The following is a 57,671-nucleotide window of genomic DNA, read 5'->3' as shown; positions in this document are numbered from 1 at the left end:
GGATTAGGATGCACTTCCATAAATATACCGTCAATGGATAAAGCAACAGCCGATTTTAATAATGCAGGTATGAACTCTCTAGCCCCACCCGAAACACCATTAGCAGCGGAAGGCATTTGCAAAGAATGTGTAGCATCATAAACCACAGGAGCATAGTTTTTCATTATTTCCATATTCTTCATATCAACAACTAAATTACCATATCCAAACATAGTACCCCTTTCACAGAGTAAGAGCCTTTTTTCTTCTATTGCATCAGCACATTTATCTGCTATATATTTACAATCATAACCGCTTATAAACTGCCCTTTTTTTACATTAACAGCCTTTTTAGTTTCGCAAGCAGCTCTAAGCATATCAGTCTGTCTGCATAAAAAAGCAGGTATTTGAAGAAAATCAACATATTTAGCAGCAACTTCAGCCTCTGTAGGCACATGTATATCTGTAATAGTTAAAAGTCCGAGTTCCTTTCCTATGTTTTGTAATATCTCAAGCCCCTCTTTCATTCCTAATCCTCTATAGGAAGATAATGAAGTTCTATTGGCTTTGTCATAGCTAGCTTTAAATATTAATTGTATATTGAGTCTATCTTTTATCTCTTTTAATTTTTTAGCAATATTCATAGTCATCTCTTCGCTTTCTATAACGCAAGGACCTGCTATAAATATTAATTCTTTGTTTTTATTTGTAATGCCTTTATAATCAAAAGTCATATTTTTAAATCCTTTTTTAAATTATATATAAATAATACATTAATAATAATTAAAGTCAATTATTAAATATATGAGTGGTAATTTTTATTATTTAGAGTTATTATATACATTAAAATTATTACTGTCAAAAACAAGTTTTTATATTTTTATTATTTTGGGGACTAGTCCCCAAACCCCTACTTCTTTTGGTGACCCAAAGAAGCAAAAGGACTGCATTTTTGATGACTAAGTATAACCTTACACAACAAAAAAAGTTCATAATATATTTATAAAAAACAAAAATTGGCAAACTAAAAATGATAGATAAGGATTTAACTAACATGGGAAAAACTTCTATAAAAGATATAATAAAAATAGCAAAAGAAACTAATTCAAAATATATATTCAATTCTACCGATGAAAATAAAAACTTAGAAATATCCGCAGACAGCAGAGAAGATTTTAATGAAAATAAATTATTCTTAGCTATAAAAGGCGATAAGTTTAACGGCAATGATTTTGCTTTAGATACATACAATAAAGGATGCAGATTTTTTATACTTTCAGAAAATATTAATATGCCGGAAGATGCTAATGTAGTTTATACCAATGACAGTGTATTATTTTTTATAAAGTTGGCGAGAGAATATAGAAGAAGATTTAATATAAAGGTAATATCAATTACAGGAAGCTGCGGAAAAACTACTACAAAAGAATTAACAGCATTATTTTTAGGCACAAAATATAAAACATTAAAAACAGAAGGAAATTTTAATAATGAAATAGGAGTACCAAAAACAATATTTAATTTAGATGACAATTATGAGATGGCAGTAATAGAGGCTGGAATGAATCATAAAAATGAACTCTTAAGAATATCTGAGGCAATAGAGGCTGATACTGTTATTATTAATAATGTTGAGCCTGTGCATATTGCTTTTTTAGGCTCTTTAGAAAATATAGCTCTTGCTAAAAGTGAATTATTCAATAATGCAAAAGAAAATGCTATTATAAATAAAAACACAAACAAAGCAGATATATTATTAAGCGAAGCAAAAAACAAAAAAATAAAAAACATTATAGAGGCAGATATAAAAGAAATAAAAAAAATAGATGATAATAGTTTTGTTTATAATGGCGTAACATTTGATCATAATTTAATTGGAGATTTTAATTTACAAAACATATTAATGGCTTTAAAAACAGCAGAATTATATAAGGTAAATTTAGAAGAATGTGTAAAAGTTTTAACTAATTATCAAAATCAAAAAAACAGAATGCAGATAATAAAAATAAATAATTGCTCTATTATAAATGATTGCTACAATTCAAACCCTACAGCATTAAAAAACATGCTTATATATTTATCTAAAAGAGAAGAAAAAAGAAAAATAGCTATCATAGGCGATATGCTTGAAACAGAAACTGAAAACTCTTCTTTTCATAAAGATATAGGAAGTTTTATAAACTCATTAAAAAACATAAATGAAGTTATTACAGTGGGAGATAATTCAGAGAAAATATATAATGAAGTTACATGCTCTAAGATGCATTTTAAAAAAGTAGAAGAGAGTATAAACACTATAATTGATATTATAAAAAACAGTAATGAAGAAACAGCGATTTTAATAAAAGCATCATTAGGCATGCGTTTTAATATGATAATAGAAGCTATAAATAATATATAATTTTTTATTTTATTCTATTACATTCCAAACATACCGAGTATTGAAACTAATAGATAGTCTGTTATAAGTATTAGCATAAAGCTATAAACCACGCTAATAGTAGTAGCTTTACCAACACCTTCAGCTCCCCCATTAGTTCTAAATCCATAAAAACAAGAAATTAAAATAACTTCTGCACCAAAAATGGTAGATTTTATTAAACTTCCAATAAAGTCCCCAAGCGAAATAACAGCAATAGCTCTATCAAAATAAATAGCAGGGTCATTATTAAGTACAAATACAGTTACTAAAGCTCCGCCAAGAACCCCTATTATATCAGCAGAAACGGTAAGCATAGGTAAAGATATAACAGCAGCCCAAAATCTAGGCACAGCAACATATTCTATAGGATTAGTGTATAATGTTTTTAAAGCATCTAACTGCTCACTTACCTGCATAGTACCAATTTCAGCAGTAACAGAACTGCCCACCCTACCTGCAAATATTAAAGCAAGAAGCATAGGAGACAATTCCTTAACCATAGCCTTACCAACCATAGAACCAACAAACTGCGATATACCCTTTAATACACTATCCAAAACAACCGCTATCTGAAGCGACATTACCATTCCAGTACAAAGTACTGTTACAGCAGCAACAATAAAAGATTCCACTCCCATTCTTACTATTTGGTCAGTTAAAAGTTTGAAAGAAAAACTAGGTCTAAAAGTATATTTAAATATTTGTATAAGTAAAGAAGCAAACTCTCCTAATGTATCAAGTAATATGATAATTCTATTCTTTATACCTTTTCTAACTTCTATCTTAACATCAAATAGTTCCATTAATAAAAGTCCTTATTTTAATTATTATTATTATTAATATTTTCAAATCTAGTCTGGTCAGCAATAAAATTAAGCGGCAACCCTTCAAGTATAGCACCATTTCTATGTTTTGCAAGTATCACTTCCACTTGATTATTTCTCTCATCAATTACTTCTTCATCTTTATCTTCTTTGTTTGGCTTTTGTCTATGGAGAAACATAACTATATCAGCATCTTGCTCTATAGAACCAGATTCACGCAAATCAGAAAGCCTTGGTTTATCTTGTCTTTGCTCAACAGCCCTAGATAACTGTGCTAATGCTATAACAGGCACATTTAATTCTTTTGCTAATGCTTTAAGTCCTCTTGATATATCTGCAATTTCTTGTTCTCTTGTACCATTTCTTCTTGTATTTGCATTAGAATGAATAAGCTGCAAATAATCAACTACTATTAATTTTAAATCTATTGGCTTTCCTGTGGTTTTAGCAATTTCAGCAAATTTATATTTCATCTGCCTAGCCTTACCTCTTATCTCCATAATAGTTAATTGACTGGAATCATCTATTAATAAATTAGCCTGAGATAAACTATTAAAAGTCTGCCCTAATTTAGTCCACTCTGTCCTCTCCAAATCACCTGACCTTACACGAGATAAACTAATTCTTGCCTTACTAGCAATAAGCCTCTCCACAAGCTGCATACTGCTCATTTCCAAAGAGAAAAAACCTATACCATAATTCATAGATTCAATATTAGTTATAACATGCTCTACTATATTTAGAGCAAAACTAGTTTTACCAACAGATGGACGAGCAGCAAGTATGATTAAATCTGAAGGCTGAAAACCATGCGTAACCTTATCAAGTCCAATAAAACCAGAAGGCACCCCTGTAACAGTACCTTTATGTTTTTTTCTGTTTTCTATTGTGGTTAATGCTTCATAAAGTAAATCTCTTATATGTATAAAATCATTATCAAGTCTTCTTTGAGTAACTTCAAATATTCTTTTTTCTGCAAAATCGGCAACTTCTTTAGTTTCAGAATCTTTTGCTTCATAAGCTGAGTTTTGTATATCTTGAGTGGCTGTGATTAAATCTCTTAATAAAGATTTTTCTGCTATGATTTCTGCATAATATTTAGCATTTTGATGAAAAGGACTTCCGTCTATTATTTTGTTTAAATATACTTCATCATTTTGAATTATTTTATCGAAAAGACCATTTTCTTTAAGATATCTTAAAGTAGTTTCAGCATTAACAGCAATTCCTCTATTATGCATTTCAAGAATGCATTCATAAAGCAGTCTATTTCTTTCACTATAAAAATCTTTTGATACTATTTTAGAAATTGCTGCAGATATAGCCTGAGAGTTTTGAAGCATGGCTCCAAGTAGAGACTCTTCAGCCTCTATGGAGCATGGAGTATTATTCATTAATTATTTTCTTCTGTTGCAGCAGTAGATTCAATATTTTCTGTATTAGCTTCAACATTATCAACGTTGTCAATATTAACAACTTTAATTTTGATATTAGCATTAACACTATGATATAATTTTATTTCAACATCATATTCGCCAAGTTCTTTAATATGTTTTTCCATATGAACATCGCGTTTATTAATGTCTATTTCTTTTTCTTTTAAAGCATCAACTATTGTTTGCTGACTAACAGAACCATATAATTTACCATTATCAGCAACTTTAGCAGGTATTATAACACTTATATCAACAATTTTTCCTTTAAGTATTTCAGCTTCCATTTTTCTTTTAGCTCTTTTTTTCTCTAAACTTTTTTGCATTTGAGCTAAAGTTTTTAAATTAGCAGCATTTTTTACTACAGCTATTCCTCTTGGTATAAGGAAATTTCTTGCATAACCATTTTTTACTTTACATATATCGCCTTCATATCCAAGTGATATAAAATCTTTCTTTAAGATAATTTCCATTGGTAAAACTCCCTGTCATTTACTATATTTTACACATTCTATAATTTTTAATTCATTAATTATAACATATTATAAATATTATATCAATACCTTAACATATTATTTATAATTAAAAAACAGTATATATTAATACATTATAAAATGTTTATTCAATTTTTCTAACCCATTTTATTGTATATCTGTCAAAAGATTTACTTTTATCAGCAAGCCATAGCGTTTCTTTTTTTACTCTGGCTTCTATACTAATGATTTTACCCTGATATTTAGAATATTCTTCAAAAAAATCTTCATCAAAATAATAATCTATATTGTTTTCAGATATAACTACATTTGGAAAAATATAAGTGCCTACTACTCTTACTTCCCCTATTATAACTTGTTTCTTTGCCAAAAGCATAATAAATAGCAGAGAAATAATAGATACACTCTTTAAAAAATTATTATTCATAAACCAAAACACCTTCTTAAAAACTAATAATATATTATTATTGAAATTATGTCTACAGAGCTATTGAACATAAAATTAAATTAATATATTATACTACAATGAGTAAATCTATTAAACAATCAAAAGCAGTGCTCGTTATTGCATTAATGTATAGTGAATCTGAAATATATAATAATACTTTAATTGAATTAATAAACAATTTTGGAAACACTAAAATAATTGGAGAAGAGTATTTATTTTCTCATTCTCATTACTATGCTGATGAAATGGGAGAAGATTTAAAAAAGAGATTCATAGTATTTGAAAATATGATAGAGAGAGATTATATAGTAGAAGTAAAAAAAACTACTGATGAAATAGAGAAAAAATATTTAGACAGTAACAATAACAGAAAAATAAATATAGACCCCGCAATACTTACTTTAGAAAACTTTGTGCTAGTAACAAATAAAAACTTCACTCATAGAATATATTTAAAAGACGGAGTATTTGCCGATTTAACTCTAATATACAAAAAGAAAAAAGGCTACACCGAACTTCCTTGGACTTATGCAGACTATTCAAGCACAGAAACAAAACTCTTTTTAAAACAAATAAGAGAGCTATTCTATAATAAATTAATAGAAAGCTCCCCATTCGGTTCAAACTGGAATAATTAATAATCTTTTATATCAGCAGTTTTAACAAACTCCTTATCCCAAACTCCAATATGCTCTATTAAAAGTTTTGCTAAAAGCCCTGAAAAATCTTCCGCAATCTCTCTCCAATTGGAACTAGTTTTAAATGCTTCATATTCTTCATTAATAGCTTTAATAAACTTCTTATGTTCCTCAAAATGTTCTTTTATTTTTGGATAATTCTCTTTATTTTGCATTTGTATTTTTTGCTCTTCAGAGAAGTGATATTTAGTGTAATCTATAGCCCCTTTAAATGCTTCATCAACTTCATTTTTATCATTGTTGTATAAAGCATTATGCACTTTATTAGCATAATCTATAATCTGCTTATGCTGCTCATCTATTATTTTATTATGTGTATAATACTCACTAGTCCATTCTAATCTGCGAGGACCAACCTTAAAAAAGCTCATAGCATTAAAAAGCTCTTCCATTTGTTTTTCAAGTTCCTGAGAAGATTCCTGCATAGAATATACCAAACTAGTATTTTCTTGAGTCTTAGAATCCATCTTCATAACAGCACTATTGATATTATTAATACCTGCCATCTGTTCATTTGTAGTATTAACCATATCTTCTATTACTTTTGTAGTTTCATTTATTTTATTCTCTATATCAGCAAACAATTCTCTTGAAGTGTTAGCAGAATTAGTAGCATTCTTTACTTTTTCATTACTGCCGTTAATAAAAGAAGTTATGTTATTAACAGAGCTTTGTGTAGTCTGTGCCAAATTCCTAACTTCAGAAGCTACAACTGCAAATCCACGCCCTTGCTCACCAGCACGTGCCGCCTCTACAGAAGCATTCAAAGCAAGTATATTAGTTTGAAAAGCAATGTCCTCTATAAATTTTACTAAACCGCTAATTTTATTACTATATTCAAAAGCCTCTTCTGTATTTTTAGCAGTTTCTGATATAATACTTCCTGCTTTTTCTATAGCATCTCTTGACTCTATCATCATTTTATTAATTAAATTAGCATTATCTACAGATTTTTCTATAGTGCTTGATATCTCCTCTGTAGCCTCTGCTGTTTTACTTAAAGAGTCTATTTGTTCATTTGTTCTGTTATATAAATCTTTATTGGCATAAGAAAGTGAATAGGCTGTTTTTTTAGTTAAATCTATATTAGAATTAGCTGTTTCAATTATTCTCTTCATAGAATTTCTTATATTGTCAAAACTTCTTATTAAATATCCTATTTCATCTTTTCTGTTTAAATATTTATCAGCTATATTAAAAGTTAAATCTCCATCTGATATAATACTAGCAACCCTTAATGCCTCATTAACATAAGAAATAAGTCTTTTAGTAAAGAAAAAAGCAAACGCAACCAAAACACCTATAACAACAATAGCAGTTATTATCGCATACAAAATCATATTTTTAGAAGGAGCATACAACTCGCTTTCTGCCATAGAAACTATAATATACCAACTCGTATTTTTTATATTATGAAATGACATATAATATATTTCTTTAGCATCTTTATAAGTAATCATTCCGTTTTTATCTTTTATCACTGTTTCATAAGGCGGATAATTATCTGTAGTTAATATTTTGTTTTTGTCTTTATGAGCTAATATTTTTTTATTTTTATCTATAATAACAATCTGACCAGAATTACCTATACTAAAATTACTAATAAATCTATCAACAAAATCTGCCCAATTAACATTGCCAAATAATATTCCTATTAAATTTCCATTATTATCTTTTATACCATGCCACAATCTATAAGTTGGAAGTCCTGTCATTATTGATTTTTCTATACTGCTTTCTCCTCCAGAATTATATCCAGAAGCTTCAAACATCTTCCAATCATCATTTCCTTTATTGATTGATACTCCTAATAAACTTCCGCCAGAAGAATCTAAAATTGCATTTCCTTCTGTATCTATAATAATAAAGTTCAAAAAAGAGTTTTTACTGTCTGCAAAAGATTTTAATGCTCCTTCAGCATTTAATCTTAAAACAACGTCATTAGTATTTTGCAGAAAATTAATAATATCATTATTTTTTGAAAAATTCACCATGGAATTATTATTATCTTCAAACCATAAATCAACAAGCTTATTATAAGACAAAACATTTGATTCAAGTCCATTTCTAACTATAACATCCATCGCCTTTGACGATATAATAGAAACAACGATAATACTAGATATAGTGGCAATTATAACAGAAATCGTAACTATAAAAGGTATCTTAAATATTAATTTATGAATATTCATCTATATATTACCTCTAAAAAATCAGTTTTTTTAATTATATTTTATTTAAATTTAATAAAAAATTATTTAAAAGCATTCTATCTATTAACCAAATCCTTAAAATATTTCCCACGCTCTTCATAATTTTTAAAACTATCAAAACTCGCACAACCCGGTGAAAGCAAAACAGTGTCTCCATTTACAGCTATTTTCTTTGCATAATTAAATGCTTCTGTAAAATCTTTTATAATAATTTTATTAGAAACTTCTATCATCTTATTTAAATCTTCAGATGCTTCACCTGTGAGAATAAGTTTTTTAACTCTCTCTTCTATAATCGACTTTAAAGGCTTAAAATCTATACCTTTATTTCTTCCACCCATAATAAGTATAATGTTTTTATCAAACGATTTTAAAGCACTCATAACAGCACTCATAGATGTTGCTTTAGAATCATTTATATATATTACTCCATTTATCTCTCTTACAAACTCTAATCTATGCTCTATACTTTTAAAACTATTAACAGCTTTATCTATATATTCTACCGGTATATTATCTTTTATACATGCCAAAACAGAAGCTAAAATATTTTCTATATTGTGCATCCCAAGAAGTTGCCTTTTTGCTATAGAAAATAATTTTTTACCATTATAATACAAACATTCATCTTCACTATTATAATATAAATTAGATTCTTTATATTTAGTAGAAAAAGTTAATACATTAAAAGATATATCCTTTTCTTTTATAAGCTCATTATAATATCTATTAGTATAATAATTATCATAATTCAATATTAAAAAGTCATAACAGTTTTGATTTTTAGTAATATTTTTCTTAGCATTAAAATAATCTTCTATATCATCATATCTATCTAAATGGTCTTCAGCTATATTGAGTATCACAGAAATATGAGAATGAAAATTATAAATCGTTTCCAACTGAAAACTTGAAAGTTCTAACACTATATCTTCATCTTTTTCTATGCTTTCAACTTCTTTAGAAAAAGTATTTCCAACATTTCCTAATAATCTCGCCTTTTTATAAGAACTTATAATACTATAAATTAAATTAACTGTAGTAGTTTTACCATCTGTACCTGTTACTGATATATAATTTCTATCTGGAATTAAATTATAAGCGAACTCTATCTCCCCTATAACTTTTATATTTCTTCTTTTAGCTTCTTTTACTATATCTATACTTTGAGGCACTCCGGGAGAAATTATTATTAATGTAATATCTTCTAAAATATTAATATCTTGCTTTCCAAAGTATAATTTTGCATTCTTATCTTTTAATGCTTCTATACTTAGCTTTAATTCTTCTTCTGTTTTACTATCACTTAAAGCGTACTCAATATTAATATTGTTATTACAATTTATATCATACAAAACATTTGCAATACTCACACCGCTTCTTAATGTAGCTCCAAGTATTAATATATTTTGTTTTTCTAAATAATTTATATATTCTTTATTAAGCATTTTTATTCCATAATTTTTTTCTTTATATTATAACAAAAAGAGTAATAAATTTAAATATTTTTTAATACATATAAAAAATGCTAACCTATGTGTAATTCACAAGTTAGCATCAATTCTTTTACATAAATAATTAAAATCATTCAGTAAATAAAGGTGCTATTTTATTAGTGTCAAAGCCTATAATCTTTGTAACAATTAAATATTTATTAGTAGTACCTTCTTCCATGCCAGCTCTATCTTCTAAATAACCCTCTACTTTAAGATTAACTTTAGTAGGTTCAGCAAAATTAAAAGCAGTATATTCTCTCTCTAAATTAATATACTCCCCTTCCATAGCTACAGGATAATTTTTCATCTCTGCATAATTACTAAATATGGCAGAATCAGCATAATAAACAAAATCTCCTTCAAAAGTAATAGTGTTTGAAGTTAATTGTGTTTCATTTGGCATTGCATTATTATTTTCTGTTTTGTTAGAACAAGAAATAGCAATAACAAATACTACAAACAATAAAAATATTTTTCTCATTTTATTATCCTTTTTATTTTTTATAAACTATAATAACCATTATAGTATTGATTTAGTAAATATAAACTATTCTAATTTTCTCATTTGAGGGAAAAGAATAGTATCTCTAATACTAGGCACATTTAAGAAAAGTATAGCCATCCTATCTATTCCTATACCAAGCCCACCAGTAGGAGGAAGACCGTATTCTAATGCATTTATAAAGTCTAAATCCATATCCATAGTTTCATCTTCACCGCGTGCTTTAGCTTTTAATTGCTCTTCAAAACGCTCTTTTTGGTCTATTGGGTCATTAAGCTCACTAAATCCATTAGACATTTCCATTCCGCCTATAAATAATTCATATCTCTCTGTAATATCTGGATTGTCAGGATAAGATTTTGAAAGAGGAGAAACTGCCTTAGGATAATTAATAACAAATGTAGGCTGAATAAGTTTTTCTTCCACTTTCTCTTCAAATACAGCAACCATTACTTCCCATTTACTAGGCTTACCTTTTGAAGTGTCTATCTCTACACCTATTGATTTTGCTTTTGATATAGCTTCGTCATCACTTACTATAGCATTAAAATCAAGTCCTGAATGCTCTTTAACTAAATCAACCATAGAAACTCTTGCAAATGGAGGCTTAAAATTAATCTCATAATCTTTATATTGAGAAGTGTATTTTCCATTTAATTTGAAACATACTTTTGAGAATACTTCCTCTACCAATTCCATAACCTTATGGAAATTAGCATAAGCCATATACGCTTCCATCATAGTAAACTCTGGATTATGTCTTGTAGATATTCCTTCATTACGGAAATTTCTATTAAGCTCAAACACCTTATCAAAACCGCCAACTATAAGCCTTTTCAAATAAAGTTCAGGTGCTATTCTTAAATAAAGAGTCATATCTAAAGTATTATGATGTGTAACAAATGGTTTAGCCTTAGCTCCGCCAATTAATGGATGCATCATAGGAGTTTCTACTTCAAGGAAATTATTTTCTATCATTACTTCCCTTATAGCAGATATCATTTTAGAACGTTTAATAAATGCCTCTTTAACATCATCATTCATTATTAAATCAACATATCTTTGTCTATAGCGAAGCTCTGTATCTGTTAGTCCATGAAATTTTTCAGGAAGCGGATTTAATGATTTTGTAAGAAGTTTTAATTCGCTTGCATATATTGTAATCTCTCCTGTTTTTGTTTTAAATACAGTACCTTTTACACCAACAATATCTCCTATATCTATAAGTTTTTTGAACACTGTATTATAAAACTCATCACCAAGTTTATCTTTTTGTATATATGCTTGAATAGTGCCTTCAGAATCTTTTATAGTTAAAAATGAAGATTTGCCCATCACTCTATAAAGCATAATTCTTCCAGCAACAGCAACTTCTGTTTCATTCTTTTCAAGCTCTTCAAATTTCTCTGCTATATCCTTCGATTTATAAGTTACATCATAACTATTTGGAAATGGATTTATTCCCATACTTCTTAATGTGTTTAACTTTTCTTTCCTGTTTTCTTTTTCTGCATTTTTTTCTACAATAGAATTTTTTTCATTTTGTGTGTTTTCAGAATTATTTTGATTTTCTGACATTAAATTATCCCTCTTAAACAATATTTTCTATTTAACAGTTTAATTAACTGAAAAATTATACAATAAATATATATTATAAAAGAAAAAAACTCTATAATAAAAAAGGATTATTTAAATAAAAAATTAGAATATTAAAAAATTATCCTGCTAAATCACCATACTCAATATTTTTATCCCCATCAACATAAACTATCAAAGAATGATGCTTAAAATAATCAGGTTCAAAAAGTATATGCATAGTGGTATCTGGTCTAGATTCATCTTCTTCAAAATCAATAAGTATGCTGTCTAAATACATAGCCTTATAAAAATCTTCTTCTTTTATAGGTATATTAATAATTTCTCCAAGAGTATTTTGATAAGAATTATCATCAATTTGCTTGTTTGCGGCAACCCACTCTTCAGCTAAAGTAATACATTGTTTTGAAATAAGAAAGTCTGATATATTTTTTTTATGCTCTTCTATCCATTTTAATATTTCATTAATTTTATCTATATATTTTAATAACATATCAGATTTATTTGCTTCTTCTCCAAAATCTATAATTAAACTAATATTCTCATCTTCCCATAAGCAGCATAAGGCTTCATAGGAAAAATAATCGCTTTCAGAAAAATCTTTTATTTGTAAAGAATTTATCATTTCCAACTAATCCTAAAATAGTTTTGTTTATAGTATAATACATTAAATTATAAAATTCATCATTTTTTTATATTTTTTAATTTTTTATTCATCCCATATATTATAATATCACAAATCTCATCATAATTAAAACATCCGCTATCTAAAGTCATATTATAATTTATCATATTTCCCCACTCCTCTCCAGTATAATATTTATGATAATTATATCTATAAGAATCCATATTTTTTAATTCTCTTTCGGCATTCTCTATTTTTACTCCATACTCTTCATTTATTCTTTTTATTCTATTTTCTATAGAAGAATGAATAAATACATTAAAAGAATTATCAAAGTATTTTAAAATAAAACTAGCACATCTTCCTATTATAACAGCCGATTCTTTTTGAGCTATATCTCTTATAACCTTGCTTTGTATTTCAAATATTCTATCGAGTGTAGAATAAGTTTTATTTTCGGTGAAAGGACTTTCGAATTTTCCTTTATTATAAGCTGTGAAAAATATATTATCATTTATAAAACATTCATCTTTTAATTCTATAACACCCCTAGCTAACCCTGTTTTATCAACAACTATATCAATTAATTCTTTGTTATAAAAATTAACATTAAGTATCTTAGCTAATTTCTCTCCAATTAGTCTTCCACCGCTTCCATATTGTCTGCTTATTGTTATAATAAAATTATCCATAAAACATATCAACTTTTATAAAATATAGTTATAGATTATAATATAAATAATATTTAAATCTATACTAACAACTACTCAAATTGATTGTTTTTTATTGCATTAATTAATGATTAAATATAAAATATATGAAGTTTAATTGCATATACTTTAGGATTTTCAATGATAAAAAAAATAAAAGAATTTTTCAAAAAAGATAATAGAGCATTTGATTATGGCGCTGTAACAGAAGAGCATATAAAAAAATATTATTCCAATCCCGAAAAACATATTTATAAAAGAATGTTGTCATATGCTATGAAGCATAAAAAGCTCTTTATTCCATCTTTTCTAATTAGTATAATGTATACAATAATCAATATACTTCCTCCTTTCTTTGGTCAATTAGCGATATCTATTACAGGCGGAAAACAAGTTAATCTATTAGATAAAATACCGTTTGTAAATGAATTAGCGAATAAATTTGGAAATATAAATACTAAACAATTAACAGAACAATTTTTAACAACAGACTCTTTTGCTAATCCAATTATAATAGCTCAGTTTGCTTTTATTATAATAATAGGTTTTGTATATGTATTATTTCGTGTTGGCTTTGACTATATTAAAACATTTCTTTTTGCCTTTACTGCTCAAGAAATAGGAAAAGATGTTCGTGCTGACATGCTAAAAGGATTAATGAATACTGACATATCCTATTTTAAACAAGAAAAAGAAGGAGATATTATAAGCAGGGTACTAAATGAATCTGGAACTATAGAGGGATTTTTATCTGGTACATTGCCAAATATGATAACAGTCCCTTTAACATTAATACTTACATTAGCAGTATTGCTTTTATTAAATGTAAAACTAACTTTAGCATGTTTTATAGCTGCTCCATTAATTGGTTTAGGAATAGATAAAGTTTCTAAATTAATTAAAACAAGAGTTTCAGCTCAGCAAAATTTATTAGGAAGTACAACTTCTGTTATACAAGAAGATATAAGAGGAATAGAGGTTATAAAAATATTTTCTAAAGAAGATCAAGAAGTTAAAAGATATAGGTCTTTATATTCTGAATTAATCACTTTGATGAGAAAAATAATTTTACTCACTTCTTTAAACAGACCTATGACTGAACTTGTAATGATAGCTGCTATGCTTGTAATACTTGCTTACGGCGGATTTTTAATTTTTAAAGGGGAGATGCCTTTTGAATTTTTATGGGGTTTTTTACTTTATATGCTTAATATTTCAACTCCTGTAAGAGATTTATCTGGAATATTCATAAACTTACAAATGACAAAAGCTATAGCAGTAAGAGTATTTCAAATTATAGATTTACCGCCTGAAAATGTAGATGATCCTAATAAAAAACAAATGAAGCCTATAGAGCATTCTATAACTTTTGAAAATGTTAATTTTGAATATCCAAAAAGAAGTGACACACAGCCTTTCCATTTAGGACCTATTAGTTTTAATGTAAAAAAAGGAGATGTAGTTGCTTTTGTTGGTAACAGCGGCGGAGGTAAAACTACACTAATAAGCCTTATACCTAAATTATTTACACCTTCTGAAGGCGTTATTAGATTTGATGGTGTAGATATTAATGAACTTAATACAAGAAGCGTAAGAAATCAAATTGGTGTGGTATCTCAAGAAAATATTTTATTTTATGGAACTGTAAGAGAAAATATACTTTATGCAAATCCTGATGCTACTGATGATGATTTATTAAGGGCAGCAAAAATAGCACATGCTGATGAGTTTATATTAAAATTACCAAATGGGTACGATACTCATATAGGTCCAAGAGGAGTAATGCTTTCAGGCGGTCAGCGTCAGCGTATAGCTTTAGCAAGAGCAGTATTAAAAAAGCCTTCTATATTAATACTTGATGAAGCTACAAGTGCATTAGATACTGAGAGTGAAATGTATGTACAAAAAGCATTAAATGAAATTATTAATCTTCAAACTACATTCGTAATTGCTCACAGATTATCAACTATAAAAAATGCCACTTATATATGTGTTGTAGAAAATGGTCAAATCATAGAATCTGGTACGCATGAAGAGCTTATAAAAAAAGGCGGAAAATATCAATATTTGTATTCACTTCAGTTTAGGGAGTAAAATATAAAATATGATAAACAAATTAGTAATAGCTACTGCAAATAAGCATAAATTAATTGAGATACAAAATATATTTAAAGGCTCTGCAAAAGAGATATTGCCTATGCCTGCTGATATTGGTGAGATAATAGAAGATGGAAATAGCTTTATAGAAAACTCATTGATAAAAGCAAGGGCTGTGTATAATTATACAAAACTCGCATCTTTGGCAGATGACTCTGGGATTTGTATAAATGCTCTTAATGGGGAACCAGGAATATATTCTGCAAGATACGGCGGAGAAAATTTAAGTTATAAAGAAAAAATGCAGATGATATTAGATAAATTAAAAAATAAAAATGATAGAACTGCTTATTTTATCACTTCTGCTGTATGTGTATTAGATGATAATTATTATATAGCTTTAGAGGGAAGAGTTGATGGAATAATAGTAGAAAGCCCTAAAGGATTTGATGGATTTGGCTATGACCCTATATTTAAGCCTAATGGATATGATGTTACATATGCTGAGATGACTTTAGAGCAAAAAAACTCTATGAGTCATAGAGCTATAGCTATGAACAAAATGAAAGATATACTGCACAACTTGAACAATATTTAATTATTAAACAGTCATTATAGTATTTTCAATTTGTATTTTAAATCAAAAAATATGTGAAAATAAAGAATTTAAAGCTTTCAAAAATGTTTAAAAAGCATACTAAATAACTTGAATTGTCATGATTTTTTTTATATACTATACCACATATAAGCATATTATTTTAAGGAGTTTTTATAATGAAAACTGAAAAAAGCAATCTTTTTACGCCTTTACAAATAGGCAATATAGAAATAAAAAACAGAGTTGTAATGCCTCCAATGTGTATGTATAGTGCTGAAGATGGGTATGTTAATGATTGGCATATACAGCATTATGCTACTAGAGCTATAGGAGGAACAGGTTTAATAATAGTAGAGGCTACTGGAGTTTTGCCTTATGTAAGCAGCATCACTGATAATGATTTAGCTATATGGGACGACAAATATATAGATGGTTTAAGCAAATTAGTAAATGCAGTTCATGCTAATGGAGCAAAAATAGGCATACAATTAGGACATGCTGGAAGAAAATGCGAATCTGTAAAAATAGATAAAATATATGCTCCAAGTGCTATAGCATTCAATGAAAAATATAGAACACCTATAGAAATGACACAATCTGATATCAATGAAGTAGTAGATGCTTTTGCTAATGCTGCTGTAAGAGCTAAAAAGGCAGGATTTGATATCATAGAACTTCATGCTGCTCATGGTTATTTGATTTCTACATTCTTATCACCGCTATCAAATAAAAGAACAGATGAATACGGAAAAAATAGAGCTAAGTTCTTAGAAGAAATACTAAGAAAATGCCGTGAAGCCGTAGGAGGCGATTACCCTATACAAATAAGAATTTCTTCATATGACTGGAAAGAAGATGGAAACACTGTAAAAGATTTTGCTGAAATGCTAAAACCTTTAGAAGAAGCTAAATTAATAGATTCTATAGATGTTAGTACTGGAGCAGTTACGGCAGATGGTAAGATTATTCCTTATGAAGGCTATCAAATACCTTTCTGCAGAGAATTAAAAGAGTATATGACAGTGCCTTGTATAGGAGGAGGGCTTATATACGACCCTAAAATGGCAAATATGATAGTTAGAAACTCTGCTGCTGATGCAATATACATAGGCAGAGAATTATTAAGAAATCCTTATTGGGCATTGCAAGCTGCAAGAACTTTAGGCATTGATGTACCATTCCCTAAACAATATGAAATGGCTAAAAGATAATTAATAATAATAATTTGCAGGCTTTATTATGCATGTGTATAATAAGGCCTTTTTTATTTAACAAAGCTTTTCACAAATAATTATTCAAAAATACAGCCTTTTAATTTATATAAAATATGTTATATTGTATGCAAGTTTTTTAATAAGTTTTTTTAAGTCTTTTAATAGGAACGTTTATGAATAATAATAATAATAATAATAATCAATACGATGAAAATAAAAAATATTTATTTAAAGTAATAATTATAGCATTAGCAATTATTTTTATACTATTAATTGGAGCAGGAATACTTGTTGGTACATTCTTATTTATAACACAAAGGTCAAATTTAAATAAAATGACTCAAAATTATGAGATATATGATGAGGCTATATACAATAAAAAATATGGTGATAGTGTTGTAAAAGAGTTTGTAAATAATTATGGTGCTGATATTAATGATACTGATATAGAAAATAAAACTCCTCTCTATCATGCCGTTGAAGCAAACAACATAAAGGCTGTTAAGTTTTTAATAGAAAATAAAGCAGATACAGAAATATCAAGTGATGAAGGAATAACTCCTCTGCTCTTAGCAATAAAAAACAATAACAAAAAAATAGCAGAACTTTTAATAAAAGAAGGAAATGCTAATGTGTATGGTTCTTATACTGGAGATGATATAAAAAATTACCCTATGTATTATGCAATATCCCAAACAAATAAAAGTATGATAAAATTGTTACTAGATAATTCATTTGATTTAAAGAGAGAGTCTGCTATTTTAAGTTATGCTATTGAAAACAGCGATAGAAGTATAGTTAAATATTTAGTAGATAATGGTGCGGATATTAATTATAGAAATGCTGATGGAAGTACTGTATTATATAATTCTATAGTATCATTAGATTATGATTTATTTAAGTACTTTTTAGATAAAGGTTCAAAAGCAGAAAATAATAGTTTTAATAAGAAATATGGAAATGTTATAATGGCTGCTGCGGGTTCTAAGTTTAATAATAGTTCAATCAAACAGCCAGTGGATTTAGTTCTTCTTCAAAATGGTGCAGCAAATAGTGCTAAAATAATGAATGATATTATAACTAACTTTAATAAAAATGATATTAACAGTTATATAAATGGAATGAATGCCTTAATAATAGCTTCCGGCAATTCGTATATTGACACAGTTAGAATACTTTTAGAAAATGATGCTGATGTTAATTCTTATGACAATGAGGGATGGACTTCTCTTATGTATGCTGCTAATAACGGAGATATAGAATTAGCTAAGCTTTTAATTTCTAATAATGCAAATGTCAATATTCAAAGCTATGATTATAGTACAGCTTTAATGTGTGCTATAAAAAGTCCTATTGTAAAAACAAGAATACCTATGATAGAGTTATTAATAGCAAACAAAGCTGATATTAATATAACAGATGCTAATGGGCTTGGTGCTTTAAATATTGCTATAATGAATAATGATATGGAATTAACAAAATTCTTCATTACTAATAAAGCAGATTTAAATAAAACAACTATGGAAGATGGAAGCTCTTTAATAGAATATGCTATTAATACTGATAATATAGACTTACTTCAGCTTTTAGTTGAAAATGGTGCTGATATTAACAGAGCCAATGATATATCAAGTTTAACACCATTAATGAGAGCTTCAAGAACTGGGCTTGAAAATATAGTGAGAATATTACTCTCAAGAAATGTAGAATTAAATACTATAGATAAATATGGAAGCACTGCTTTACATATGGCAGCTGAAAACTCTCAATTAAATATTGTTAAACTTTTGCTTAATAAAAAACCAGAGCTTAATATAAAAAATCAATATGGAGACACACCTTTGCATAATGCTGTTAGGGCTGGAAATATTGATATAGTAAGCGAGCTTGTTATAGCTGGTGCGGATATTAATATAGAAAACAATAACAGAAAATTGCCTATAGATATAGCAAGAGACAATAACAGTTTAGCCATATATGAAGTATTAAGACAAGCTCAAGACAATATAGAATAAAAAATATATAGATTGTAAATTTTTTATAATATATTATAATTAACATAATATTTAAGGTAATAATATATATATGTCAATTATATTAAAAGTAGAAAATCTCAAGATGTATTATCACACATCTAAAGGCAATATAAAAGCTATTAATGATATTAGTTTTGATATAGAAGAAGGAGAAACTTTAGGCATTGTTGGAGAATCAGGCTGCGGAAAAACATCACTTGCAACATCGCTTCTAAGAATGCCCTCCCCTCCCGGAAAATATGAAGGCGGAAAAATTATATTAGATAATGAAGATATAATACCGCTTAAAGAAGAATATATAAGAAAAAATATAAGATGGTCAAAAATATCTATGGTTTTTCAAGGAGCTATGAACTCTCTCACTCCTGTATATACTATAGGCTATCAAATGCTTGAAACATTAAATAGGCATATTGATATGAATAAAAATGACGCCTATAAGCTCATAAAAGAATATTTAGGATATGTTGGGCTTCACCATAGCGTAATGGATAGATATCCTCATGAGCTTTCCGGAGGAATGAAGCAAAGGGTTGTAATAGCAGCTGCTTTATTTTTAAAACCTAAATTAATAATATTAGATGAACCTACTACCGCATTAGATGTTATAGTGCAGGCTCAAATAATAAATCTATTAAAAAAACTAAAAAAAGATTTTAATTTATCATTTATATTTATTACTCATGATTTGGCATTAGAGGCAGAGATATCTGATAGAGTTTGTGTAATGTATGGAGGAAAAATAGCAGAGCTAGCTAAAAGTGAAGATATTTACAATAATCCAAAACATCCATATACAAAGAGATTATTAGCAGCTACTCCAAGGCTAAAAAAAACCGTTGATAAATTAGATTTTATAGAAGGCACTCCTCCTAATTTACTTAATCATCCTAAAGGATGCATGTTTTATGACAGATGCAAAGAGAGAATTGATAAATGCAAAGATGAAGAGCCTTTATTAAAAGATATTAGAAATAAACATTTATGTGCATGCCACTTAATAGATAATTAAATAATTAATAAATGAGTTGTAAAATGAATAATGATATAATATTAAAAATAGAAAATCTAAAAAAATATTTTAAACCTCATAGCAATATAATAGAAAGTTTAATAAAAAAAACAAAAGAAATAAAAGCAGTTGATGATGTAAGCTTAGAAATAAGAAAAGGAGAAATACTTGCTATTATAGGTGAATCTGGAAGCGGAAAAACAACCATCGGTAAATTAATAATGAAATTAATAGAGCCTACTTCCGGAAATATTATATTTGAAAATGAAAACATTAATAATTTTGATAAAGAAAAAATAAAAAAATACAGACAAAATGTGCAGATGATATTTCAAGACCCTTATGCCTCAATGAACCCTAGATTTAAAATAAGAGATGTATTAAAAGAGGCACTTTATATTCATAATATAGAAGGTGATGAAAAACATTATGATGAGATGGTGATAAAAGCTCTCAAAGATGTAAAGATTAATCCTCCTGAAGAGTTTATGGATAGATATCCGCACATGCTTTCTGGAGGACAGCGTCAAAGAATTGCAACAGCTCGTGCTTTAATACTTAATCCAAAATTAATTGTTGCTGATGAGCCTGTATCTATGATAGATTTATCTACAAGAGCAGAAATACTTTATATGATGAAAGAAGTGCAAATGCAAAAACAATTAAGTTATATATATATTACTCATGATTTATCAACTGCAAAATATTTTGCAGATAGAATAGCTGTAATGTATTTAGGAAGTATTGTAGAGATAGGAGAAGCTAATGAAATAATAGAAAATCCTAAACATCCCTACACAAAAGCATTAATTTCTGCTGTGCCTGATGCTTCTACAGGAAGAGCAAACATTATTAAGGAACTTCCAATTAAAGGAGAGATTCCTAATGCATCAAATATACCAACAGGATGCAGATTCCACACAAGATGCATATATGCCAAAAACGAATGCCAAAATACAGAAGCTGTGTTAAAAGAGGTTAATAGTAATCATAAATCAGCTTGCCTTTTTTTTGATAGTATATAGAACCTATACTCCATTCCAAGAAGCAGCGTTATTCTGATAAGCCCACTGATAAGTATTACTAGCTCCTATTAAAACTTTTGCTAAAGCAGAACCATTATAAAATATATAAAGTCCATTAACCAAATAAGGTGCATTATTATCAAATCCATTCATATTGGTAACAATAACCACACTATTAAAATTAGTCTGATAACCAAAATATTGCACTTTCCATGCACCAAAAACATTAATCATATTGCCATTCCTTGTAGCAACAGTTCCAGCTCCTGTAACATCTATATTAGCTGTAATAGTTGCACTGCCCTCTGGTCTTGGTATCACTGGTACTATAGTGCTAATCTTTGTTTCAATATATTTTTCTTCTATCAATTCATTTGTACCGTATGCTGTTACTGTTATATAATATTTAGTATTATTTACAAAAGTATAATTTGGAATCTCTATAGTAAAATTAGTGCGGGTATGATTTGTACCTTTTATAGTTGGAAGTGCTTGATCTGTTGTATTTAATATAGCATCATCTGGTTGATTCATACTTTCTGAAGTTTTTGCATATAAATTAAATCCCGCAAAATCTGATGCTAATATTCCAGACCAAAACTCTATACTTACTTTATTATTACCAGGTATAGCCTTTATTTCATAAGGCATATTATATTCATCTATTACCGTAACAAGTTCTTCAGCACAGGAACTAAAAAATATAGTAAACATGGTAAGTAAAAATATTTTTTTCATCTTTAATAACTCAATATGTCGGCACTAATCTGATAGCAATAATCTGCTACTATACTATTAACACTGTTAACACTCCTTACAAATATTTTTCCATAATAATTAGCATTATTTTTATTAATCTTTATTAAATATAATCTACCCGCAATAACCTCCAAACTCTCTGTAGTATATCCTTCAGTTGGAGGCACTACAACATCATAAAGAGAACTGCCACCCACACGCTGAACCGACCACACTCCATTTTCATTTTGCGGACTAGAAAAATAAAGCTTATTATCTGTAGTATTCAATGTTAACTGAGCTAAATTACCTCCTTCAAGAGATATGGTATTATTAACATTTATAGTTTGATTTGACACTTCTGGTCTTGGTGTTGCCATCTTGACGTAATTATCATAATAATAATAACTTTCATTTTGCGGTGTTATTTGATAAGAGCTTACCCACACATATATAGGTATGCCGTTTTTTATATCATTCTCTGGAAGAAGTGAAATTTCTGTAACATTACTTCCTGTATAATAAATATTTTTTTCTATTGTAAAAGTAAAGTTCTGCAGAGTTGTGCTTCTTGTAGTTACTATTGTAGGAATTGTCTTTTGCTGACTATAAATCCTATATATTCTCGGATTAACGCTGTCTCCAAAATATATATTATAACCGCTAAATGATGGTTCATTATTTTGTGCCTGAAATTCTATTACTATCTTTTTGTCCATTGGTGTAATTTTTGTTATAAAAGGCTGATTCATCTCTTGTGTAATACTAGTGATATCTGGAAGTCCGCAAGAAATAAAACTAATTAGAAATACAATATATATAAAAATCCTACAAAAATAATACATTTCTTAATTATATAATTAATGTAAAAAATATCAATATAAAACTAATAAAAGACTTTATTTATAATAAATAACAAAATTATAAAATACTAATAATATTTTATAAAAAAGCCCTATAGACAAAAAATTCTATAAGGCTTTTATTAACAATAGAAATTAATAACAATTATTTAGCAGTATAAGCAACCATAGTCATCCAAGATAATGGTTTATTGTAGTGAGGAAGGAAGAAGAAGTCAGAAAGAGCAAATTCTTGAACTGTCATACCTCTTTGTATAGCAAGTGAGAATGCATGTATAGCTTCAGCATGATTATGTTTAGAAGCAATTTGTGCTCCCAACATACGTCCAGTACCTTCTTCATATACAATTTTTACTAAAACATCTTCATAAGTAGGCATAAACTCTGGTCTTTCAGCATCTCTAAAGAAATTAGATTTTACTTTTAAGCCTTTTTTCTTAGCGGTTTCTTCAGACCAACCAGTAGAAGCCATATTATAACCAAATACGCAAATAGCATTAGAACCCTGAGTTCCGCAGTATTCAACATGTCTTCCTAAAGCATTGTTAGCAGCAACTATACCCATTCTTACAGCATTAGTAGCTAAAGCAATATATTCTTGTTTTTCAGAAGCTCTTGAATATACAGTAGCACAGTCTCCAATAGCAAATACATTAGGGTCTTTGCTAGTTTTCATAGTAGTATCTACAATTATAGCACCATTAGGCAAAGTCTCTAAATAATCTTTATAAAGCTCATTATTAGGTCTAAAACCAACAGACATAACTACCATATCTACATCATAAGAACCTTTGTCAGTAACAACTTTTTTAACTCTGTCCTCACCTTCAAATTTCTTAACAGTTTCACCCAAATGTAGTTCTATACCAGCATCTTTAATTCTTTTTTCAGCCTCATCAGTAATCTCTTTATCAAAATAATTAGCCATAACTCTAGGCATAGCTTCCATTAAGATAACTTCTTTACCATGGTTTTTGAAAGCTTCTATAAGCTCAACCCCTATATAACCAGCTCCTACAACCATCACTTTTTTTACTTCTGGTTTAGCTATTTCATTAATAATATCTTGACCTTGCTGATATAGTTTAGAGAAGAAAATACCTTTTTTAAGACCATAAGTAGTGCCTTCTTGTTTTAAACCTTCAATAGGAGGAGTTACAGGCCAAGAACCAGTAGCAAGAATAAGTTTGTCATAATTATCATCAAACTCTTTACCAGTTTTTAATTCTTTAACAGTCATTTTTTTGTTAGCCCAATCTATTTTTACTACTTCATGCCCCATATAAACTTCTATTCCTTCGCTTTTTAAACTTTCAGGAGTAGCATAGAATAAACCTTTAGGATCTTTTACTACGCCGCCAACCCAAAGTGCGATACCGCAAGCTAAGAAAGATATATTATCATTTCTATCGTAAGTTACTACTTTACAATTAGGATCTGTAGCTTTTAAAGTTTTTGCTGCCCATGTACCGGCATGGTTACAGCCTATTACTATTACTTTCATCTAAAAAACTCCTTTAATAATTAATTTGGATATATTATATAAAAAAATAATTATTAGTCAAGTTATTGTATATATAAAGTGTGTTTAGGAGTATGAGATATTGGACATTTTTTAGTATAAAAAAAGCAGTATCCTTGTTATAATATTTTGATATAGAAAATAAATAAAGGATACTACTATGAAAAAAGATTATAGCACAGAATTTAAATTATTTATAGTGGATGAAGCATTAGAAACTAAAAATATTAAAAGATTTTTAAAGATAGAAGAAATACCCAAATCTACTTTTTATGCTTGGCTTAAAAAATATAAAGACACTGGAACTGTCGCCAATTTTAGCACTAGACCAAAAACTTCCCCAAATATCTTTAATAACCAAAAAGCTATTAATTTAATTATTAAACTCTATACTAAAGAATATCGAGGTAAGCATTATATTAAAGCATATTTAAATCGTGAAGGCATTAAGATAGGTGTTACAGCTATAGAGAATGTACTAAAAAGAAATAATCTTTGGAGATATAAAACAAAAAAGAAAAAGAAGCGATATGATAAGCGTAAATTTGTCTCTAAAATACAAAAAGAGGGCAAAATAGTTCAAATAGACACTAAATATATCAAATTAGGCAGAAAAACAGTTTATCAATTCACTGCTGTAGATTTAGCTACACGTTATAGTTGGAGGCAAATCTATGAGGATAAAACACCTTATAGTGCTTTATCTTTCTTAAAATATGTATTAAAAACTTCACCTTTTAAGATACAGGCTATACAAACGGACAATGGTATAGAATATACTTATCGCTGTATTAATACTCCTAAAATAAATATTTTTGATGAATACTGCTTAAAAAATAAATTAGAGAGGAGATATATTCCTATAGCAACACCAAGATACAATGGCGTAGTAGAAAGAGTACACGGCATAGACGAAAGAGAATTTTATTCACGATTAAATAAAAATATCACAGTAGAATTATTGAGAGAAAAATTAAAAGAATATACACATTTTTATAACAATCAAAGATTGATTTCTTCTTTATTGTATATTACAATCAAAGAAAGAATCAAAAATATTATAGCAAGTAAAAGTACAATATCTATGGCTCCATGACAATTCTTTCATAGGTATTCCTTTTGTTTTATTTTAATTAATTAAATTATAAGGAATACCTGCTTTTTTCATACTAAAAAATGTCCAATATCTCACACTCCTAAACATAAAAGATAAATTTTGTATTGATTTTTTTTTATTTTAATATAAAATGAGTTCAATTTGTACAGTGTAGGAAATATTATGAATGGTATAATAAAAAACATATTCTACTTATTGTCGCATTTTCTATGTTTGTTTAAATTAACAAATTCAGAATTTTTAAAAGGGAATAAAATTACTATTAGTGATTTTATTCCCTTTTTTTTATGCTATAAAATAAATAATTATCAAGGGGTGTGAAAATGAAAAATTTTATAGGTATTAAAGAAATGTCAAAAGAAGAGATTTTAGAAGTATTAGATGTTGCTAAAAACTTGGATAATACTCCAAATATGGAAAGAAGGAAAATGATGGATGGAATGATAATGACAAGTCTTTTCTTTGAACCTTCAACAAGAACTAGACTTTCTTTTAATTCGGCAGCATATAAAATGGGTTTAGATGTTATAGGATTTGATAATCCTGATGTTTCTTCAATAAAAAAAGGAGAATCTTTAAGAGATACTGTAATAATGGTTTCAGCATATTCTGATGTAATAGTTATGCGACACCCTATAGACGGTGCGGCCAAGTTCGCTGAAGAAGTTACTGATTGCCCTGTAATTAATGCTGGTGATGGCTCTAACGAACACCCTAGTCAAACATTGCTTGATTTATATACTTTAAAAGATGAATTAGGCAGTATTGAAAATAAAAAAATAGCATTTGTTGGAGATACTAAATATGGGAGAACTGTTCACTCTCTTTCAAAAGCATTAAAAATGTTTAATGGAGAGTTTTATTATATCTCTCCAGATATTATTCAGATTCCTGATTACATATTAAAAGAATTAGACAATGCAGGTATAAAATATCATAAAGGTAGTAACTACGAAGAAATACTAAAGGAAATTGATTGTTTGTATATGACAAGAATACAAAAAGAACGTTTTGAAAATATAGAAAATTACGAAAAAGTAAAACATGCATTTAATATTTCAAAATCTACAATAGTAGGAAAATGTAAAGAAGATATGATTATAATGCATCCGCTTCCTAGGGTTGATGAAATTAGTATTGATTTAGATGATACTAAATATGCTAAATATTTTATACAGGCTAAAAACGGCGTTCCTATAAGAATGGCTATGTTATCTTTAGCTACTGATATAATAAAAAGCAATGCTAAGAGAAAAGAAAAAGATTATGAATTAATAGAAAATAAAGAAGTTGTTTGCCAAAACAAAAAATGTGTTACCTATTTTGAAGAAACTAAAAATAAAGTTGCTAGAAGAAATTATGGAGATTTTTGTTATTATTGTAATAAAGAGATAACAAAATGATAATAAAAAATGCAAAAATAGACAATAGTATAGTATCTATAATTATAGAAAATGAAAAGATAAAGAAAATAGACTTTGATAATAATTTTAAAATCTATAAAGACAGTAATATAGTAGATGCTAATTATAATTATGTTTTATGCGGAATAATAGACCCCCATGCTCATATGAGAGACCCGGGGCTTACACATAAAGAAGATTTTACTTCTGGAAGTAAAGCTGCAGCAAGAGGAGGCGTTACAACATTTTTAGATATGCCAAACACTATTCCAAACACTATAACAAAAGAAAGTTTAGAAGAAAAAAAGAATATGATGCTTAATAAGTCTTATGTTGATTATGGTTTTCATTTTGGAGGAAGCAAGGCAGATAATACTGAAGACATAAAACAAATTATAAACAAGGCAGCCTCTACAAAAATTTTCTTTAATGCCTCTACTGGAAATATGCTTGTTGAAGATGATAAAATCTTATATAAATTATTTGAAGCTTCAAAAATTGTTACGGTACATGCAGAAGAAAAAAAAGTTGATAAAGCAATAGAAATAGCAAAACAAACAAATACCCCATTATATTTATGTCATTTATCATTAGAAAGTGAAATTAATTCTCTTAAAAAAGCAAAAGATTCAGGTATGATAATTTATGGTGAAGCTACACCACATCATTTATTTTTGAATACAGAAGATGTTAATAAAAATGAAAAAAATAAAATGCTTATTAGAATGAAACCAGAGCTTAGAGAAAAATCAGACAATAATGCATTATGGAACGCTATATTAGATGGTACAATAGACACAATAGGAACAGACCATGCACCGCATTTATTAAGAGAGAAATTAGAAAAACTCACCTTTGGCATACCTTCTATAGAGCATTCATTGGAGTTAATGTTTAAAAAAGTTAAAGACGGCACTATAGACATAAAACTGCTGACAAAAATAATGAGCGAAAATGCTGCTAAAATATTTGGCATAAAAAATAAAGGCTTGATAAAAGAAGGATTTGATGCTGATTTTGTAATAGCAGATTTGAATGATGAATCCATTATAGAAGAGAAAGATATAATTACAAAAGCTTCTTGGTCGCCTTATGTAGGTTTTAAAAGAGGGGCTAAAGTTATAACTACTATAGTGAGAGGAAATATAGTTTATAATAACGGCAATTTTTATGAAGGTTTTGGAAAAGAAGTTTTTTATATATAGTAATTTTTTTGTTTGAGGGATTAATCACCATAGTTTTTTATTGGTATAAAGAAATAAAAACAACTGAATTTTTAAACTAAATTTAACATATTCCATTAATATAAAGCTAAATATTTGTACTTTTCGCGAAGCGTACCCGGAGGGTAAAAACTTTTGCGGCAGGAAAAAGTTGAATAAAATAAACTTACAAAATATAACTGTTTAGGTATATAAATAAAAAATGTGCTTGCAAATTATTATTTAACAATTAAACTATAATACTATTTGGTAGTTTCTATGAAAATTGCAATACTAGGCGGAAGTTTTGACCCTCCTCATTTGGGGCATTTAATATTGGCTGATACTATACTACATGAACTTAAATGCGATAAAATATTATTTATTCCAAGTAAAATACCTCCGCATAAAAACATAAGCGGCAAAGTTTCTGATGATGACAGAATTAATATGCTAAAATTGTCTATAGAAGATAATAAAAACTTTATATTAGATGATTATGAAATAAAAAATGATTGTGTGTCTTATACAATAAAGACTTTAGAATATATTTATAATAATTACAGCTTTGAAGATAAACCAATTCTTATAATAGGTGCTGACTTGGTGAAAGATTTTGATAAATGGAGAGAGCCAGAGAAAATATCTAATTTATCTAATATTGTAGTTCTTAATAGAGATGATAATAAAAACTTAATTAGCAGCAATATTGAAAAATATAATATAAAAACTATTCTAGCACCGAGGATAGATATATCATCGAGCTTAATTAGAGAAAGAATAAAAAATAATAGTGCTTTTAGGTATTTTTTGAAAGATAAAGTTTATAACTATATAAAAGAAAACAATTTATATTTATAGGAATGTTATGAAAAAAATATTTATAATTTTTTTAATCTCTTTTAATTTGTATGCTTTTGAGATGTGTTTGTTAAACGGCCCTAGTGCAATAGGTGCTGTAAAGATGATTAATGATTATAAAAAAATAAATATTAATATTATAAACTCTCCTAACAATATATTAGCTTCTATAATAAAAGGCGAAGCAGATATTGCTGCTGTTCCTGCGAATATGGCTTCTATAATATACAATAGAGGCTTAGATTATAAGATAGTAGCTGTTGTATCAGAAACAAAAATGTTTATAGTTTCTAGCGATAAAAATATAAAAAGCATAGATGATTTAAAAAATAAAACTATTTACTGCGGATTAAAATTATCTACTCCAGATTTAATGCTTCAATATTTAATAAAAACTCAAAATATAAAAGGAGCAAGTATAAATTATTCTTTAGGCAATTTAGATTTATCTAAAGCATTAGCATCTAAAAACGTTGATATTGCTATACTTCCAGAGCCTTTTTTGTCTTCTGCATTATTAGAGAATAAAGATATAAATATAGTAGTTGATATTTCAAAATATACTCCGCCATATCCTGTTGCTGTGCTTATTGCTAAAAAAAGTTTTATAGAAAATAATAATGCTTTATTAAAAGAAATATTAGATGAATATAAAAAATCTACTGAATATATTTTAAATAACAAAGATAAAATAGAACCTTTAATTAAACAAACTTCCATATTGATTAATGCTAAAGCTGTTGTTTATGGTATAGATAGAATTGGCATAACTTTTTATAATGATAATAATATGAAATTAAAATTAAATGATTATTATAATTTTATATACAATTTTGATAAAAATCTTATAGGAAATAAAATTCCAAAAGATGATTTTTATTATATTTTCTAACAAATAATAATATTTTCTAATAAATAATAATTTTTTTTAGAAAAAAATTTCATTACTTTATACAATAACTTGACAAAGCCTTTATTATGTATATACTATCTAACAATGAGAGTGTTTATATATGGCTAGATTAAATATTGATAATGAAGAGGTAAAAAAATATATATTTTCTTTGTCAGAAAAATTAATGAGGCATTTTGACTTAGAATATCAAATCAATAAAGAAAATGAATATTTTGATCTCTACGCTTTTCATAGAAATGATTTTTTCAAATCCTTTATTACAACCTCTACAGTTTATGAAGGATATTCTGTATTTGAACATATGCTTGTTCGTTTTATAAAGAACTGCACATTAGAGAATATAGAAGAATTTCAAGATATGTTAGTTAGATTAACCCCAATTCTTTCAAATCCTAATAAATTTCATAAAAGGAGTATAATCACAGGAATCATTATAACAGATATTTCTTTAGAAAAGGAATGGGAAAAAATAGTAAAAAAATTCTTTTATAGAGTAAGTTATAAATTATCATTTCATGGCTGGTCAGAAACAGAATATGCTATAGTATCAATAAAAGATAAAAATATATATTTGCCAAAAATGAGAAAAAAGGAATTAAAAAACTTTCTTTCAAATTTTTAATATAAAAAATTAATTAAGGAGATATTATGAATGCTTTTCTATTATTAATCATTGGGATAATAGCCTTTTTTGTAGCTTATGTAACCTATGGTTCATATTTAGCTAAAAAATGGGGTGTTGATCCTTCAAGACAAACACCTGCACATACTTTAAAAGATGGCAGAGACTATGTACCTACTGATGCTAAAGTATTATTAGGTCACCATTTCTCGTCTATAGCAGGTGCTGGTCCTATTACAGGTCCAATTATTGCTACTATGTTTGGTTGGCTTCCTGTATATTTATGGATTATTTTTGGATGTATATTCTTTGGAGGAGTGCATGACTATGGTTCTTTAATTGCTTCTCTAAGACATGAAGGTAAATCTATCGGTGAAGTTATCAGACATAATGTTGGTCAAAAAGGTAAAATAATGTTTACTCTTTATGCATTCATTACTATTTGTTTGGTAGTGGCTGCATTCTTAGACATTACTGCTAGCACATTTGCTGTAAATGTTGACACTTACAGAGAATCTGCTGCTGCCGGTACTGCTAGTATGTTATTTATTGCTTTGGCTTTATTATTTGGTTTCTTAGTATACAGAAGAGGAGTTAATGTTGCTCTTTCTACAATAATAGGTGTTGTATTATTAGCTGCTATTATATTTCTTTCTGATAGATTACCATTTCTTGCTTTAGAAAAAACTCCTTGGCAAGTTATATTAACTATATACATCATATTGGCTTCTTTAATGCCTGTTTGGATACTATTACAGCCTAGAGATTATTTATCTTCTTTCTTGCTTTATGCTATGATTATAGGCGGTGTATTAGGTTTAGTTTTAATGCGTCCTGCTTTAACTGCTCCTGTATTTACAAGTTTTACTCCTAGCAAAGGTAACTACTTATTCCCTATTCTATTTATTACAGTAGCTTGCGGTGCTATATCTGGTTTCCATTCACTTGTAAGTTCTGGTACTAGCTCTAAACAGCTTAACAGTGAAAAAGATGCTAAATTAGTAGGTTATGGTGCTATGCTTATAGAAGGTGTAGTTGCTATAGTTGCTTTAATGAGTGTTGCTGCTATAGAAAGTACTGGTACTCCTGCTGCTAGATTTGCTTTAGGTGTTGCTACTTTCATGACTTCTTTTGGCGTACCTCTTGGCATAGGTCAAACTTTTGTTACTTTGGCTTTTGCTTCTTTTGCACTTACTTCTTTAGACAGTGCTACTCGTATTGGAAGATATTTGATACAGGAATTAGGCGAATATACTGCTGCTGACGGTAAAGTACATAAAACTATACTTACTAATCCATATGTAGCAACTGCTATTACAGTAGCTATATCTTTATGTTTTACTCTTTATGGCTACACTAGAATATGGCCTATATTCGGTAGTGCTAACCAATTATTAGCTGGTTTATCATTACTTGCTGTTGCTGCTTGGATAAAAAATCGTCAAAAAAGAACTTCTTGGGAAAATGTTATACCTCTAATATTTATGTTTGCAGTTACACTTTCTGCTTTATGTTTAGTTGTATATACAAACTTCAAAAAAGCTACTTTCGACGGTTATGTATTAGCTTGTATTGCTGTTGTAATGATTATATTAGCTGTTATAGAATTATTCATTACTGGTCAATGGGCTAAAAAATTACCTAAAGATAATGTTGTTAATCCTAATGACCCTATAAAAAATAAATAATATTAAATTATTTAATTGATATTTATGCCCGCTTTCTTTAATGGATGCGGGTTTTTTATTATATTAAATCATTCTCTTTTTATATGTAATTCAAAATAATATTCATAATAACATACTAATATAGAAAATTATTTAGAAATAATAAATTACTATAAATACAATAATAAAAAATTAACAAACTTCTTGATAAAAAATCAAATTTTTATATATTTAAATCAGATAGTAAATAAACTTGGAGTTTTATTATGAATTTTTTTAAGATTTTATGGTTAATATTAACATTATTTTCTTTTTCTTGTACTAATCCTGCTAAACCGGGTACTAATCCTGCTAAACCGGGCGGACATGATATTGATTATGGATATCCTCCTCCATCTGTAGTATTTCCAACAGATGCTTCAGTAGAAGAAAAAGTTAAATTGGCGGCAAAACTTTCACCAAGTAAAAAACAGCTTGATTGGCAAAAAATGGAACTTACTGCTTTTATTCACTATGGTATGAATACATTTACTGATAGAGGTTGGGGGAGCGGAACTGAAAAGCCTTCTTGGTTTACTCCAACAAAAGTAGATGTTAATCAATGGGTGACAACATTAAAAAATGCAGGATTTAAATTGATTATACTTACAGTAAAACATCATGATGGTTTTTGTTTATGGCATACTAAAACTACTAAACATTCTGTAGAGTATTCTCCATATAAAAATGACATAGCCAAAGAGTTTGCAGAAGCTTGCCGTGCACAAGGTATGAAAGTTGGATTTTATCTTTCACCTTGGGATATGAATGCTGAATCTTATGGTAAAGGTCAGGCTTATAATGATTTCTTTTGTCAGCAGCTTACAGAACTTCTTACTAAATATGGTCCAGTAGATGAAATGTGGTTTGATGGTGCTAAAGGTGAAGGTGCAAGTCAAGAATATGATTTCAAAAGATGGATGGATTTAATTAATGAACTTCAGCCAAATTGTATTACTGCTAATTTAGGATTAGATGCACGTTGGGCAGGAAATGAAGGCGGATATGCAAGAGCTTCAGAATGGAGTCCTGTGGGATTTAAACCAGATGCTTATGGAGATAAAGGATATAATGAAAGATATGGTCTTACTGCTGAAGGAAAAGATTTAGGAAGTAGAGATGTATTAAGAAAAGTACCTGAAGTATTTTGGTTCCCTGCCGAAGTAGATATATCCATAAGAAATGGCGGATCAAAAGGAGATCAGTGGTTTTGGCATGCAGATCAGACATTAAAAGACATGCAGACATTAATGAATATTTATTATAAATCAGTAGGAAGAAATGCTAACTTGCTTTTAAATTTCCCTGTAAATAAAGATGGTATAATACCAACAGAAGATGTAGCTCGTATAAAAGAATTTAAACAATATTTAGACAAGACTTTTGCTACTGGATTGCTTAAAGATCAAGATACTTCATGGATTGGTGCTGATAATGGGCAATCAAAAGAGTATGAATTACAAACTTCTAATTCTCCTTTTAATATTTTAGTTATTCAAGAAGATATTAGTAAAGGTCAGAGAGTTGAAAAATTCACTATACAATATTTTAGTGCTAACACATGGAAAGATGTAACTCTTGACTCAATTTCAGAAGAAACAGGAACAATAGGATATAAACGCATTATAAAATTTAATAAAATTACTGACGCTAGCAAAATAAAAATAACAATAAATCAAACAAGACTCCCTGCTAATATAGCAAACATTAATATTTATCACTCTGATACTTATTAAAATAATACAAATAAAAGGAGAAACCGCTATAATTATTTTATACAGTTTCTCCTTTGCTACTATAAACAACATAAAAATATTTGATTGAATAATTGTTATTTATTTATCTACCCAAGTTTGTTTAATTTCACCTTTAGCTGCAGGCATCTTTAATCTTAATATAATGCCGCCATTTTGAGTATCTCCAAGATATTCTATTGCTTTATCAAAAACATAACCTTCTTTCAATTTAAATGCATATCTTAATTCTAAAGTATCTCCTCCATTAACAATAGTGGGGGTTCCAACAATATAAGGTCTGCCATTATTGACTGTTATATCACATAATTCCTTATAATCATAAGTATAGCCTATTTGATCTGCTATTTGATAATCTGCTCCCCATAAACTACTATCTCCTACATTTTGAGGTTCGGTTTTTATTCTATATTCTCCAGATACTGGCGATAGTGTTTCTCCTTCTATAGAAAACTCCTTATTAATAATATCAGTTTCTGTAATATCTTTAAAAGAAAAAGTTACTTTTTTATTTTCTTGATTTGATAGATTATAGCCTATACCCAACATTTTGCCACCTGAATCTTTTAATACATAAATAAAATCAGATACTTTTACTATTTTATTATTGTTGTTATTGTTAGTAGTAGAATCTGTAGGCGTGTTTGTACAACTTAATAATAAAAACATAAACAAAATATATAATATTTTTTTATTCATAGTATTCTCCTTAAATTTATATAATTTAAAATTATAGTCCATTATATACTTTAAATCTATAATATAAAAAAATATAGTAGAATAATATATTGATAAAATTAATATTATATAAATATTTCTTAATCTAAATTTTACTCTTGTCGATAATTAAGAAAAATATATTAATTAAAGAGTACTGTTTTATGTCTAATAAAAAATTTATGATAAAAGAAGAGAAGGCTGTGTTTGCCGATATTCGTTCTGCTATATCTATTAGTTTATTCGATAGTGAATTGAATAATTTTGATGGAAGTATTGATATGGACGTGAGGAGGGCTGTTATATATAATAAAATCGTATTTGAAAATCTAAGTAAAAGGCTGCTTTCATATTATGCAAGCAGAGAAGATAATAGAAACAAAAAAAAGGAGCTTTCTTTAATAAGAACTCTAAAAAAAGAAAATGCTATATCTAAAGAAAAATTATACTATTTAGAAAAACCAGATGAACATACTTTTGATTTTTTAAATGATGTACTTGATAAAAATAAGAATATTAGAGGATACAGTGAATATATAATTTATTCACTATTTAATCATTATTTTGACTATATCAAAAACTAATAGTTTTAAATATTATTGTCCTTAAAAAAGTAGTAAAAAAAGGATTATATTATTATGAAAAAAATAGCTATAGCTTTTTTAGTATTGATTTTTACTTGTGTGAATATATTCTCTCAAAATGCTGCTCCAAATGATGAAAGAAACATAGACAGAGAATTCTATAACGCAGAAAAACTTTTCTTTCAAAAAAAATATAATTTTGCAAGAGAAGCTTTCTTACTTTATATTAAAAGAAGACCCTTATCAACTAATGATATGCTTTATTATTATATAGGAGCCTGCTATTTCCAAGATAAACAATACGAAAATGCTATTAATTATTATAAATTAGCTTTTGATATTAATGATTCTTATTCTTTTTGTAATAATATAGCTAATTCTTATTATCAATTAAAAAATTATGATGAAGCTTTAATTTGGTATAACAGAGCAATAGAGAGACTTTACTCTCCATATAATGCAAAATTAAATTATGAAGTATTAACCAATTACACAGTATCACAAAATGTTGTAACTAATACAATATTTATTTTTGATAATAATAATACAGATAATATCACTAACCTATCATTATCAAACGACATTATCTCAAATACTGCTTTATTAGTCACAAATAATATTATAACTAATACTACATTATCTAATAATATAGCATCTAATAACATCTCTACAAATAATGCAGATAATTTTACTAACACAACAGAAAACATATCCAATGCTATAAATAATTTAAATCAATCAAATGAAAACATAAAAAATCTTATAAACAATACATTTACAAAACTTCCATTATTTACAAATATTGTTGTAACTAATACATTTACAAATGAATATGAGTATACAAACACAACTGTAATTTTTGAAGTTAATACTAATTTCATGTTAGAAGTGGTAGACCCAACAGTGTCAGAAACTAGCTTGCCTCCAAATTTAGATAATACAAATGAAAATGCTACAAACTCTAATTCCCATATTCTTGCCACTAATTCAACTGCTGCGGGTTCTAGTTATGTGATAACAGAGGAAAATCCTTATATAGTAACAAATATAATGGTAATGACAAATATAACAGATACTAACGGCAATAGTGTTTCAATAAAAACTAATGTTGCTTCTGTTGATTTATATAATACTTGGGGACTATATTATAGTGCTTATCTCAATATGGGGCATACTTATTTAACTTTGGGTGATATCACTAATGCAGCAATATCTTACGAAATATTTTTAACTAATGTAGGAAGTGATTATTATCAAAAAGAATCTTTAGAGAGAGTAATATCTCTCATAAGAAGCAATGATACATCTATAAAGTTTATGCCTTTTACAAACAATTACAGAGTAACAACAAATAATGACGGAAGCATTACTACAGAAAATATGTTTCCAAATTTTGATTATGAAAGAGAGACAATATATCCTAATGGGGTGAGAATAGTTTATGAGAATGGAAAGATAGAAAAAACAAAAATATATTCTAATAATTATGAAGTATCTTACACTATATACCCTTATGGAAAAAGAGAAATAGAGATAGTGTCTAAAAATGGAGATAAAAGAGTAGAAACTTATATGATAGATAATTCAAAATCTATTAATACTAAAACATCATCAGGCAATATATATGAATATACTCTATATTCTGACGGTTCTTTTATAAATAGAAAAACTTTAGAAAATAATAAAGCATTTGTAGTGGAAAGGTCAGACGGTTCTATTACCACAAATTACAAAGATGATAATGGAGCATTTTTCTACAGCAGAAGTTTAGACGGTACAGAAGTAAAAAGAACAGAGGATAATTTAGGAAATATTACTACAGAGACAAGAAGAGTCGATGGAGCTTTAATAGTAAAAACAGAAAATCCAGACGGAAGCTACACAGTTGTTGCTAATTATGTTGATGGAAGCATAGGCACTACTACGGTTGATACAAATGGAATGAGCAATTTAAAAATAGTTTATCCAGATGGAAGAGTTGAAGAGAGAAATTCTCAAGGAGCTGGAGTTGGTACTTTCTCTTATAATGTAAAAGCTGATGACGGAAGCATTATAACAAAAACATATAATGAAGATGGCTCTTTTACAGTAGTTACTAAAAAAGTTGATGGAACTATAATTACGGATACTGTTGGCACTGATACTATAAGCGAAATAAAAATGCCAAACGGCACTACAATAAAAAGAATAATAAGACAAGACGGCTCAAAAGAAACAACTACACTTAATAAAGATTCAAGCAGTGTAACAGAAGTTGCATCGGCAGATTCTAGCAGTGTAACAACAACAATAAAACCAAATGGAAGCAGTATAGTTGTTGTAAAAGATGTTTACGGCAATACAGAAACTACAAACACAGAGGCAGATGGAAGTACATCCACTACAAAAACTACAACAGACGGTAAAACTACAATTAATGAAGTAAGAGCAAATGGTGTTACTATAGATATAGAAAATGACGGCCGAAATAAAACAACAATAGCAAAAGATGCAGAAGGCTATGTGTTGGAGATGAAACAGTATAGAAATGAAGCCCCTACAATTACATTAGTTGATGCTTTAGGAGAGGCTGTTGATATAGATACTGCAAGAAGAATAATAAGAAATATGGATTTAAATATTAAAGCAGAAGATATAGACAATTTGAAAGTTGTTCAAGAGGAAATTGAAAATGTTGCAACAGAAGATAATACTGATGCAGATGAAAATATTCAAAATACACAAAACTCTATAGAAGAAACTACAGAAAATACAGCCGCTCAAAATGCAGAATCAAATATAGCTGAAAATAATAATGCAGAAAATGCTGATAATAATATAGAAACAACACAAAATAACACTCAGCAACAGTAAAAATATTATACACATAAATAACTATATTTTGTCACTGCGAGCCGCAGCACCTTTCCGCACGATATTGCTTATTCTTATTGAACAGCATTTATACGTGCGGTTTATTAGACTTGTTTCAAAACTAAATTAATAAATATTTATGTTGTTTTAATTTTACTGATTATGAATATATATTAAATAATGATATATGTTTGTAGCTATATTCCATGAAAATGCAGTCCTTTTGCTTCTTTGTGCCACGCCTCCGGCACTTCCTTCGGTCGCAAAAGAAGTGGGGTGCTGCACGGTGTGTACTTCGTTAAGGGCAAAGCCCTGCAAATAATAAAAAAGATAAAAATTCTATTGTTCTTTTTCTCGCCGCCTTCGCGGTGCGGACTTCGTCAAAGAACCAAAAAGTGCAAATATTTTTACTTTATATCTTGGAATGTATAAGATTAAATTAATGCCTATATTTTGTATCTTTTTGAAAATAATTTTATTCTTTCAAAAACCCATGCTCATATATCTTAACGGCAATATTATTAGTATCAAGCCCCTTTAGCGAACTTCCTAAATGCAGTAACAGTCTGCACCAAGCCGTACTAGATAAAATATATAAAATGCTTTACTATATAAATAATTATGATACAATATAATGTAAGATAATTAAACATATAGTTATTATGGAAGTTAAAATAAATGGAGAAATTCTTAAATGGGCTAGAGAATGTGTTAATTTGTCCATTGAAGAAGCAGTTTTAAAAACTAAATTAAAGTCATTAACCAATAATGACTTATTACAGTTCGAAAACGGAGAAAAATTTCCTAAAATAAATATAGCTAAAAATTTAGCAAAAATCTATGGAATTAATTTGGCTGTTCTATATATGCCTCGTGTTCCTAAAAACATACAACCAAAAATTAATGACTTTAGACAAATAACTAATAAACTTTCAAGAAATGCAGTTCTTTTAATTAGAAAATTAGTATCTCATCAAGAATGGTTAAAAGAATATTTAATTTCAAATGGATATAAAGAGCTAGATTTTGTTGGTATGGTATCCATAAAAAATACTTCTATCAAAGAAACTATAAAAATTATAGAAAATAAATTAAATGTTCAAGTAAATTATGATAAAGATAGTAAATTCAATTTTAATGAAATAAAAAAATCATTAGAAAATAAAAATATTTTTATATCTATAGCAAATTCTCATAATTGTAATTTTAAATATAAAGTAGAAGTTCAAGAAATTAGAGGTTTTGCAATAGCTGATAAAATAGCACCATTTATATTTATAAATTCTTCTGATTCTGATAATGCTAAATTGTTTACTTTAATACATGAACTAGTGCATATATTAATTGGAGAAACAGGAATATCTAATATATATTCAAATGATACTAAAAATAAAGTTGAAGTTTATTGTAATAAAGTAGCATCTGAATTATTAATACCAGATAAAATATTTATAAAATATTGGGAAGAATATAAAGAGGATAATATAGAAAATAAAATATTAAAATTATCAAAAAAATTCCCATCTAGTCAATTAGCTATTATAGTAAAAGCAAAATCTTTAAAATATATAGATGAAAATATTTTTCATAATTTTTTTAATAGATTTTCAAATAAAAAAATTACGAAAAATGATGATAAAAAAGGAGGAGCTGATTATTATAAAACTATAGATAAATTAAATACAAAAAAATTTGCTAATTATGTTTTAGAAGCATATCATGATAATGAAATAACTTTGAGAGATGTATATGATTTATTATCTGTAAAATCAAATAATTTGAAAAAGTATATAGATAGGACATTGTAAATGGAATATATTTATTGTTTAGATACTAACTTTTTTATTGAATTATGGAATAAACATTATAGTCCAGAAATGTTTATAGATTTTTGGGATAAATTAATAGACATCGCAAAAGATAAAAAATGTTATATACCTATTCAAGTATATGAAGAAATAATACAAATAGATGACAATGTAGAAAAATATATTAAAAGAAATAAAGATTTTTTTGTATGCAGTTATACTGAAGAAATAGAAAGCAATTTATCAAGTTTATATCAAGATGAATATACTTATAATTTGATAGATAATAAAAAATTAAAGAATTATGCTGATATATTTGTTTTAGCTTATGCCAAACATTATAATTCTATTGTAGTAACTTTTGACGGCAAATTAATAAACTGCTGTAAAAATCACAATATAGAATATATATACCCTTATGATTTTATTAAGAAAAATAATTTTAAATTTATAGTACAAAACTAAAATTACTATTTCAAAAAATCATACTTCAATTATAACCCAAATATATAAATCATCAACAATATATAAGATGATTAAAAAAAATTCTAAACGAGGGCTAACAGCCCGTATGCTAATATTATTAATATTTTTTGGTTCTTTTTATAAAAAAGAACATTTTAGGACTTTAGAAAAATATAAGATAATCCATTAATAATGTAAATGCCTTTTGCTTCTTTGGGTCACCAAAAGAACTGGGGGCGTGGGGGCAAAGCCACCACAACTAATAAAAAGCTAAAATCACTCCTTCAAAAACCCATGCTCATACACCTTAACGGCAATCTTTTGGGCAAGAATATCCATTTTAGACTTGAGGTCGGCAAGTAATGAGTTGTAAGTTTCGTCTTTAGAGGTTGGATTCATACGACCCTTGTCATTAAATTTCTGGAAAAATGCACGTATGTCATAGTAGGACGCATTAACATTAATAAGGTCGAAAGAATGATAATATTTCCATAAAGATAACCCAGCCTCAAAAACCGCATTAGCCTCACTTGAAAATTTTAAAGGATAAGACGATTTTGTATTGCTGCTAAAAAGACTGTCATTGTCTGAAATAGTTTTTTTAATCTTGCCGGAAAGGAAATCAGTCATAAAGTGAGAGGCGAAAGAGTCTTTAGCATTAAGCTCATTTTCTGTGAAGGGAATCCAATGATTAACGCCCTGCTCTGAAGAAATTTTATTCTGTGAATGAAAAAGCGTAAAAGCTAAACAATCATTTTTAAATTCTGTATCGTCCTCCCAAGTATTTTTAGGATAAAGGAACTGGTCTCTATCATTGAGCCAATCAGCTTTAATACAATGACGCACCGCAAAAAATATGCATACAGGTAAAATATTTTTTTCATTTATAAAAATAGAATGACCTTTATCTCCTATATTATGTTGTATGTACACTAAATTTTGATGCTGAAAATCTACTCTTCCAGTGTTAAACATACCAAGACATATATCTGAACTATCATATCTAAATTGACTAATCCATTTTCCTATATTAGAAAATTCATTTCCGTTTATATAAAACTTTTTTTGTGATATATAAAAATTTTTATCATCAAATACATCGACTATAATATATGATTTTTTTAATTTAGAGTTAGTATCCCATATTAAAAAACCTATAGGAAAATTTCCATTTACATTATCAAAAGTATCAGCAGGTACAATAAAACCTTTTAAAAATTTAGCTTTAAAAGTTTCTCTAAATATTATAAAATTAGTAGAGTTAACATATTTTAGAGTTGAAAAAGAAGCCAATATACAATTAGGTATTTCTTTATAAATCCTTATAAAAAACTGTGCAAAAAGTTCATTACTTGCCTTACTCATTATATCTTTATATTTATAATATGTGTTATTATCTAAAGCAACTTTCTTTTTATGTTCTCCCTTACCTATTTGAGTTTGCATATTTCCAGCCTCGGCGTAAGGTGGGTTGATATAGATTACTAATTTCTTCCTACTCTCTTCATCTTCTACTATTCGCCTCAAATCTTCTGGAAGCTTATCAAACTCATCATTCAAAAAGTCAAATTGAAATATATGATTTTCAAGCAAGTTCGCCCCATTCTTCACCCGCTCTTTCATTATCTCTGCATCTGCCTTGTCCAAAGTAGATGCCCATATGTTATATTTATTCGTAAGCCCCGCAAGCAAATTCCCCGTGCCTGCCGCACAGTCCCATATATAATATTCCTCCTGCCAATTCTCCCCCAATACTTCCGCTATATATTCCTGACTCTTTTCAACCCATATCTGCGGCGTGAAAAACGAGCCCTTTCGCTCTCTTATATCCTGCGGCACAAGTAAATCCCGCCTCTCTATTATATAATCCCAATATTCCTCTTTAGGCGGTCTTTGATACCTCTTCCAAAACTCATTATGCGACTTCTGCTTATCATAAAAATACGCTTCCTTACTCGATGCAAGCCCCATATCGTCTATTTTTCTGTCAAGCTCATAATGATCATTTTTTAGTATTACATATAGTTTTTCTTTTAATGTTAAATTATTCTCGCTTAGTAAATCCGCCAAATAAAAATCCGCATCTATTATACCAAAACTTTTAGCCCTATCCCAATCCACAGATATAGATTCTTTTACCGCATTAAGCCACTTTGAATATATATTAACAAAATTATTCTTATCAATCTGCACTTTCGATAAGGAGTTTTTACCCGCTATAAAATTAACCCTTATAAACTCTTTTAATTCTCTCTCATCATCATCAAATTTATAAATATAGCTTTCATTTTTCAAAGTATTTTCTACTAATTTATAAAGCTGTTTAAACTCTTTAGACTCATGGTCAGAAGGCGTTACATTCCAATTAAAATCATTTTGATTAAACACATCAAGCACTTTATAATACTGAATAAAAGCAATTTTCTCAGCATCAAAAGCCCCCAAGAAAGGCGGAGGCAAATGTTTATCAAATACTCTTTTCTTTCCGATAGTGAGTATAAGCTGCACAAAGGATTCATATATATCATTTTTATTTCCTTTTTTAGCTTCCGCCCACAAAAAATATTCAGTATCTTTTTTATCCGCTTCTTTTTTTGGAGCGATACTAAAATCAATCTCATCTATAATTTGAGTATTATCAAAAGAGTGAAAATAATCTCTAGCGACTTTATTTTTTAATTCTTCTTCTCTGATAGTTTTACTGTAAGACATAATAGTTATAATATTTTAATTTTCATTAAAAGTCAACGATTTCATAATAGTTTTATAGAGCCTTAATTTAATTTTACTAAAGAACTATATTTTGTTATATAAGATTTTATTTTATTCAACTTTTTCCCGCCGCAAAAAGTTGCAAAAAGTGCAAATACTACAACCTTATATTTTACAATATATTTTAGATGTAATATAACATCTAAAATTTAACCTACACCTAAATGTAGATTTTATAAAATGCAGCCTTTTTGCTTCTTTGTGGCAACAAAAGAAGTGGGGTGCGGGGCAAAGCCCTGCAAACAATAAAAAAGATAAAAATCTTATTGTTCTTTTTCCCGCCTTACGCGGTGCGGACTTCGTCAAAGTTTTTAGCTTTTGGGTACATTTCAGAAAAACTACAAGTATTCAAGTTTTATATCTAAGAAATATATATAAAATAATACCATATCTTTTTTGACTATACTTCATAAAAAGGCAGTTCTTTATAAAAAATATCCAAATCATATAAGTTCAATATAAAAAACTAATTATGTAAAAAATTATTATTTTTAATTTAAAAAAATTGTAATTATAAAGAAATTTGTTATATTTAAATAAATATTTCATATACAACAATAAAGGCAATAATGAAAAATATACTAAAAATCCTAATAACAATTCTAATATTTAGCTCTACATTATTCGCAAAAAGCGGTCTTGAAATAGCTCTATTTGTTCCTATTGGCATGAGTGTAGGCATCAATACTCACCCAGAACGCCAAACAAATATGAATCAAAACACATATGATAACTATATATCAAACAATACAAGAAATACATTCGTTGGTTTTGAAACAGGTGCTTTGGTGCAAATTGGATATAAATTAGATATTAATAGAACTTCGAGCTTTAGTTTTTTAGCTGAATTGGGATACAGCAGAGATACATTCAATTACAAGTTAAAAGATACAGAAACTAATTCACAAGCAATAAGAATGGAAAACTACAGAAATTACACTTTTGATAGTTTTTTAATTGGAGTGCTTCCTAAATTTAATTATAAAAGATTTTCTATAGGTATAGGTGCCGGAGTTAAAATTGCTTTAGCTGGAACTATAAATAATTCAAGCTATAATTCTCTGCTTGGATATTCTACAGAAAAACTTCAAATAATAAATACTAAAAACTACAAAGATTATTTTAACTCAAATATAATACCATATATTAAATTAGCAGTGGATTATAGTATTTACACTTCTAAGAAATTTGATTTTGTACTTGGAGGATATGTCGCTTATGATTTTCCGCTTACATATACACCAAAAAATGCTGATTTAACAAAAATAGTGCCGGATAAAATATCTAGTTTTGATATAGGATTTAATATCGGCGTAAAAATAAGACCTTTATAATAAAGAGAGATTAAATGAGATTTTTTAAAATATTAATAATAATGTTAGTTTTATCAATAAATGCATTTGCTAAAAACAGCCTTGAAATTGGAATATTTGTGCCGTTAGGAATTGGAGTTGGAATAAATCAGTATTCTCTTACAAATGAAAACCCTACTCCGCAGCAAGAGACTAATTTTAACAACATTGTAAAAAAAGAAAATAGAAAATCTGGAGTTGGTTTTGATTCTGGAGTTTTATTAAATATAGGGTATAGATTTAATATTAATAAAAATATGAGTTTTAGTTTATTAGGTGAAATAGGCTATTCTCATGATGAGTTTTCTTTTTTTAGAGGAGATGATAATAATAAAAATACTTCAGTTTATATGTTTGAAAGTATTGTTTTTGGAATATATCCAAAATTAAATTGGAAAAAATTCTCTTTTGGTTTGGCAGGCGGAGTAAAAGTGCCTTTATATGTTAGATCTGTTTCTTCATATTATAATTATACAAAAAATGAAATTGATAGAAACATAGAAAATTATAATGCTTCTCAAGTAAAAAATATATTTAATCTTCCTATAATACCATATATAAAATTTTCAGTTGACTATTCTATTTATACAGATAAAAAAATCAATTTTGTTTTAGGCGGATACGTTGGATACGATTTTGGACTTTCACTAAAAAAGCCTCTTTTAAATAATCAAAATCCAAATCTAACAAAATTAATGAAACAAAATATATCAAGCTTTGACATAGGTTTTCAAGTGGGCATAAAAATATTGCCAAATTATTAAATTTATATTTAAGTTTTAAGGAGCAAAAATGAAAAAAACACTATTTATAATATTAAGCTTATTTACAATGATATTATTTCTATTAAGCTGTAATAATAATTCCTTGAAACCAGATGCCTATACAAAAGAAGAAATAAATAAAAAATATCCTTATTGGGACGTTGGAGTTGCTGAGTTTAAGATAGCAGAAGATTTGACTAATTATGCCACTATAACAGTAGAAGAGAAACGTTTTATATTAAGATGTATGGCACTTATGAGAGTGGCTGTAAATACTACAGAGTTTCCTGCAGAAGTAAATAAAAATAAAAATAAGTTAGTCTCTTCGGTTGAAGCAAGGTATGGAAATGCCTTAATAAAAAAAGGCGACAACTATGACCCTAATATAATGGTTGAAGTTATACGTTCTCTTCAATATACTAATTTCATATACGAAAAAAGGTCTACTAGAGGAGTTGCTCTTGGTGCTCTTGGTCAATCAAGATATGTGCGTTATTTAGGAGGACAAGCCCCTAATCAAATTCCTACTGCCAATTGGGTTGGTTTTGAAAATGCTAATTGGATTAAATGGTCTTATGGTTATGCTAGTTTTTCTGGTTTAATGTTTCATGAGCATATGCATAATATAGGCTTTAATCATGTAGGAGGTCATGATGTACCTAGTACTCTTCAAAATATTATGACAGATTTAATGAATCGAATATTAAACGGCGATTTAAAAAGCAAATATGCTAAGGCTTTAGATGAACTTACTGCTTATTACTATACTCAATATAAACATCTACTTTTAGAAGACAGTGTTTTTGACCCAAGTAAGAAATAACATTTTTTTACTTACCATAATATTTAATTGATAACTTATTTCAAGCATTCATATAATCAAAAAATACTTAAAGTAAGTTATCATAATTCCGAAAAGTTATGTAAACTATACACAAGGACTATCATTAAAAATGAAAGATAATATAGCTTCCAATGCTTACAGTCTCATAAGAAGAAAAAAATATAAGAAAGCTAAAGATTTACTTTTATCTAATAGAACTGCATTAAACCGCGACCCTAATGCTCTTGCTATGCTTGCTTTTGCTAATATATTTTTGAAAGACTTTTATGCTGCTGAAGAAGTATCTAGAAAGGCACTTAGAGAGGATAGTTTTTGTGTGAATGCCATGCTTGCAAAAGGATATATTAGTTTACATAATGGACACAGAGAAAATGCTTTAAGAGAGTATTTTAGAATATTAGAGCTTGACCCTCAAAACAAAATAGCTAAAGACAATATTGAAAGAGTAAGATTTTTAACTAATAATGCTAAAGGAAATGAAATTAACCCCAAAGCATATATTTTAGGAAAAAGAGAAATATCTATATTAAAGCTCCTCATTATTATACCAATAATTTTTGTTATATCTTTTTTATCATATTTAGCAATAGACAGAGTATATCCTGCTGTAAAATATATATTATTAGACAAAGAGCAAAAAGAGCTTAGAGAGAAATTAGAAAATGTATATTTATTTGAAGGACTTGAAGACGGGAAGATTCCAGAGAGTGCAAAGAGCCCTACCTACTCTCCTAAAGAAGTAGCAGATATGTTTGACAAAGCAAAAAAGAATATGAGAAGTGCATCAGTTAATGAAGCAGTTATGATAATAAACGGTGCATTAAAAAGCGACATTAACGAATATTTAAAAGAGAGATTTAGAGTTTTAAAAGAGTTTGTAATAGCACCAGATTATAATATCTTTAGAGAAAGTCCAGATTATCTTACAGTAGTAGGCAACTATGAATTATACAACGGCGGATATGTAAAATGGAAAGCGGACGTAAACAGCATATCAAAAACTAATATAGACGGAGTACCAAAAAACAAAGCAAGAATATTAGTATATGACCACAACGCAGAAAACATAGCAGGCGTTGCTGACTTAATATACAATGTAACATTAAATCTAGAGCCAAAGAACTATATAGAAGTTTACGGCAAAGTATTGGGCTACGACAACAAACAAAAATCTATACAGTTAGAAGCCCAAGTAATAAAGTATTTGCCTAAGAAGAAGTAATTAATATATATTAAAGTCTCATAAAGGTATTTAAATGTTATCTAATATGTTACAAAATATTATACAATCTGAAATAGGAAGAAAAACTATTGAAAAAATTGAAATACCTATTTCTATTACTAAAAATATAAAAAATACTTTAAGACCATATCAAATAAATAGTTTACAGTATTTTATAGCATATTTAAATGAATATGATAATAATGAAAATCAGCATTTAATGTTTAATATGGCTACAGGAAGCGGTAAAACATTAATAATGGCTTCTTTGATACTTTATTTATATGAAAAAGGCTATAGAAATTTTTTATTCTTTGTAAATTCTGTAAATATTATAGATAAAACAAGAGAAAATTTTTTTAATATATCAAGTAATAAATATCTTTTTAATAGTGAAATAATAATTAATAATAAAAATATTGAAATAAAAGAAGTTAATAATTTTGATTATTCAGATGATTATAATATAAATATATTTGTAACTTCTATACAATATTTACATAATTTATTAAAAGAAAATAAAGAAAATGCTTTTGATATAACAAATTTACAAGATAAAAAGATTGTTATATTAGCAGATGAAGCACATCATTTTAATGCAGAAACATCTAAAAATAAAATTCCACAGAAAGAACTTTTTGAAGAAGAAAAATCAAATGAAAATTGGGAAAATACTGTACAAACTATATTTCAATCTAACAAAGATAATTTTTTACTTGAATTTACAGCTACTATAGATTATGAAAATAGTTTTATAGTTGATAAATATTTGGATAAAACAATATTTAAATATGATTTATTAAAATTCAGACAAGATTTATATTCTAAAGAAATTGATATAATACAAAATGATGTTGATAAAAAATATTTAATGCTTGGTGCTGTTATAGTTAGTGAATATAGAAGAGAAATAGCATCTAATAACGGTATAGATTTAAAGCCGATAATTTTATTTAAAGCACATAAACTTATAAAAGAATCTCAAGAAAACCAAGAAATATTTAATGATTTAATAGATAATCTAAAAGAAAAAGATATTGATAAATTATACAAATCTAATCTTAAAGAAAATGATAAAAAAGATATCATATATAAAGCTATAGGATATTTTAAAAATAAATATAAAGATTTTGATATTTTTATAAGCAGAATAAAAGAAGCTTTTAAAAAAGAATATCAATTAATAACTAATGAAAAAACTAAATCATCAGAAGAAAAAAATGATAAAGATAGTAAGGAAATGTCAAAACAAAATAAATTGTTAAATACACTTGAGAATAAAGACAATCCTATAAGGGTTATTTTTAGTGTTAATAAATTAAATGAAGGCTGGGACGTTTTAAATTTATTTGATATAGTTAGGTTGTATGAAAAAAGAGACCCAGATACAAAAAATAAAAAAGCTGGAAAAACTGCAATAAGCGAAGCTCAGCTAATAGGAAGAGGAGCAAGATATTATCCTTTAAAAATAGATTATTATAATGATGATGAAATATATAAAAGAAAATATGATAAAGATTTGGATAGTGATAAAAGAATATTAGAAACATTATATTATCATAGTATAAAAGACAGCAGATATATATCAGAATTGAGAACTGTATTAAGAGAGCATGGTCTTTTAGATGATGTATATTGCAGAGAAGAAGATTTTAAACTCAAAGAAAATGCAAAAAAATATGCTGATACAAATTTTATATTTTCTAATAAAAAAGAAGAAAAGAGCAGATTATACAAGGAAGATAAAACATTAGTAGGAAATAAAAAATCTTTTGAGGATATTAGAACTCATCTTAATAATATTACATTTGAATATATTTGTAAAACTGGTTCAAGAAAAACAGAACATGCTATTAATGAAGAAAAAAATTTAACAGAAAGTGAAAAACTTCAAAATCTTAAAAGAGAATCTTTGGGAAAGCCTAAACATATAAGTTTTAGAGATATTAAAGATTATATAAAAATTAATGCTTGGTATAAAATGAATTACGGATTTGATAAACTTAAACCGAAATTCCAAGATTTAAAAAATATAGGAGAATTATTTGAGAATTTAAGGGATATAAAATTTATATTTTTTAATTTAAATGATAAATATATAAATATAAATGATGAATATATTAACTTCCTTACAACAGATTTTTATCCTAAATTAATTAAAATAATTGATGAAAATTATAGTGAATATGTAGGAACAAAAGATTTCTATCCTAAATTAATTAAAGATATATTTAGAGCTAAAAAGAAAAAAATATACGATGAAAAATTATGTGCCAATATGGAAAACATAGAATATTATGCACAAAATATTTTATACGCTGATAGTGATTTAGAAATAGATTTTTCTACAAAGCATATTTATGAAGTTATAGAATATCTAAAAAATAAAAGCTATAGCAATATATATTTATTTAGAAATGACCAAGATTTAGCTATATATAATTTTGATAATGGGGCAGCTTTTTACCCTGATTTTATCTTGATATGCGAATATAAAAAAGAGCAAATTCATTATCAAGTATTTTTAGAGCCTAAAGGAAAACATCTAGAATCTTCACCAGAAGAAAAAGCAAAACAAGATTTTTTACTATCTATAAAAAACAATAGTAATTTAAATAAAGATACTTTTGAGCTTGATACAGATAAATATATTTTATTTGGTATGAGATTTTTTACAGACAATGATAATAATAATTCTCAAAAATGGAATGATGAATTGAAAAATGAATTTAAAGGATAATTAAATGGAATATATACATGACTATTTAAAAAAATTATTAAAAAAAAATAATAGCTATATAGGAGAAGATGGAGATTTATTAATATCAAAAATAGCTGAAGATGCAAGACTTTATAATTCAGAATTAATAAAATTTCTGCTTAATGATAAAAGATGCAAAGATTATTTTTTTGAAAAAATAGATGATGTAACTATTTTTAAATCAGAAGATTTTAGAATATGTATAAATGATGCAAGATTTTTAGGAAATAGTTTTACAAAATACGGAAATAAAATAGGATTAATAACTGACAGAACAACAGAAAAAATAATGAATGAAGATTATGTTGTATTAAGTTATCCTTATAAAGACTGCACTCTTGATGGAGGAATGACAAAAACAGAGGCAAAAAGAACAAACAGAAAAGAAACAATGATAAATAATATTCTTTTTAAAGAGGACATACATAAATTAAAAAGCCCTAAAGCATTTAAAAATTTTAAGAAATATAGTTTTGAAAATGGAAAAGTAAAAGAAGAAGCACCTGCAGCTATAAAAGGCAATGAAAATATAATTATTAACGGCAATAACTTTGCAGCTTTATGCAGTTTGAAAGCAAAATTTGCAGGTAAGATAAAATTAATATATATAGACCCTCCATATAACACAGGAAGCGATACATTTTCTTATAATGATAATTTTAATCATAGTGCTTGGCTTGTATTTATGAAAGACAGACTGCAATTAGCTAGAGAATTATTAAGAGATGACGGCAGCATATATATAAATATAGATTATAATGAAGTACATTATTTAAAAGTATTAATGGATGAAATTTTTGGTAGAGATAATTTCATTACTCAAATTATATGGAGGATGGGGTTTTTATCTGGATTTAAAACAAAAGCAAAAAAATTTATCAGAAATTATGATACAATTCTATTTTATTCTAAAACAAATAACTATCTGTTTAATAAAATTTATATAAAAAATGAAGATTTTGCACCATTATTAACAAAAACTGAAATTAAAGAAATGCTAGAAAATTTTAACTTAGATAGTAAAAATGATATAGTTAATAACTATTATTTATTTATTAATCATACAAATAGAGCTGAAAAATATATTTTGGAAGATACTTGGAATTGCAATAAATGGGATAAATTAAATTCTATTTCTATTGATAGTTCTACTTCTAGAGTAGAAGAAACAATGTTATTTAATGGTGAAAATTTTAAAGGACAAAAACCAGAAAGATTATTACAAAGAATAATTGCATCTTCAACAAATGAAAATGACATTGTTCTTGATTTCTTTGCGGGGTCGGGTACTGCTTTAGCCGTTGCTCATAAAATGAATAGGCAATATATAGGGGTTGAGCAGATAGGGGAGCATTTTGATATTTGTGTGGAAAGGCTTAAAAAAGTTATTGAAGGCGATAGTTCAGGCATTTCTAAAAATGTTAATTGGCAGGGCGGAGGAGAATTTATTACTTTTGATATTGCTTCATATAATGCTGATTGGGCAGAAAAAATAAAAAAACTAAAAGATGATAAAGAGTTAAAAGAAACATTTGAAGATATGAAAGATAAATCCTTAATTAACCATAGGCTTCAAATAGATTATTTTGAAAATAAAACTCTTGAAGATGATAAAGAGTTTTTGTCTTTAGATTTAGAAAGAAAAAAAGAGATTTTATTAGATTTGCTTGATAAAAATATGTTTTATGTACCTTTTTCTGAAATGAAAGATAAAACTTTTAAATTATCTGATGATGATATTGAGTTATCTGATGATTTTTACTCATAAAAGTATTATACCCACTTCTCTACCTTCAGCACCCATGCCCCGCTCGCGTATGCCGCTTCTAAGCCAACTTCGCTGTCTTCAAAGATTATTGTATCTTTGTTTGATACATTGAAACAATCCATGCACTTAAAAAATATCTCTGGGTGAGGCTTTTTGTTTATTATGTCTGCACCTGTTAAAACTAAGTCAAACGCTTCTTCTAATTTAAACGCTTTTAATATGCCGTATACTCCGTTTGGTGAGGCTGTGGTTGCTAGTGCTAGTTTTTTCTTACCCCTATTTGATAATATTGTTTCGCAAATAAAAGGGTGAATGTCTAAAAGATTGAGATTGTTTAAATATATTTCTTCTTTTTTAGTATGTATCTTCTCAATTAAAGCGTCTTTATCTTTTGTTATTTTATTTAAATCCAATATATTAGATACAAAAGTTTTGTAATGTAAGCCAAAGCATTTATTATAATAATATTCTTCGTCAAGCTCTATATTAAACGCTCTAAAAGCATTGCTGTATGAATAATAATTCAAATAAGCACTGTCGATTAAAGTACCGTCCATATCAAATATTAAGAGTTTTATATCCGTCATAATTAAACCTTATAATTTTTTGAATATTAATTATAGCATAAAGATAAATTTTTTACATTAATATTTATTCTATAATTATAATATTGTATAATTCTAATATAATATATATAATATCACTAAAAAACAACTATGAAAATATACACATTACTATTATTAACATTATTTGTAATATCCTCATGTACAACCCCACCAAAAAAAGATATAAATAATGAAGAAGCTCAAATGTGGATTGAAGAGTCAAAAAATAAAATAGTAATAGATAATTTTCAAAATACATATAGATTTGATAAAAACTCTAATATAGACATCATAATATACAGCTACTCTAACCCTACAAAATACAATCTTTTAAAAATGTCAGAAAAAAATAAAGCTGTATATTATACCAAAACAAAAAGGCAAAGCTTCATATTAGGCTCACTTCCCGCATTTAATTTATATAATTTATTAGAAACTAAAAAAGTATATGACCCAATGTATTTAACTGTAGATTTTAATTATAGTAGGAATTTCAAAAATAACACTATATACAGATTTAAAGGATTTGTAATAGAAAGCGGAAACCTATATATAGCAAATAATTATAATAAATATTATATAGAAAAATTAGAAAATTGGCTTAATAAAAACGGTTATGGAAAAGATTTATATTGGAAGCCATACAATAGTGCTAATTGGAATGAATATCCTATACCAACAGAAGATGATATAGACTGGGATAATGTTTTTTTATTAGGAAAACTAGAAAAATAGTTATAATATGCTATAGAAAATAGTAACTTTCTTTTATTGTTATATACTCCTAATTAAGTTAAATTAAGCACAACAATTAGGAGGTATCATGACAGTTAGTTCAAAATGCATTGAAAATATTAAAAATACTAAAAAAAACACTCAAAAAATAGGAGAATTATATTCAGCTATTTCGCATAGTGTGGGAGCTTTACTCTCAATAGCTGGATTTGTTCTTATGCTTATAAAAGTAAATAAAAACTATGTGCTTCCTGTGGTAGTTTATGGTGTTGGTATTACATTACTATATACATTCAGCTCTCTATATCACTTTTTCCCAGATGGCAAAGTAAAAAAACTATTTCGTAAATTTGACCACATAGGCATATATATTTTTATAGCAGCAACATACACGCCGCTATGCATATTTTCACTTCCAAAAAATGTAGGAATGCTTATATTATCTGTGATATGGGTATGTGCATTAATCGGTGTAATATCGAACACTATTTTAATATATAAAAGCCCAATACTCACAATAATTTTATACATTTCTATGGGTTGGATTATTGCTTTTGCTTTCAAACCTCTTTTAAAGGAGTTTAATATACTTCATTTAAGCTGGTTAATATGGGGAGGAATATTTTATACTATAGGGGCATTCTTATATGCATTAGGAAAAAAGTATCAGTATAAAACTAAACAATTCACCCATGACATATTTCATATATTTGTATTAATGGGCTCATTCTCTCATTACTGGTTTTTATACCAATATGTGATTTCTTGATATACAAAAAGGGCTGCTCTAAATATTTAGGAGTAGCCCTTGATTTTTTTATTATTTATATATTATCTCATTATAGTATCATAATAATTAACTATGTACCAATACTCACCCATCTTTCTTAATATAAATATTCTTTTTACTGTAGGGTCATAAACATCACCAGTATTTATATTGAAGAATCTATTATACATAGTAACTTCAACTTGAGCTCTTTTAAGTCCATACTCTTCTGTGATAGTAACTTTATCAACAGTATAGTTTAATAAAGTATATACACTTCCAGCATCATATTCTTTAGCCATCATATCCAAAACCATAGTATAATGATTTTTCAATGCAGCATCTTTTGTTGAAATAATATTTCTTCTTAATTCTGTCATAAACTGATTTCTAAGATTTCTATCATAAGCAGAAGCTAAATATTTTTTAAACTCATCAAATAAAGCTTTTTTCTCTTCAGGCAAAGAAGTTCTATAGAGAATATCAAATCTTATAGCAAGCTCTCTAATATTTTCTGATTTATAAGCATTTTCTAAATCATTTAAGAAATTATTTCCAAAATTAGTTCTTATCATATTAACGCTGACAGTATCAGAGAATTGTTCTCTTAAGAAATTTTGAAAACTTAATCTATCAGCTTTTTGATATATTCCAGTATCAGTAAAATCTTCAAGATAAGTATTGCTGTAATTTCTTCTATAAGCCTCACTATATCTTTGACTTATACTAATAATAGAAGGCATATGCATATAATTAAAATAGTTACTCCATTCTTTTCTTTTCATAGCATCTAAAGTATATGTAATAACCTCATCAGGATAATATACAGGCAAAGCAGAAGCATTATTAGTAGAAGCTCTAGCAACAACGATATTATTTGTAGACTGAGCTGATGCTGCTCTTACAGGTTCATCAATAAAGAAATAAGCATCATCTGCTATAATAATATATTTTTCGGTTAAATCAGGCATAGGATTAAAAGTTGCTTCTATTCTATATCTTCCAGACTTTGTAAAATAAAACCAATTATTTAAATCTATAAAAAATGAATAACTTTCTCCCTCTCTTAATGTAATTATTCTATCTTTTGAATTATCTATAGTTCTATCATTTTGATATTTCCATAAAGTATAATTATCTGATGAAACAACTTTATTATTATAATTATCATAAACTGTAAACTTATAATTATTAAAAGGATTAATAGAATTAGTAAAACTTATTTCTCCTTTTTGAGCATATATTTTAATTTCCATAGTTATAGGTTCATTTAATCTATATCTATTTAAGTCAAAATTCATGCTAATATTAAATGAATTAGGAGCCACTATTTCATCATTAGGATATATTCTCTCAACTTCATTTAATACTATCTCATCTAAAAAATTATCCTGCGCAAAAAGTATAGAAAAACTAAATATAAAAAGTATTATATATTTCATACAACATTACCTTAAAAAATACTACTATAATAGTTTATCGACAAAAGCAAAAATAACATAAGGAAATTATATATATTTTATATATAAATATAATAAAGTTTCATAATTCTTTATTTATCTTTATCAAAGCCCTACTTATTATATAATGATTATAATCAATACTGTCTTTCATAGCCTCATAAAGTTTAAAAGAGCCTACTATAGATTTATCATAATCGCTCTCTTCAAACTCAAAGCCCTCTGTAATGGATTTTATAACTCTCTGCATAGTAACACCCAAAAACTCATTGATTTTGCTTATATTAAGTATCTTTATGTCGGATTCGCTTAACTTCTCTAAAAGTTTGTCTACTTTTCTATGCCTTTTTAATTCGCTATTAATTTCATCGCATAATTTAATGGCATTTAATACATAAGGTTTAAGTTCCATTATTTCAGCATCTATTTTCTCTAAACCTGTTTTTATGCTTGATAATATTTCATTTTTTTTATTTACTTCTTCAGAGTTTTTATCTATTTCTATATAAATATTATCAAGTTTTTTAAGAAGCTCATCAACTGTAATATTTTCCATTGCCTTGATTATTACTCCGCCTTCTGTGGCATTATAGAATTTTTTACTACTGTTTAATTTGCATTGCTCCTCATACCAATTTCTATACATATCAAAACGAGAATCTGTAAACACGCTCTCCCCATAAACATTTTTCTCTTCTCTCAAATTGCCAGAAACAAGTACTTTATATATTCTACTATCATAAGAATCAAGCTTTCCTATCTCTGTGAAGAAATTCTCTTCATGATAGCTTCCTTTTATATGAGTTTGATGATTAGGAAAAGATAAATCAAGCCCAAGCATTATTATAGGGTTAGCACCAATTCTAATAGCAAAGTCATATGCTGCAGTAGAAACACTTCCACCCATAGTAATATCTCCCCTTTTTCCTAAAGGCTTCATAAAATATTTAGCAAGAGGAAATATAGAATCTAAAAAATATATAGCCCCCTTAAAAGATGATATAGCCTCATTATCAACAGAAGATTCTGCTATCAAAACAGTATCTTTAAAATTGATGTTTCTAAAATATTTTGAGTTCTTTTTTTGTGGGTCAATAGTTATAACAAAGTGCGGTGATATATTATGACTAGATAATGGCTTCATCGCAGTATCTACAGCTATTATTATTGCCTTATCTTTTAATTCTTTTAACTTTCTAATATTTTTCTCTAATGAAGGACCAGCAGAAACTACTACAGCTGGAATATTTTTATATTTATCAAAAAACTTATTTACTCCATAATGAGTTGCTATCTCTACTACATTTGATGCTATATTATAAGCCCATAATTTATCGAATCTTAAAATTGTGTTTATATTAATAGTTTTTTTATCTATTATAGATAGTACTTTTGTTTGATAAAATAAAGCATCATCTGTAAATAAATTGCTATAAGACCTTGTAATAAAAAATTTTACTTTTTTAGTAGTTTTTAAGGATATAAATTTCTCTATATCTTCAATGTCATTTCCGCCAATAAAAAATGTAATCTTACTGTCTTCTAATATTTTATCTAACTTAAAATTATCAATAAGCAAATTAAAAAAAATAATAGAAGGCTCAATTACAACTATATTGATATTAATCTTTTTTATAGCATTGATTAAATACCCACCTCCAATACCAAATATAAATACCATATCAATATCATCTTCTATTTCTTTAATTAAAGTATTAGCCTCTTTTATAGGGTCATAAGCACTATGAAGCAAAACGCTCTTTCCATTCTTTACAACTTTTGCAGAAAGGTTTTTAGATTTTGTTTCAATAACCTCTAAAGAAATATCATCTTCTTTTTTAGCATTATCAAGTAAATCTAAAAAATTAATAGGATATGCTTTTATATTTTTTTTGGGGCTGTCCTAGATAACTAAAAAAGCTCCTTTCTTGCTAAATTATATATAATTTCCAACTGTTTGTCAACTTTTGGATTATTAAATCTAAATTGACACTCTTTAATAAATAAGTGAAAATGTTCTTTTGGTATTCCATTAAATTTACGAAGATGTCTCTTTGCTTGATTCC

The 57,671-nt window shown here is 27.4% G+C and carries 47 protein-coding genes and 1 pseudogene (1 of these 48 running past the window's edge); 28 read left to right on the top strand and 20 right to left on the bottom strand.

The window, feature by feature from the left end:
• Positions 1 to 713 carry the 5' portion of a 3-deoxy-8-phosphooctulonate synthase gene (gene kdsA / locus EPJ72_RS07720; protein ID WP_147731611.1) on the bottom strand. Its footprint begins 103 nt before the window's first position, so the window shows 713 of its 816 coding nt (coding positions 1–713); it begins with the start codon at positions 711 to 713; its stop codon lies off the left edge, out of view.
• A 320-nt stretch (positions 714 to 1,033) separates the two neighbouring features.
• Here kdsA and EPJ72_RS07715 point away from each other — a divergent pair, with 320 nt between their 5' ends.
• Positions 1,034 to 2,380: a UDP-N-acetylmuramoyl-tripeptide--D-alanyl-D-alanine ligase gene (locus EPJ72_RS07715; RefSeq protein WP_147731626.1), complete on the top strand. Its 1,347-nt coding sequence runs from the start codon at positions 1,034 to 1,036 to the stop codon at positions 2,378 to 2,380.
• Positions 2,381 to 2,397: 17 nt separating this feature from the next.
• On the opposite strand, the gene EPJ72_RS07710 is transcribed toward EPJ72_RS07715, so the two are convergent.
• The 4 genes from EPJ72_RS07710 to EPJ72_RS07695 all read right to left on the bottom strand — a co-directional run bounded on the left by EPJ72_RS07710 (position 2,398) and on the right by EPJ72_RS07695 (position 5,579).
• Positions 2,398 to 3,204 carry an MlaE family ABC transporter permease gene (locus tag EPJ72_RS07710; protein ID WP_147731610.1) on the bottom strand — a complete coding sequence of 269 codons (807 nt, stop codon included), beginning with the start codon at positions 3,202 to 3,204 and terminating at the stop codon, positions 2,398 to 2,400.
• Positions 3,205 to 3,221: 17 nt separating this feature from the next.
• Complete coding sequence (gene dnaB / locus EPJ72_RS07705; RefSeq protein WP_147731609.1) at positions 3,222 to 4,619, bottom strand: replicative DNA helicase; 1,398 nt, start codon at positions 4,617 to 4,619, stop codon at positions 3,222 to 3,224.
• A complete protein-coding gene (rplI, locus tag EPJ72_RS07700; protein ID WP_147731608.1) occupies positions 4,619 to 5,131 on the bottom strand; it encodes a 50S ribosomal protein L9 in 513 nt (170 codons plus the stop codon). The genes dnaB and rplI overlap by 1 nt, the downstream gene beginning before the upstream one ends.
• A gap of 145 nt (positions 5,132 to 5,276) precedes the next feature.
• The gene (locus tag EPJ72_RS07695; protein ID WP_147731607.1) at positions 5,277 to 5,579 is read right to left on the bottom strand and encodes a hypothetical protein; all 303 of its coding nucleotides are present in this window, start codon (positions 5,577 to 5,579) and stop codon (positions 5,277 to 5,279) included.
• A 98-nt stretch (positions 5,580 to 5,677) separates the two neighbouring features.
• Between EPJ72_RS07695 and EPJ72_RS07690 the strand changes: the two genes are divergently transcribed.
• Complete coding sequence (locus EPJ72_RS07690; protein ID WP_199749275.1) at positions 5,678 to 6,238, top strand: DUF4416 family protein; 561 nt, start codon at positions 5,678 to 5,680, stop codon at positions 6,236 to 6,238.
• Here the strand turns inward: EPJ72_RS07690 and EPJ72_RS07685 are convergent.
• From EPJ72_RS07685 to EPJ72_RS07660, 6 genes are all read right to left on the bottom strand, one after another.
• On the bottom strand, positions 6,235 to 8,490 hold the full coding sequence (locus EPJ72_RS07685) for a methyl-accepting chemotaxis protein (RefSeq protein ID WP_147731605.1): 2,256 nt from the start codon (positions 8,488 to 8,490) through the stop codon (positions 6,235 to 6,237). The two genes, EPJ72_RS07690 and EPJ72_RS07685, sit on opposite strands and share 4 nt — an antisense overlap.
• A gap of 77 nt (positions 8,491 to 8,567) precedes the next feature.
• Positions 8,568 to 9,959 (bottom strand): UDP-N-acetylmuramoyl-L-alanine--D-glutamate ligase, encoded by a 1,392-nt coding sequence (murD, locus tag EPJ72_RS07680; protein WP_147731604.1) that lies wholly within the window; start codon positions 9,957 to 9,959, stop codon positions 8,568 to 8,570.
• 136 nt (positions 9,960 to 10,095) lie between these two features.
• On the bottom strand, positions 10,096 to 10,488 hold the full coding sequence (locus EPJ72_RS07675) for a copper homeostasis protein (RefSeq protein WP_147731603.1): 393 nt from the start codon (positions 10,486 to 10,488) through the stop codon (positions 10,096 to 10,098).
• Between the two features lie 66 nt (positions 10,489 to 10,554).
• A complete protein-coding gene (gene lysS / locus EPJ72_RS07670) occupies positions 10,555 to 12,087 on the bottom strand; it encodes a lysine--tRNA ligase (protein ID WP_147731602.1) in 1,533 nt (510 codons plus the stop codon).
• Positions 12,088 to 12,226: 139 nt separating this feature from the next.
• Positions 12,227 to 12,727, bottom strand: coding sequence for a DUF2262 domain-containing protein (locus tag EPJ72_RS07665; protein WP_147731625.1), 501 nt, complete (start codon positions 12,725 to 12,727; stop codon positions 12,227 to 12,229).
• A 62-nt stretch (positions 12,728 to 12,789) separates the two neighbouring features.
• Positions 12,790 to 13,422 carry an AAA family ATPase gene (locus tag EPJ72_RS07660; protein WP_147731601.1) on the bottom strand — a complete coding sequence of 211 codons (633 nt, stop codon included), beginning with the start codon at positions 13,420 to 13,422 and terminating at the stop codon, positions 12,790 to 12,792.
• A 159-nt stretch (positions 13,423 to 13,581) separates the two neighbouring features.
• On the opposite strand from EPJ72_RS07660, the gene EPJ72_RS07655 reads away from it, so the two are divergent.
• From EPJ72_RS07655 to EPJ72_RS07630, 6 genes are all read left to right on the top strand, one after another.
• On the top strand, positions 13,582 to 15,534 hold the full coding sequence (locus EPJ72_RS07655; RefSeq protein WP_147731600.1) for an ABC transporter ATP-binding protein: 1,953 nt from the start codon (positions 13,582 to 13,584) through the stop codon (positions 15,532 to 15,534).
• Positions 15,535 to 15,544: 10 nt separating this feature from the next.
• Entirely contained in the window at positions 15,545 to 16,135 is a 591-nt protein-coding gene (gene rdgB, locus EPJ72_RS07650) for an RdgB/HAM1 family non-canonical purine NTP pyrophosphatase (protein WP_147731599.1), read from the top strand.
• Positions 16,136 to 16,311: 176 nt separating this feature from the next.
• On the top strand, positions 16,312 to 17,346 hold the full coding sequence (locus EPJ72_RS07645) for an NADH:flavin oxidoreductase/NADH oxidase (RefSeq protein ID WP_147731598.1): 1,035 nt from the start codon (positions 16,312 to 16,314) through the stop codon (positions 17,344 to 17,346).
• A 176-nt stretch (positions 17,347 to 17,522) separates the two neighbouring features.
• Positions 17,523 to 19,364 (top strand): ankyrin repeat domain-containing protein, encoded by a 1,842-nt coding sequence (locus tag EPJ72_RS07640; RefSeq protein ID WP_147731597.1) that lies wholly within the window; start codon positions 17,523 to 17,525, stop codon positions 19,362 to 19,364.
• A gap of 70 nt (positions 19,365 to 19,434) precedes the next feature.
• Positions 19,435 to 20,397: an ABC transporter ATP-binding protein gene (locus EPJ72_RS07635; protein WP_147731596.1), complete on the top strand. Its 963-nt coding sequence runs from the start codon at positions 19,435 to 19,437 to the stop codon at positions 20,395 to 20,397.
• A 23-nt stretch (positions 20,398 to 20,420) separates the two neighbouring features.
• Positions 20,421 to 21,422: an ABC transporter ATP-binding protein gene (locus tag EPJ72_RS07630; protein ID WP_147731595.1), complete on the top strand. Its 1,002-nt coding sequence runs from the start codon at positions 20,421 to 20,423 to the stop codon at positions 21,420 to 21,422.
• 3 nt (positions 21,423 to 21,425) lie between these two features.
• Here the strand turns inward: EPJ72_RS07630 and EPJ72_RS07625 are convergent, their stop codons facing one another.
• From EPJ72_RS07625 to EPJ72_RS07615, 3 genes are all read right to left on the bottom strand, one after another.
• A complete protein-coding gene (locus EPJ72_RS07625; RefSeq protein ID WP_147731594.1) occupies positions 21,426 to 22,160 on the bottom strand; it encodes a hypothetical protein in 735 nt (244 codons plus the stop codon).
• A gap of 2 nt (positions 22,161 to 22,162) precedes the next feature.
• Complete coding sequence (locus EPJ72_RS07620) at positions 22,163 to 23,005, bottom strand: hypothetical protein (RefSeq protein WP_147731593.1); 843 nt, start codon at positions 23,003 to 23,005, stop codon at positions 22,163 to 22,165.
• Between the two features lie 163 nt (positions 23,006 to 23,168).
• Positions 23,169 to 24,527 (bottom strand): FAD-dependent oxidoreductase, encoded by a 1,359-nt coding sequence (locus tag EPJ72_RS07615; protein WP_147731592.1) that lies wholly within the window; start codon positions 24,525 to 24,527, stop codon positions 23,169 to 23,171.
• Between the two features lie 178 nt (positions 24,528 to 24,705).
• Here EPJ72_RS07615 and EPJ72_RS07610 point away from each other — a divergent pair, with 178 nt between their 5' ends.
• From EPJ72_RS07610 to EPJ72_RS07575, 8 genes are all read left to right on the top strand, one after another.
• Positions 24,706 to 25,641, top strand: a complete 936-nt coding sequence (locus EPJ72_RS07610) for a DDE-type integrase/transposase/recombinase (protein ID WP_147731591.1) — start codon at positions 24,706 to 24,708, stop codon at positions 25,639 to 25,641.
• A gap of 344 nt (positions 25,642 to 25,985) precedes the next feature.
• Entirely contained in the window at positions 25,986 to 27,065 is a 1,080-nt protein-coding gene (pyrB, locus tag EPJ72_RS07605) for an aspartate carbamoyltransferase (protein ID WP_147731590.1), read from the top strand.
• Positions 27,062 to 28,270, top strand: a complete 1,209-nt coding sequence (locus EPJ72_RS07600; protein WP_147731589.1) for a dihydroorotase — start codon at positions 27,062 to 27,064, stop codon at positions 28,268 to 28,270. Before pyrB ends, EPJ72_RS07600 begins: the two co-directional genes overlap by 4 nt.
• 276 nt (positions 28,271 to 28,546) lie before the next feature.
• Positions 28,547 to 29,128: a nicotinate (nicotinamide) nucleotide adenylyltransferase gene (gene nadD / locus EPJ72_RS07595; protein ID WP_147731588.1), complete on the top strand. Its 582-nt coding sequence runs from the start codon at positions 28,547 to 28,549 to the stop codon at positions 29,126 to 29,128.
• Between the two features lie 7 nt (positions 29,129 to 29,135).
• Positions 29,136 to 30,020, top strand: coding sequence for an ABC transporter substrate-binding protein (locus tag EPJ72_RS07590; RefSeq protein ID WP_147731587.1), 885 nt, complete (start codon positions 29,136 to 29,138; stop codon positions 30,018 to 30,020).
• 121 nt (positions 30,021 to 30,141) lie between these two features.
• Positions 30,142 to 30,666, top strand: a complete 525-nt coding sequence (locus EPJ72_RS07585) for a hypothetical protein (RefSeq protein ID WP_147731586.1) — start codon at positions 30,142 to 30,144, stop codon at positions 30,664 to 30,666.
• 26 nt (positions 30,667 to 30,692) lie between these two features.
• Positions 30,693 to 32,354 (top strand): carbon starvation CstA family protein, encoded by a 1,662-nt coding sequence (locus EPJ72_RS07580; RefSeq protein WP_147731585.1) that lies wholly within the window; start codon positions 30,693 to 30,695, stop codon positions 32,352 to 32,354.
• A 245-nt stretch (positions 32,355 to 32,599) separates the two neighbouring features.
• Positions 32,600 to 34,108, top strand: a complete 1,509-nt coding sequence (locus tag EPJ72_RS07575) for an alpha-L-fucosidase (RefSeq protein WP_147731584.1) — start codon at positions 32,600 to 32,602, stop codon at positions 34,106 to 34,108.
• Positions 34,109 to 34,207: 99 nt separating this feature from the next.
• Here EPJ72_RS07575 and EPJ72_RS07570 read toward each other — a convergent pair whose 3' ends face one another.
• The gene (locus tag EPJ72_RS07570) at positions 34,208 to 34,825 is read right to left on the bottom strand and encodes a hypothetical protein (RefSeq protein WP_147731583.1); all 618 of its coding nucleotides are present in this window, start codon (positions 34,823 to 34,825) and stop codon (positions 34,208 to 34,210) included.
• Between the two features lie 182 nt (positions 34,826 to 35,007).
• On the opposite strand from EPJ72_RS07570, the gene EPJ72_RS07565 reads away from it, so the two are divergent.
• The 4 genes from EPJ72_RS07565 to EPJ72_RS07550 all read left to right on the top strand — a co-directional run bounded on the left by EPJ72_RS07565 (position 35,008) and on the right by EPJ72_RS07550 (position 40,553).
• Positions 35,008 to 35,427 (top strand): hypothetical protein, encoded by a 420-nt coding sequence (locus EPJ72_RS07565; RefSeq protein WP_147731582.1) that lies wholly within the window; start codon positions 35,008 to 35,010, stop codon positions 35,425 to 35,427.
• Positions 35,428 to 35,481: 54 nt separating this feature from the next.
• On the top strand, positions 35,482 to 38,280 hold the full coding sequence (locus tag EPJ72_RS07560; protein WP_147731581.1) for a tetratricopeptide repeat protein: 2,799 nt from the start codon (positions 35,482 to 35,484) through the stop codon (positions 38,278 to 38,280).
• Between the two features lie 662 nt (positions 38,281 to 38,942).
• Positions 38,943 to 40,088: an ImmA/IrrE family metallo-endopeptidase gene (locus EPJ72_RS07555; RefSeq protein ID WP_147731580.1), complete on the top strand. Its 1,146-nt coding sequence runs from the start codon at positions 38,943 to 38,945 to the stop codon at positions 40,086 to 40,088.
• A complete protein-coding gene (locus tag EPJ72_RS07550) occupies positions 40,089 to 40,553 on the top strand; it encodes a DUF4411 family protein (RefSeq protein WP_147731579.1) in 465 nt (154 codons plus the stop codon).
• A 276-nt stretch (positions 40,554 to 40,829) separates the two neighbouring features.
• Here the strand turns inward: EPJ72_RS07550 and EPJ72_RS07545 are convergent, their stop codons facing one another.
• Positions 40,830 to 43,265, bottom strand: a complete 2,436-nt coding sequence (locus tag EPJ72_RS07545; RefSeq protein ID WP_147731578.1) for a hypothetical protein — start codon at positions 43,263 to 43,265, stop codon at positions 40,830 to 40,832.
• 629 nt (positions 43,266 to 43,894) lie between these two features.
• Here EPJ72_RS07545 and EPJ72_RS07535 point away from each other — a divergent pair.
• From EPJ72_RS07535 to EPJ72_RS07510, 6 genes are all read left to right on the top strand, one after another.
• Complete coding sequence (locus EPJ72_RS07535) at positions 43,895 to 44,659, top strand: hypothetical protein (protein ID WP_147731577.1); 765 nt, start codon at positions 43,895 to 43,897, stop codon at positions 44,657 to 44,659.
• Between the two features lie 14 nt (positions 44,660 to 44,673).
• Positions 44,674 to 45,441 carry an outer membrane beta-barrel protein gene (locus tag EPJ72_RS07530; protein ID WP_147731576.1) on the top strand — a complete coding sequence of 256 codons (768 nt, stop codon included), beginning with the start codon at positions 44,674 to 44,676 and terminating at the stop codon, positions 45,439 to 45,441.
• A 28-nt stretch (positions 45,442 to 45,469) separates the two neighbouring features.
• A complete protein-coding gene (locus EPJ72_RS07525) occupies positions 45,470 to 46,264 on the top strand; it encodes a hypothetical protein (RefSeq protein ID WP_147731575.1) in 795 nt (264 codons plus the stop codon).
• A gap of 130 nt (positions 46,265 to 46,394) precedes the next feature.
• Positions 46,395 to 47,507 carry a tetratricopeptide repeat protein gene (locus EPJ72_RS07520; protein WP_147731574.1) on the top strand — a complete coding sequence of 371 codons (1,113 nt, stop codon included), beginning with the start codon at positions 46,395 to 46,397 and terminating at the stop codon, positions 47,505 to 47,507.
• Between the two features lie 34 nt (positions 47,508 to 47,541).
• Positions 47,542 to 50,247 carry a DEAD/DEAH box helicase family protein gene (locus tag EPJ72_RS07515; RefSeq protein WP_147731573.1) on the top strand — a complete coding sequence of 902 codons (2,706 nt, stop codon included), beginning with the start codon at positions 47,542 to 47,544 and terminating at the stop codon, positions 50,245 to 50,247.
• Between the two features lie 4 nt (positions 50,248 to 50,251).
• The gene (locus EPJ72_RS07510; protein WP_147731572.1) at positions 50,252 to 52,036 is read left to right on the top strand and encodes a DNA methyltransferase; all 1,785 of its coding nucleotides are present in this window, start codon (positions 50,252 to 50,254) and stop codon (positions 52,034 to 52,036) included.
• 5 nt (positions 52,037 to 52,041) lie between these two features.
• Here EPJ72_RS07510 and EPJ72_RS07505 read toward each other — a convergent pair whose 3' ends face one another.
• The gene (locus tag EPJ72_RS07505; protein ID WP_147731571.1) at positions 52,042 to 52,623 is read right to left on the bottom strand and encodes an HAD family hydrolase; all 582 of its coding nucleotides are present in this window, start codon (positions 52,621 to 52,623) and stop codon (positions 52,042 to 52,044) included.
• A 129-nt stretch (positions 52,624 to 52,752) separates the two neighbouring features.
• Between EPJ72_RS07505 and EPJ72_RS07500 the strand changes: the two genes are divergently transcribed.
• Together EPJ72_RS07500 and trhA are read left to right on the top strand one after the other, a co-directional pair.
• On the top strand, positions 52,753 to 53,376 hold the full coding sequence (locus EPJ72_RS07500; protein ID WP_147731570.1) for a hypothetical protein: 624 nt from the start codon (positions 52,753 to 52,755) through the stop codon (positions 53,374 to 53,376).
• Between the two features lie 88 nt (positions 53,377 to 53,464).
• Positions 53,465 to 54,145 (top strand): PAQR family membrane homeostasis protein TrhA, encoded by a 681-nt coding sequence (gene trhA / locus EPJ72_RS07495; RefSeq protein WP_147731569.1) that lies wholly within the window; start codon positions 53,465 to 53,467, stop codon positions 54,143 to 54,145.
• Between the two features lie 62 nt (positions 54,146 to 54,207).
• Here the strand turns inward: trhA and EPJ72_RS07490 are convergent, their stop codons facing one another.
• The 3 genes and pseudogenes from EPJ72_RS07490 to EPJ72_RS07480 all read right to left on the bottom strand — a co-directional run.
• Positions 54,208 to 55,587 carry a hypothetical protein gene (locus EPJ72_RS07490; RefSeq protein ID WP_147731568.1) on the bottom strand — a complete coding sequence of 460 codons (1,380 nt, stop codon included), beginning with the start codon at positions 55,585 to 55,587 and terminating at the stop codon, positions 54,208 to 54,210.
• A 100-nt stretch (positions 55,588 to 55,687) separates the two neighbouring features.
• On the bottom strand, positions 55,688 to 57,490 hold the full coding sequence (locus EPJ72_RS07485; protein WP_147731567.1) for a motility associated factor glycosyltransferase family protein: 1,803 nt from the start codon (positions 57,488 to 57,490) through the stop codon (positions 55,688 to 55,690).
• 26 nt (positions 57,491 to 57,516) lie between these two features.
• Positions 57,517 to 57,671 (bottom strand): annotated as a pseudogene (locus tag EPJ72_RS07480) (IS1595 family transposase); the annotation flags it as partial.

This window comes from Brachyspira pilosicoli, assembly GCF_008016535.1.
GTDB classification, from domain to species: Bacteria; Spirochaetota; Brachyspiria; order Brachyspirales; family Brachyspiraceae; genus Brachyspira; species Brachyspira pilosicoli_A.
Note: the sequence above shows the minus strand (reverse complement) of the source record. Positions and strands in the feature narration are given on the sequence as shown.

Bases quoted from the DNA above. Each gene is read 5' to 3' on its own strand.
- EPJ72_RS07560 (WP_147731581.1), top strand. From the start codon at position 35,482: ATGAAAAAAATAGCTATAGCTTTTTTAGTATTGATTTTTACTTGTGTG.
- EPJ72_RS07685 (WP_147731605.1), bottom strand. From the start codon at position 8,490: ATGAATATTCATAAATTAATATTTAAGATACCTTTTATAGTTACGATT.
- EPJ72_RS07515 (WP_147731573.1), top strand. From the start codon at position 47,542: ATGTTATCTAATATGTTACAAAATATTATACAATCTGAAATAGGAAGA.
- dnaB (WP_147731609.1), bottom strand. From the start codon at position 4,619: ATGAATAATACTCCATGCTCCATAGAGGCTGAAGAGTCTCTACTTGGA.
- rplI (WP_147731608.1), bottom strand. From the start codon at position 5,131: ATGGAAATTATCTTAAAGAAAGATTTTATATCACTTGGATATGAAGGC.
- EPJ72_RS07590 (WP_147731587.1), top strand. From the start codon at position 29,136: ATGAAAAAAATATTTATAATTTTTTTAATCTCTTTTAATTTGTATGCT.
- EPJ72_RS07635 (WP_147731596.1), top strand. From the start codon at position 19,435: ATGTCAATTATATTAAAAGTAGAAAATCTCAAGATGTATTATCACACA.
- rdgB (WP_147731599.1), top strand. From the start codon at position 15,545: ATGATAAACAAATTAGTAATAGCTACTGCAAATAAGCATAAATTAATT.
- EPJ72_RS07640 (WP_147731597.1), top strand. From the start codon at position 17,523: ATGAATAATAATAATAATAATAATAATCAATACGATGAAAATAAAAAA.
- EPJ72_RS07550 (WP_147731579.1), top strand. From the start codon at position 40,089: ATGGAATATATTTATTGTTTAGATACTAACTTTTTTATTGAATTATGG.
- EPJ72_RS07580 (WP_147731585.1), top strand. From the start codon at position 30,693: ATGAATGCTTTTCTATTATTAATCATTGGGATAATAGCCTTTTTTGTA.
- EPJ72_RS07695 (WP_147731607.1), bottom strand. From the start codon at position 5,579: ATGAATAATAATTTTTTAAAGAGTGTATCTATTATTTCTCTGCTATTT.
- pyrB (WP_147731590.1), top strand. From the start codon at position 25,986: ATGAAAAATTTTATAGGTATTAAAGAAATGTCAAAAGAAGAGATTTTA.
- EPJ72_RS07510 (WP_147731572.1), top strand. From the start codon at position 50,252: ATGGAATATATACATGACTATTTAAAAAAATTATTAAAAAAAAATAAT.
- nadD (WP_147731588.1), top strand. From the start codon at position 28,547: ATGAAAATTGCAATACTAGGCGGAAGTTTTGACCCTCCTCATTTGGGG.
- EPJ72_RS07610 (WP_147731591.1), top strand. From the start codon at position 24,706: ATGAAAAAAGATTATAGCACAGAATTTAAATTATTTATAGTGGATGAA.
- EPJ72_RS07690 (WP_199749275.1), top strand. From the start codon at position 5,678: ATGAGTAAATCTATTAAACAATCAAAAGCAGTGCTCGTTATTGCATTA.
- EPJ72_RS07555 (WP_147731580.1), top strand. From the start codon at position 38,943: ATGGAAGTTAAAATAAATGGAGAAATTCTTAAATGGGCTAGAGAATGT.
- murD (WP_147731604.1), bottom strand. From the start codon at position 9,959: ATGCTTAATAAAGAATATATAAATTATTTAGAAAAACAAAATATATTA.
- EPJ72_RS07710 (WP_147731610.1), bottom strand. From the start codon at position 3,204: ATGGAACTATTTGATGTTAAGATAGAAGTTAGAAAAGGTATAAAGAAT.
- EPJ72_RS07530 (WP_147731576.1), top strand. From the start codon at position 44,674: ATGAGATTTTTTAAAATATTAATAATAATGTTAGTTTTATCAATAAAT.
- EPJ72_RS07615 (WP_147731592.1), bottom strand. From the start codon at position 24,527: ATGAAAGTAATAGTAATAGGCTGTAACCATGCCGGTACATGGGCAGCA.
- EPJ72_RS07625 (WP_147731594.1), bottom strand. From the start codon at position 22,160: ATGAAAAAAATATTTTTACTTACCATGTTTACTATATTTTTTAGTTCC.
- EPJ72_RS07645 (WP_147731598.1), top strand. From the start codon at position 16,312: ATGAAAACTGAAAAAAGCAATCTTTTTACGCCTTTACAAATAGGCAAT.
- EPJ72_RS07675 (WP_147731603.1), bottom strand. From the start codon at position 10,488: ATGAGAAAAATATTTTTATTGTTTGTAGTATTTGTTATTGCTATTTCT.
- EPJ72_RS07570 (WP_147731583.1), bottom strand. From the start codon at position 34,825: ATGAATAAAAAAATATTATATATTTTGTTTATGTTTTTATTATTAAGT.
- EPJ72_RS07655 (WP_147731600.1), top strand. From the start codon at position 13,582: ATGATAAAAAAAATAAAAGAATTTTTCAAAAAAGATAATAGAGCATTT.
- EPJ72_RS07620 (WP_147731593.1), bottom strand. From the start codon at position 23,005: ATGTATTATTTTTGTAGGATTTTTATATATATTGTATTTCTAATTAGT.
- EPJ72_RS07660 (WP_147731601.1), bottom strand. From the start codon at position 13,422: ATGGATAATTTTATTATAACAATAAGCAGACAATATGGAAGCGGTGGA.
- EPJ72_RS07715 (WP_147731626.1), top strand. From the start codon at position 1,034: ATGGGAAAAACTTCTATAAAAGATATAATAAAAATAGCAAAAGAAACT.
- EPJ72_RS07525 (WP_147731575.1), top strand. From the start codon at position 45,470: ATGAAAAAAACACTATTTATAATATTAAGCTTATTTACAATGATATTA.
- EPJ72_RS07545 (WP_147731578.1), bottom strand. From the start codon at position 43,265: ATGTCTTACAGTAAAACTATCAGAGAAGAAGAATTAAAAAATAAAGTC.
- EPJ72_RS07505 (WP_147731571.1), bottom strand. From the start codon at position 52,623: ATGACGGATATAAAACTCTTAATATTTGATATGGACGGTACTTTAATC.
- EPJ72_RS07575 (WP_147731584.1), top strand. From the start codon at position 32,600: ATGAATTTTTTTAAGATTTTATGGTTAATATTAACATTATTTTCTTTT.
- trhA (WP_147731569.1), top strand. From the start codon at position 53,465: ATGACAGTTAGTTCAAAATGCATTGAAAATATTAAAAATACTAAAAAA.
- EPJ72_RS07490 (WP_147731568.1), bottom strand. From the start codon at position 55,587: ATGAAATATATAATACTTTTTATATTTAGTTTTTCTATACTTTTTGCG.
- EPJ72_RS07520 (WP_147731574.1), top strand. From the start codon at position 46,395: ATGAAAGATAATATAGCTTCCAATGCTTACAGTCTCATAAGAAGAAAA.
- lysS (WP_147731602.1), bottom strand. From the start codon at position 12,087: ATGTCAGAAAATCAAAATAATTCTGAAAACACACAAAATGAAAAAAAT.
- EPJ72_RS07630 (WP_147731595.1), top strand. From the start codon at position 20,421: ATGAATAATGATATAATATTAAAAATAGAAAATCTAAAAAAATATTTT.
- EPJ72_RS07565 (WP_147731582.1), top strand. From the start codon at position 35,008: ATGTCTAATAAAAAATTTATGATAAAAGAAGAGAAGGCTGTGTTTGCC.
- EPJ72_RS07600 (WP_147731589.1), top strand. From the start codon at position 27,062: ATGATAATAAAAAATGCAAAAATAGACAATAGTATAGTATCTATAATT.
- EPJ72_RS07535 (WP_147731577.1), top strand. From the start codon at position 43,895: ATGAAAAATATACTAAAAATCCTAATAACAATTCTAATATTTAGCTCT.
- EPJ72_RS07585 (WP_147731586.1), top strand. From the start codon at position 30,142: ATGGCTAGATTAAATATTGATAATGAAGAGGTAAAAAAATATATATTT.
- EPJ72_RS07500 (WP_147731570.1), top strand. From the start codon at position 52,753: ATGAAAATATACACATTACTATTATTAACATTATTTGTAATATCCTCA.